Origin of the sequence: Lysinibacillus capsici, from assembly GCF_020217405.1 — a bacterium.
In the GTDB taxonomy this organism is placed as follows: domain Bacteria; phylum Bacillota; class Bacilli; order Bacillales_A; family Planococcaceae; genus Lysinibacillus; species Lysinibacillus capsici.
In genome coordinates, this window is record NZ_CP084108.1 from 3633307 (window position 1) to 3690977 (window position 57671).

Sequence of the window (57671 nt, forward strand, 5' to 3'; positions counted from 1 at the left end):
CAAAGCGAGCATTGTCAGCTGCAATTGTTAAGTCACAGACAACATGTAAAACGTGACCTCCACCAATTGCGTAGCCAGCTACCATTGCTACTACAGGTTTTGGAATTACACGGATTAAACGTTGTAAATCAAGAACGTTTAGACGTGGAATTTCATCTTCTCCTACGTAGCCACCGTGACCGCGAACTTTTTGGTCTCCACCTGAGCAGAAAGCATGTTCACCTTCACCAGTTAGAATAATAACACCGATATTTTTATCATCGCGTGCACGTGAGAATGCGTCAATCATTTCCATTACCGTTTTTGGGCGGAATGCATTACGCACTTCTGGACGGTTAATCGTAATTTTTGCGATACCGTTATAGAACTCATACTTAATGTCTTCATAAGTATGTAATGTTGTCCATTGACGTGTCATTGAATTGCCTCCTATATCATTAAATTCGTCTCGTTTCTAGCGAGGCGCTAACGTAATCGTATATTACGTTAAATACTCCTCTACTATTGTAGCAAACTCAGCGGGATTTTCCACATGAATTGCATGTCCAGCGTCATTTACTGTTAAATGCTTAACAGTATTTAATAGCGCTTTCATTTCTAGTGCAATTTTACAAAATTTTTCATCCAATGAACCAGTAATTAGCAGGACAGGTATTTCTAATTGCGTCAGTCTATCCCAATTTGAAGGTTGAACGCCTGTCCCGATACCTCTCAAGCTACCAGCGAGTCCCTCTTCCTTTTGTGAAAGTCGCTCTTCTCGAATGGTTTCTCTTACCCTTTTAGGTAGACGTTGCTGTGAAGCAAAAAGCGGGATGCTTTCCCATGCATTGACAAAGGACAGTAAACCATTTGTCATTATTTTTTGCGCCAGTTCTTCATCTCGCTTACAACGTTCATGTTGCTCTTCCATTGTTCGCAAGCCAGGAGAAGCACTTTCTAAAATGAGCTGATGTATACGAGCTGGATACGAAATGGCATAGGATAAAGCGATTCTTCCACCCATTGAATAGCCTAACAGCGTAAATTTCTCTAAATGAAGCTGGCAAAATAGTTCTTCTAAATCCTGTAATTGCTCCTCCATAGAAAAACGCTGTACGTGCTGTGGAATAGCTGTTTGACCATGTCCGATTAAATCAACGGCAATAACACGCACATGAGGTAGAGCTTGTGCTAGATTATGCCATGTTGCTGAGCTACCAGTAAATCCATGTAAGGCAACAACTGTGTATTCACCGTTTTCATTCCATATGTCGACATGGGTTTCAAGACCACGAATCATCCACTTTGTCATGCTTTTAACTCCGCATTAATTCGATTCCATAGACCTCGATGTGCATTCACATTCTCGGCTCTATCTGTAAATATTTCAACTAATCGTAAAGAATGGTTTTTACATGTTGAAAATTTCTCAGAAAGCTCAGAGATTGTTTCGACACGTACATAGTCCATATCATACATATGTGCAATGTCACGGAATTCAAGGGCTGTAGGTGTGCCAAATAAATCCTCATAGTGATCTTCAACAGTTGACTGTGGTAAATAAGAAAAAATACCACCGCCATCATTATTCATCACAATGATCGTTAAGTTACATTCCTGATATCTGGAAGCAATGAGTCCATTCACATCATGTAAAAAGGCTAAATCACCAATCAGTAAATAACTTTCTCGATTATTCCCCTGACTGAAACCGATTGCTGTTGATACGACACCATCAATCCCGTTCGTTCCTCGATTGGCAAAAACACGTAGATCTTTTGGTGTAGCCAATAAAAATGTATCAATATCTCGTACTGGCATACTACTGCTTACGAAAATATCACTACCGTCAGGAATCATTTTGAGTAAACGACTGACTATAGCCCCTTCATCTTTTTCTACCTCTGCGTATTGTTCAATAAACATAGAAGCAAGCTGATTTGCTTTTTGCCATTCGACTAAGTATGTTTCCTCGATAGCCGTTTCAGTGATAGCTAATTCTGTTAGCCACTGATCGACATTCGCATGAATAAAATGCGTAGATACACCTGTAGCATCTCTAAACATAGGGTCTTCATCGATAATCACATACGCATTTGGACGTGACTTTGTAATAAATTGCATTATAAACTTCGAAACTGGTTGTGCCCCTATTCGGATTACTGTATCTGGTTGCACCAGTGCTTTGAAGTCATCACTCTTCATAATGGCATCATAGGTTGTCACGATAAATGGTAAACAATCCTCTGGTACGGATGTACGCATATTCGATAAACTTTCAACAATGACAGGCCACTTCAGCTGACGTACAAATTCCCAAACTATGGATAATTCTGTACCAAGAGCTAACTCACCGATGATCATAAAACCTCTTTTAGTTGATTGTATAATAGAGGATAGTTCCTGTTGATCCACGCGTGTTGGGGTTAATTGTCCCATACTGCTGTGCTTAAACGTCACTGCTGGTAGCTCCTGCTGTAAATCAATTAATAGTGGTTCACGGAAAGGTACATTAATATGGACTGGTCCAAAAGGTGCGCTCGTGGCAATGGCTACCGCACGAGCAAGATGACGCTCAATAAAAGGCAATGTTGGTTCAGCACCATCTGCTAACGGAAAATCAACACTCCACTTTACATGTGAACCATATAAATTGGGTTGGTTGATAGCCTGTGGGGCGCCTACCTCACGTAATTCATGTGGGCGATCAGCTGTTATAATGATTAATGGTACACGTGCATAGCTTGCCTCCACAATCGCAGGAAAATAGTTAGCTGCTGCTGTACCAGATGTACATAAAAGAACCACAGGCTTAGTAGTTGCCTTAGCAAGCCCTAGCGCAAAGAATGCTGCTGAGCGCTCGTCTACCTGCCGATACATTTTTACTTGTTTAGTAGAAGCAACCGCATAAGCAAGCGGTGTTGAACGTGAGCCTGGACTAACGACAACATTCTCTACACCAGCTTGCACTAGCGATGCGACCATTTTATAAACATAATCTGTTAGTATTTTTCGTTCACTCATGTAATTGTCCCCCTAGCGCACGAAGCATTGGACGGAATTTTACTAATGTTTCTTCATATTCAGATTGCGGCTCTGAATCTGCGACGATTCCACCGCCTGCATATAAATAAGCTTTATCATTTAGTAAGGCTGCTGAACGTATGGCAACTGCAAACTCACCGTTACCCTCTGCATCTAGCCAGCCTATTGGCGCAGCATACAGTCCCCGATTCATCGGCTCATATTTACGGATGGCTGCCAATGCTTCTTTGCGTGGTACACCACCTAAAGCGGGTGTTGGATGTAATGATTTAGTCAATTGTAAGATTGTTGCATCCTGATTTAACTGACCTTCAACAGGCGTATACAGATGTTGAATATCTCGTATTTTTAACAAGCGTGGTCTATCTGGCACCGTCATGTCCACACAATTTTTACGGAATGTTTCCGCAATCATATCCACAACATACTGATGTTCTCCGCCATTTTTAGGGTCATTTAATAAACTTTGTCCAAAAGCCTCATCTTCCTCTGCAGTCTTACCTCGTTTAATTGAGCCAGCAACACAAGAAGAAAATGCTCGACCATCTTCTACCTTCACAAGTCGTTCAGGTGATGCTCCGAAAAATAATAAATGTCTATGCTCTAAACCAAATAAATAGCTTTCTGGTTGTTCATGAATAATTTGAGAAAGTACTTGTGGTGCGGATACATACTCTTTAAATTGCAAAGCAAGTGATCGTGCAATGACCACTTTATCTGCCTTTTTCTGTTTAATTAATGCTGTCACTTGATCGATTGAGGCTAAATAAGGCTCTTTATATGGTTCAAAATAACTTATGATTTCAGGTTTTGTATACGTTTTCACTTCTTTAACCTGAGCTGCATGGATTAAATGATCGCGCTCTTTTCTTAGCGCTTCGAACTGATCCTCAGCCTGTTGGTCTTGTGTCAAAAGGTGAATACTTACGTATGCTTTATCATCGCGTATCACCAGTTGAAACGTTGCTAATGCAAAATAAGCCTCTGGGAAATCCGTCCATTCCCCGTCTACATTATTTTGAGGATCAAATGTAAAACCGCCAAACAAAATTGGTTGTAACGCTTGTTGACCTTTTGGACAGTTTTTCGTTATGTTTTTCCATTCCGCTTCAACTGCATCAAAGCGGTTTTCTTTAGCGTTGTTTTGAATAGTATGAGCATGTCCTAGCCCAACTAATGTCATTGTTTTTTCTCTATTTTGCCAATAAAATCGTTCACCTTTATAACATTCCTCGCCAGCTGCATAAAACGCCAGTGCAGATAGGCGACTTACTTCCATTGTTTCCATATAAAAATGAAGGCTTTGGCCCAAAGAGTCCACTTCTACTTCTGTGGCTTGGTACCACTTCTGTTGCATGAAAATTACCTCCGTTGTTGCAATGTACATAATGAATGATGGTTAAATAACACATCATATTTTGGTTGGCAACACGTGATTCGTCCTGTTGCTAATCGTTCTTTTTTATTTTCAGTTCATAAATGCATGTTCTATTGTATCACTTTTTTTCATTAAACAGTATGTAATAAGCTGTGAACCTACCCATTTTCTCAATCTTCGTTTAAAATAAGAAGAGTCGACAACATTTGAAGGAGAGAAAGACCTTATGACCAAAGTCATTGAAGCTGATAGGGGTTTTAAAGTTTGGTGGCATTTAACACGTCCACATACTTTAACCGCTTCATTTGTTCCTGTATTCCTAGGAACAGCAATTGCCTTAGCAATTGAAAAAGAAACAATTGATTTTGGACTATTTTTTGCTATGCTCATTGCAAGTATGCTTATACAAGCAGCAACGAATATGTTCAATGAATATTATGATTACAAATTAGGATTAGATAACGAGCATTCCGTCGGGATTGGCGGAACGATTGTCCGTCATGGTGTACAGCCAAAAACAATTATGATGATTGCATTAAGCTTTTATGCTATTGCCATGCTTCTTGGCATTTACATATGTGCCTCAACATCTTGGTGGTTAGCTGTTGTCGGACTTGTTTGTATGCTTATTGGCTTTTTATATACAGGTGGACCATACCCAATCGCCTATTCGCCATTTGGTGAAATTGTTTCTGGCGCAGTAATGGGGATGGGCATTGTATTAATTGCCTTCTATATTCAAGCGCTTACAGTAACACTAGATGCTGTCTTGCTCTCTGTACCAAGCATGATTTTAGTCGGTGCCATTATGCTATCGAACAATATACGTGATATTGTTGGCGATACAGAAGGCGGACGAAAAACCTTAGCTATTTTGGTAGGACGTGATAATGCAATTTCCGTGTTATCAGGCTTTTTTATCGTCTCTTATTTATGGGTGATTGCTCTTGTAGCAGTTGATGGTATTACTTTTTGGGCATTAATCATCTTCCTAAGTATTCCAAAACCATTACGTGCCATTCAAATTTTCCGAGACAAAAAAGAAGCCAAAGAGGTAATGCCTGCAATGAAATATACAGCGCAAACAAATACATTCTTCGGCTTCCTATTAGGAATCGGTTTATTAATTCATTATTTCTTTTATTAAGATGCGGCAGCCTTAACGGGTTGCTGCTTTTTTTACATAGCGTCGAAAATTTTGGCTTGCAATACCATACACTTCTTCATCTGAAAAGCGTGTACGTAATGCCTCTAGTAAATTTTGCGCCTCTCCTGCATGGGCTAAGCCACTGACAGTCCTATCAATCCCATCAAAATCGGAGCCTAATCCAATATGCTCCACGCCTACCAGTTTAGCTAAATGCTCCACATGCCCCACTAAATGGTCTAGTGTTGCACCTTTGCCTATAAAGAGTGGGAAATAAACTACATGGATATGTCCTCCCGCCTCAACAAGTGCCTTTGCCTGGGCATCAGTTAAGTTACGCGGGTGATCACATAGTGCACGTGCATTACTATGGCTTGCAATAATATGCTTTGCAAGCGGCAAGACATCCCAAAAGCTTTGCTCATTTAGATGGGACACATCAATAATAATATCGCGTTCATTTAATAATTGTATAACTTCTTTACCAAATGGCTTTAAACCAAGAGTTGCATCCTGTTCAGCACCATGGGCCACAGCATTTTCTTCATTCCATGTTAAACCTACCAACTTCACCCCTGCATCCAGTACAGCTGTCAGTTTTGTTAAATCTTCGCCAATGGCACTACAGCCCTCTAAGCTTAAAATGGCTCCTATTTCGTGGGGAGCTAATTGATCTAACTGTGCCCAATCTGTAATATGCACCATGCCCTCTGTTTGTAATACGTGAGTATGGAATGCTTCGATTTGGCGCATGACCTCAAGAAATTGCAAATTTTGTGGGATTTTTGGGTCAATAAAGATAGCGAACACTTGAGCCTCTACTTGCCCTAATTGCAATCTTTTTTGATTAGCATGTATTCGCACATCCTCTGCAAAATTTGCCGTTTCAAGAGTAGTTAACTTTAAAAGCGCATCACAATGTAAATCAATAATCTTCATATCCTCACCTCTACAGTTATTATACTGCTTCTGCAAGGAAAAACTGACTAAATTTTATCCTGTGGTGTATCAGAAGAGCCGAATTCCTCCAGCTCGATAAAATCATCTGATTTTGGTGTTGAAGAAAGAACATCTTCTTCCACTGGTCGTAAATTGTCTTCTTTCTTTTCAGCATGCTCCACACATGTCAGAGCTTGCGGCATTGCCTTTAAGCGACCAATCGGAATTTCTTTACCACAGACTGCACATTTGCCATATGTACCGTCTGCCATTGCTTGAAGAGCTTCTTTTATTTCTTCAGCATTCTCACCACGATGCTCATCAATAGCCATTTCTGTAAGCTGATCCGTTAAATCACTTGCATTATCAGCTGGATGATTATCATAATTTGATAGTTCTGTCGCTTGTGGTCGCTCTGATTCTTCTATTCGTTGTTCTATTTCTTGTAATTCTTGCTCTAGTTGTCTTTTTAATTGTTGCATTACTTGTTGATCCACAATAATCTCCTCCTCATGCTTTCATTTTTTCCTATTTTACGATTTCTAAAACATGTCAGCATAAGGAAGACCGATTTACTTACTTGTATAAGCTATAATGGCGTCATGCAAAAATTGTGCTGCTCCTGTTTCACCACGCTCATCATAATAAGCTGTAAAACGTTCATCAGCAATATACATTTGTGCAAGCCCTGCATGTGCCTCTTTGGAATACTCTTTCCACGTAAAGTTGAGCCAGCGTTTATGCAACTCTGCAACTTCCATCGCAATGTCACTTGCAGCATCTCCAAGTTTCATTGCCTCTGCTAAGCGTTCAAACATTTGCTGTTCTAGCTGTTGCATCGCTTGATATTGTTGCTCGGTCATGTTCATAAGCTTAGCATTGGATGCATCCACTGTTTCATTCCCATATTTCTCACGGATTTCTTTGCCGTACTGCTTTTCGTTATCCTCCATTAACTTTTCTTTAAAGCCTTTAAATTTTTCTTCATTTGACATTGGTTGTTCCTCCTCAATGGATTGTATTGTTTTTTCTACTGTTTGTAAGATCGTTTCCAACTGTTCTTTGCGTTGAAGCAAAGCAGCTTTATGTGTTTTGAGCGCCTCAGCATGTTGAAAATTTGGTGTTTGAACAATAGCCTGAATTGTCGCTAATTTCATATCTAATGCACGATAAAATAAAATCTGCTGCAACATATCGACCTCCCATTGGCCATAAAATCGATAACCTGCCTCATTGGTTCTGGCTGGTTTTAGCAATCCAATTTCATCATAATAACGCAATGTTCTTGTACTAACGCCCGATAGTTGAGCAAGCTCCTGAATGGTATATTCCATATCATCACCTCCACTAATGCTACTGTAAGCTTTGACGCAACGTTAAGGTCAAGAGTAAAATGAAAAAATTTTAATCAAACTTAATCATACCTTCAAATCCTTTTACAAAAGTAAAAATAGCAAACTAGTAAATCACTAGTTTGCTATTGATTCGCATATTTCCCATGCCACACTATTTCTCGATAACTCTCTTTATCTGTATCACCCTCTGTATTAATAAACAGCACCCTTGCATGTTCATTTAGGTGCAAGGCATGTTTTAATTCCTTATATTGTTCATTAGTCATTAATTCATAAAAGCAACCAAATGGAGCCGCTCCTGATTCACCAGCTATAATGCGTGTGTCTGTAGCTAAAGGATTTCCTAGAATGCGCATACCTGTTGCTGCTATTTCTTCCTCACACGAGATACTTATTTTTATGAAGGCTTTTAAGATTTGCCAAGCCTGTGGATTAGGTTCACCACAAGCAAGACCTGCCATTATTGTTTGCATCTCCCCACCAACAGTGACAAATTGATCTGTATTTTTCTTAAGGCTTTCATAATAGCAATTAGCGACATGTGGTTCAACCAAGACAAATGTAATTTCCTGCTCATAGTATTGCTGTAAAAACGCTACTACTGCTCCTGCAAAGGACCCAACACCAGCTTGCAAAAATACATGTGTTGGGGCTTGCTGAATCTGTTCAACAATCTCCTGTACAAGGGTTGTATACCCCTGCATAATCCATAATGGAATTTCTTCATAGCCTTTCCACATTGTATCCTGAATCAAGACCCAGCCATTTTCTTGTGCAAGCTGTGAGGTATAACGAACAGTATCGTCATAATTCATTGTCGTAATTTCAGCAAAAGCCCCTTCACTTTTAATATGAAGTAACCGCTCAGCGGCGCTACCAGCTGGCATATATATTCTTGCTTGAAAACCTAGTTCTCTGGCCGCCCATGCCACACCACGACCATGATTACCATCTGTCGTTGAAATAAATGTTAGATTGCCTATTTGTCCTCTTACTTCTGGGGTTTTTAGCTGTTCAAATGATAGCTCCTCTATATTCCTTCCAAGCTTATTGGCAACATATTGCGCAATTGCATAAATACCGCCTAAAACTTTAAAGGCATTTAAACCAAATCGATAAGATTCATCTTTAACCATGACATTTTCTACACCCATATATGAAGATAGTGCCTCAAGATGATGGAGTGGTGTCTTCTCAAATTGCTCATATGTACGCTGAAATTGACCGACCTTCCTCACTTGATCTAGTGAAAAATATGGAAGTATTGCTGTTGCTTGTTTTATATGATCTTGCTCTAAATAATGCTGATTATAAACCCACCTTAATTTTTCCTTCATCGCCATCCCCCTCAATTTATGCTCACTATCTACATCATAGTCTATCTAACTTTAAAGTACCAGGAGAGTATATATTAGGAAATAAACAAAGATTTCTTTCCCTTGATCTAGCATAATATTCGCAGCTAAAATGCCTCCAGCCGTATTCCAAATGACATCATCCACCTTATGTGCATTGCCTTTTCGGACATCTGTTAAGTTTTTCCAAAGAGGGTCTTGTGTCCACTCTTGTTCAGTTGCTAGTGCTGAATCATCGCCTGTTGTAGAAAATAACATCCCCATCCATTTGAGAGATTGCTTCTTTCCCTACTTCAATCGCTAAGTTTCCTAGTTTTGCATTATCTTTAAATAAATCTGCTTGCGCTGCAACACGTTTAAATCCTAAAGCATCAAATATCACACCTGAGAATGAATCTGTGTAATAGATACGAGATTTATCGGCCATAAAGCGTACAAATGAAACTTCTTGGTTGATTTGTTCTCCAAGTTCTTCTTTCAGTGCTTGTAACTTATCTTCATAAAGCTTTTAGTACTTCTTCACCTTTTGTTTCTTGATTTACTGCTTTAACGTATAATTTAAAATTCTCTTTCCAGTCACCACGTAATGTATCAGAAAACACAGTTGGAGCAATTTTGCTAAGTTTCGCATAAATCTCTTTCTTGTCGTAATTTATTGCCAATAATTAAATTAAATCTACACTCCTACGCTCCATTGATCGATTATTAAAACCTAAAAAAGGCTCCGTTTTATTAGATGGTGAGGATATTTTTAAATTATCAACAAAACAAGTGGCTAAAAACCCCTCCATTCTTCCCCAATCGCCTGTTGCACCAGAAGGCTAAACTGTCCTACAACTTGTGAAACAAGGTCGCTATCCTTACCAAAGTTGGCGACAACCGTGGACTGAAAAGGATGAAGAAATCGTTTTAAATGCTTTAAAAGCTACAGGTACTGAGCATTTACAAGATAGACCAGTAGATGAGCTATCAGGAGGGCAACGTCAACGTGCTTGGATATGAGTCTTGCTCAAGAAACAGATATCATTCTTTTAGACGAGCCTACGCCATGCTTAGATTTAACTCATCAAATAGACGTTTTAGATTTACTGTACGAATTGAACCAACAGCAAAAGCGAACTATTATTATAGTACTACATGATATTAATCTTGCTTGTCGCTATGCCGATCATATTATTACAGTGAGTGATCGTGGTGTCTATCGTCAAGGGAAACCAGAAGAATTATGGCAACTGATTTAGTTAGTCATGTGTTTGACCTTGATTGCCAAATGACGACAGATCCAATCTTTGGTACACCTCTTTACATTCCATATGGAAAAGGACGAAAAATTTAATCGTTAATTTGAAAAAATAAGCCTACACAGAATGATCAATCTGTGTAGGCTTTCATTTAATATAGCTATGTTATTAATCTAAGTACCTAGTAAATTAAAAAGTGCAGTAGATGTAAATTTATCTACTGCACTTAGTATGACCCGTACGGGATTCGAACCCGTGTTACCGCCGTGAAAGGGCGGTGTCTTAACCACTTGACCAACGGGCCCATGGCGGAGAAGGAGGGATTTGAACCCTCGCGCCGGTTACCCGACCTACACCCTTAGCAGGGGCGCCTCTTCAGCCTCTTGAGTACTTCCCCAAAATAAAAATGGCTCCGAAGGCAGGACTCGAACCTGCGACAACCTGATTAACAGTCAGGTGCTACTACCAACTGAGCTACTTCGGAATAATGGTGGGCCTAAATGGACTCGAACCATCGACCTCACGCTTATCAGGCGTGCGCTCTAACCAGCTGAGCTATAGGCCCTTGGAGCGGGTGATGGGAATCGAACCCACGACATCAGCTTGGAAGGCTGAGGTTTTACCATTAAACTACACCCGCATAAATGGTGGGTCAGGACGGAATCGAACCGCCGACACTTAGAGCTTCAATCTAATGCTCTACCAACTGAGCTACTGACCCATTTCGTCCATGCTAAGCTTACTCACTCTTTTGCTTCTCATGACTTTTATTTTAAAAATGGCGGTCCCGACCGGGATCGAACCGGCGATCTCCTGCGTGACAGGCAGGCATGTTAACCGCTACACCACGGGACCTTTTGGTTGCGGGGGCTGGATTTGAACCAACGACCTTCGGGTTATGAGCCCGACGAGCTACCACTGCTCCACCCCGCGATAATTTTATGCTGTTTCGAGTTTTTAAAGCACCATTTATAAAAATTTAAAACTGGAGGAGGTAGAGGGATTCGAACCCCCGCGCGGTGTTACCCGCCTGTCGGTTTTCAAGACCGATCCCTTCAGCCAGACTTGGGTATACCTCCGTTACAATATATAAATGGTGGACCTTGCAGGACTCGAACCTGCGACCGGACGGTTATGAGCCGTCTGCTCTAACCAACTGAGCTAAAGGTCCTTTAAGATGGCGGCAGAGGGGATCGAACCCCCGACCTTACGGGTATGAACCGTACGCTCTAGCCAGCTGAGCTACGCCGCCAGGATCTTTATACTGGTTAATTTACTTATGGTGGAGCCTAGCGGGATCGAACCGCTGACCTCCTGCGTGCAAGGCAGGCGCTCTCCCAGCTGAGCTAAGGCCCCATAATTTTTTTGGAAATGGTCGGGAAGACAGGATTCGAACCTGCGACCCCTTGGTCCCAAACCAAGTGCTCTACCAAGCTGAGCTACTTCCCGTTGTTCTTTTGGCGCGCCCGACAGGAGTCGAACCCATAACCTTCTGATCCGTAGTCAGACGCTCTATCCAATTGAGCTACGGGCGCATTTAAAATGGTGCCGAGGACCGGAATCGAACCGGTACGGTAGTCACCTACCGCAGGATTTTAAGTCCTGTGCGTCTGCCAGTTCCGCCACCCCGGCACATTTGGAGCGGAAGACGAGGTTCGAACTCGCGACCCCCACCTTGGCAAGGTGGTGTTCTACCACTGAACTACTTCCGCATGTGCATAAGCTTTTTTTATCTGGCAATGAAAATAATGGTGCGGGTGAAGGGAGTCGAACCCCCACGCCTTGCGGCGCTAGATCCTAAGTCTAGTGCGTCTGCCAATTCCGCCACACCCGCTTATTATTATTTGAAAATGGTGAGCCATGAAGGACTCGAACCTTCGACCCTCTGATTAAAAGTCAGATGCTCTACCAACTGAGCTAATGGCTCGAAAAAATGGTGCCGGCTATAGGAATCGAACCCACGACCTACTGATTACAAGTCAGTTGCTCTACCTGCTGAGCTAAACCGGCATATGGTGGAGGATGACGGGCTCGAACCGCCGACCCTCTGCTTGTAAGGCAGATGCTCTCCCAGCTGAGCTAATCCTCCTGGGTATTATGCCTAGCGACGTCCTACTCTCACAGGGGGAAGCCCCCAACTACCATCGGCGCTAAAGAGCTTAACTTCCGTGTTCGGTATGGGAACGGGTGTGACCTCTTTGCCATCATCACTAGACTTTGTTATGTATCTTGTTTTGAAGTTGTTTACCTGTCCTTCAAGACAAGAATTATTGTATAACGTTTTCTAACATTGTGCAATACTTTTTTATAAAAAAAAAGAAATTATTACTTTTTAAAGATATTTTTGTTAAGTAAGAGAAAATATTGCCCTGCAAAATATTATAGCAATTGTTGGTTCAAAAGAAAACAATTATTTTATTTGCCGATATTATTAGCTTATAATCTATTTCAATACAAGTGAAGAATATATATAATCCTTCACTCGTCTTTTCATTAAATATTTGAAAGCTCTATTTTTAATTTTACAATATCCTCAAGTGTAGTAGAAGGACCAAAAGATATTCTAAAAAATTGGCGTGCCGCTTCCAAAGAGAACCCCATAGATAGAATAGCCTTTGTTCCCGATTCACTATGAATATCACATGCACTACCAGTAGAGATACAGATTCCCGCCTCATTTAACTTTAAAAGAACATATTGCCCCTCTACTTTCTCCATCATTACCCCACAAATATTAGGTAGTTGCTGTTTACATTCAACGAGTTGACATGTTTCAGGTAAATTATTTTCAAAATAATCTCTTAACGTTTCATAATGTTGCAACTCATATTGATAGTTTTCAATTGCCGCGGCAAAGGCCACGATTGCAGGAGTATCTAATGTCCCCCCTCTAAGACCCCTCTCATGTGTCACACCTGGTGTTAATGCAGGTACTCTGATTACAGGGTTCATATATATAGCACCACAGCCCTTTGGCCCACCTATTTTATGAGCCGAGATGGTAATAGCATCGGCCCCCTTTGGTATAGCTAGTTTACCAAATGATTGTACACAATCAACGTGACAGAAAATATTTGATTTGCTTGCCATCTTTACGATTTTCTCTACAGGCTGGATTGAACCAATTTCAGAATTGACATGTTGAATGGTAATCAAAGCAGTCTCTTCTCGGATTGCTTGTTGCAATTGTCCCAGATCAACACAACCATCCTTCTGCAAAGGTAATTTTGTTACAGTAAAGCCCTTTTTCTCAAGTGTATTCAAAGCTGCATGCACTGACGTATGCTCAGCTTGAGAAGAAATAATGTGTTTTCCTTTTTTTGAGGCTAGTGCTAACGATAAGATGGCTATGAGATTTCCCTCTGTTCCACTACCCGTAAAAATTACACCATCACTAGTTACACCTAGGGCTTGGGCTACAACCTCTCTTGATTGCTGGACAAAATAAAGAGCTTGTCCCCCTAAATCATGCAGACTCGCACTATTTCCATAATACCGTTGTGCCACCTCTACATATGCCTCAAGAGATTCCCTCATCATAGGTGATGTTGCAGCATAATCCATATAAATCATCGTCTTCTTCCTCTCTTGTTCATCAGGTCTTGTTTTCTTTTTTATTTTATGTAAAGATAAGTGTCAAGACAACTGTAAAGAAGGTATAACTATGGATGTAAAGACAGACGTCCTTATAATTGGTAGTGGAATTGCTGCACTTCAGGCTGCTTTAGTGCTTGAAAAACATTTTCAAATACAAATTGTTACAAAATCATCTTTATATATGAGTAGTTCTTACCGTGCACAAGGTGGGATTGCTGCTGTTACTAGTGAGGAAGATCATATTCGACACCATATTGCTGATACATTGAAAGCTGGCGAGTATCATCATGAGAAAAGGCATGTTAAAACTCTTATAAAAGATGGTACTGAGATTATGCAAAACTATCTAAAGGATGGCCTCCCTGTTGATCGGCAGGTCGATGGAAAACCTGCTCTAGGACTTGAAGGAGCACATAGTCATCATCGTATTCTACATGCAGGTGGTGATCGTACTGGTCAGATTTTCATAGATTATTTGCTTCATAAACTCTCACCCAAAACAAAGATCAATTGCTATGAAATGGCTTATGAGCTTTTACGGAATACAGATGGTGACTGTGTAGGAGTACTAACCAAAGGAGAAAAAGGTACAAAACGTTATTTGGCTCATCATGTTATTTTAGCGACAGGTGGCGCAGGTGCCCTTTATTCAAGTACATCTAATTTTCCAACTAATACAGGGGATGGGATCGCATTAGCATTTCGAGCAGGCGCTGCCATTAGTGATATGGAATTTATGCAATTTCACCCGAGTCTTCTTTGGTGTAAAAATGAAGTAAAGGGATTAGTTTCTGAAGCTGTCAGAGGGGCTGGCGGTATTTTTGTTAATGCACAGCATCAGCCCATTATGACAGGTTTACATGCTCAACTTGACCTAGCACCAAGACATATTACTGCACTTGCCCTGTTTACAAAACGTGCAGCTGGTGAAGAAACGTTTATTGATATCACTAACATTCACGACTTTGAAGAAAAATTTCCAACAATTGCTCAGCTATGCCATGTTCATCACGTTCATTTACAAGATGGCCTAATCCCCGTGGCTCCAGGAAGTCATTTCTTGATGGGTGGTGTTATTGCTGATGACAAAGGAAAAACTACTATACCAAACTTATATGCAGTCGGTGAGGTTGCCTGTACAGGTGTACATGGCGCGAATCGTTTAGCAAGTAACTCCCTATTGGAAGGTATTACATTTGGTCAAAAAATGGCGCAGTACATTATTCAAAAAGGGTGTCATCAAAAAAACTTTTTACTGGAAAAGCATCAATGTGCTGATAAAATGCCACCTTTATTTAGCAAACCCCAATTACAGCAACACATGATGCGGTTCCTAGGTATTGTTAGAAATATTGATGACTTGCAGCATTTTGCAAAGCAACTACCCTCTTTGCAATCACTTTCTCAAGTTAATTTAAAGGGTCTTGAACTAGCGGAGTTGGAATTATTTATGATGCATGTAGTCGCCACATTAATGGCACATGCAGCAATTACCCGAACGGAAACTAGAGGAGCTCATATTCGAACGGATAAGCCCGAAATGAAATCTCAATGGGCAAGCCGATGGATTATTTTTTCGCAAGGACAAATGAAAGTGAGGAACTCATTGTATGAATATCATCAAACTCGAGGAAATGCTCAAGCAATTTTTTAATGAGGATTTAGGAGATGGAGATTTATCGAGTGAATTTATCTTTTCACCCGAACAGCAGGGAGCTTTTTCTTTTTACGCGAAAGAAAGCGGAATTTTTTGCGGGGCTAACATTATTGAGCATGGCTTTCTCTTACTCGATCGATCAATCGAAGTCAACCTTCATAAAAAAGATGGAGAGATGGTTAAGTCAGGTGATGTACTCGCTGTGATTAAAGGTCCCTTACAAAAGTTATTAATCGGTGAGCGTGTCATTTTAAATCTTATTCAACGTATGTCTGCTATTGCAACGGCAGCCCATCTTGCCGTTCAAGAAACAGTAGGTACTCACGCAAAAATATGTGATACGCGTAAAACACTACCAGGACTGCGTATGTTAGATAAATATGCTGTTCGAATTGGTGGTGCTTTTAATCATCGTAATGGGCTGTATGACGCAATTATGCTAAAGGATAATCATATTGCCTTTGCTGGTAGCATTACAAAGGCAGTTCAGGCCGCTAGAGTAAAAGTCGGTCATACCGTAAAAATTGAAGTTGAAATTGAAACCAAAGAACAATTAGAAGAAGCTATCAACGCAGGAGCAGATATTATTATGTTTGATAACCGTAGCCCAGAAGAAATTCGTGCATGGCTTCCCATTGTTCCTCCCACTATTGCGACTGAAGCATCTGGGGGCATCACACTTGAAAATTTAAAGGCATATGCCCAATCGGGGATTCAATGGATTTCACTTGGCTCCTTAACACATTCAGTTAAAGCTTTTGATATTAGTGCACTCGTTCAAATGAAAGGAGATCATTCCCTTGTCCATCACTAGTTTATTACAACAGACGACATTACTCCCAGAGCATTATCGGGAACTATCTGTAAAGGAAATGGAATCTCGTATTTTATCAATAAAGAAAAAATTAGGTCCAAAATTATTTATTCCTGGCCACCATTATCAAAAAGATGAAGTCATTCAATTTGCAGACGCAACTGGGGATTCTTTACAGTTAGCTCAAATATCCGCAGCAAATAAGGAAGCTGAACACATCGTATTTTGCGGTGTACATTTTATGGCAGAGACTGCTGATATGCTGACAACGAAACAGCAACATGTCTATTTACCAGATATGCGCGCTGGTTGTTCAATGGCTGATATGGCAGATATTTATCAAACAGAACAAGCATGGCCCATTCTTCAAGAACTCTTTGGTAATACGATTATTCCTCTAACCTATGTTAATTCAACTGCGGCTATTAAAGCCTTTACTGGAAGACATGGTGGTGCTTGTGTCACTTCATCGAATGCAAAGGAACTTGTTCAATGGGCTTTTACCCAAAAACAGCGTATCTTCTTTTTACCTGACCAACATTTAGGAAGAAATACTGCCTATGATTTAGGTATACCTCTTGAAAATATGGCTGTTTGGAATCCACATAAGAACATGCTCGAAACAAAAGAGCCTCTTGAAAATATCCAGGTTATTCTTTGGAAGGGTCACTGCTCTGTGCACGAAGGTTTTACGGTTCAACATACAGAGGTTATTCGCAAAGAACACCCGGCTATGAGGATTATCGTTCACCCAGAGTGCAGCCGTGAAGTGGTAGCAGCGGCTGATGATGCAGGCTCCACAAAATACATTATTGATACAATCAATCGAGCTCCAAGCGGATCTGCATGGGCAATTGGAACAGAAATGAACCTTGTCAATCGCATTATTAAGCAGCATCCTGATAAACATATTGTCTCCTTAAATGAAAACTTTTGTCCTTGTTTAACAATGAATCGAATTGACCTTCCACATTTGTTATGGAGCTTAGAAAGTATTGAGCAAGGTCAACCTCATAACCGTATACAAGTAGATGAACATACTACCACTGAAGCACTTAGTTCACTTGATAGAATGCTAGCCAGAGGATAAATAGTTAAACTTTTTAAACAGAAAGGTTGAAGATATAACCTTTCTGTTTTTGTTGACAAACACCTGCTTTCAATAGTGCTAATGGCTTCCATTTTCGCCTGCTTGGCTAAAATTGACACGACTTTATGCTCCATGATACTGTCAATTTGGAGGTGATATTAAATGGCTTTTCAATCGAAAAATATCTTTATCAATTTACCAGTAAAAGATCTAAACAAATCTATCAGTTTTTTTAAGGAATTAGGTTTTGAGTTCAATCAACAATTCAGTGATGAAACAACAGCCTCAATGATTATTAGTGAAAATATCTTCGTATTAATAATGGTTGAAGAACGATTTAAAGGATTTAGTAAGAAAGAAGTTACGGATACTACTACTTCTGCAGAAGCAATCTTATGTCTTTCTGCTGAAAGCCGAGAACAAGTAGATCAATTAGTGAATAAGGCACTTGCCTCTGGTGGTAAACCATATAGTGAACCACAAGATCACGGATTTATGTATGGTTGGGGTTTTCAAGATGTAGATGGGCATATCTGGGAAGTGGTTTATATGGATGAAAATGCATTGAATCAACAGTAAATTTTGTATCTATGAATATCAAAAAACAGTAGATGCAAATGCATCTACTGTTTTTAGTATGACCCGTACGGGATTCGAACCCGTGTTACCGCCGTGAAAGGGCGGTGTCTTAACCACTTGACCAACGGGCCCATGGCGGAGAAGGAGGGATTTGAACCCTCGCGCCGGTTACCCGACCTACACCCTTAGCAGGGGCGCCTCTTCAGCCTCTTGAGTACTTCCCCAAAATAAAAATGGCTCCGAAGGCAGGACTCGAACCTGCGACAACCTGATTAACAGTCAGGTGCTACTACCAACTGAGCTACTTCGGAATAATGGTGGGCCTAAATGGACTCGAACCATCGACCTCACGCTTATCAGGCGTGCGCTCTAACCAGCTGAGCTATAGGCCCTTGGAGCGGGTGATGGGAATCGAACCCACGACATCAGCTTGGAAGGCTGAGGTTTTACCATTAAACTACACCCGCATAAATGGTGGGTCAGGACGGAATCGAACCGCCGACACTTAGAGCTTCAATCTAATGCTCTACCAACTGAGCTACTGACCCATTTCGTCCATGCTAAGCTTACTCACTCTTTTGCTTCTCATGACTTTTATTTTAAAAATGGCGGTCCCGACCGGGATCGAACCGGCGATCTCCTGCGTGACAGGCAGGCATGTTAACCGCTACACCACGGGACCTTTTGGTTGCGGGGGCTGGATTTGAACCAACGACCTTCGGGTTATGAGCCCGACGAGCTACCACTGCTCCACCCCGCGATAATTTTATGCTGTTTCGAGTTTTTAAAGCACCATTTATAAAAATTTAAAACTGGAGGAGGTAGAGGGATTCGAACCCCCGCGCGGTGTTACCCGCCTGTCGGTTTTCAAGACCGATCCCTTCAGCCAGACTTGGGTATACCTCCGTTACAATATATAAATGGTGGACCTTGCAGGACTCGAACCTGCGACCGGACGGTTATGAGCCGTCTGCTCTAACCAACTGAGCTAAAGGTCCTTTAAGATGGCGGCAGAGGGGATCGAACCCCCGACCTTACGGGTATGAACCGTACGCTCTAGCCAGCTGAGCTACGCCGCCAGGATCTTTATACTGGTTAATTTACTTATGGTGGAGCCTAGCGGGATCGAACCGCTGACCTCCTGCGTGCAAGGCAGGCGCTCTCCCAGCTGAGCTAAGGCCCCATAATTTTTTTGGAAATGGTCGGGAAGACAGGATTCGAACCTGCGACCCCTTGGTCCCAAACCAAGTGCTCTACCAAGCTGAGCTACTTCCCGTTGTTCTTTTGGCGCGCCCGACAGGAGTCGAACCCATAACCTTCTGATCCGTAGTCAGACGCTCTATCCAATTGAGCTACGGGCGCATTTAAAATGGTGCCGAGGACCGGAATCGAACCGGTACGGTAGTCACCTACCGCAGGATTTTAAGTCCTGTGCGTCTGCCAGTTCCGCCACCCCGGCACATTTGGAGCGGAAGACGAGGTTCGAACTCGCGACCCCCACCTTGGCAAGGTGGTGTTCTACCACTGAACTACTTCCGCATGTGCATAAGCTTTTTTTATCTGGCAATGAAAATAATGGTGCGGGTGAAGGGAGTCGAACCCCCACGCCTTGCGGCGCTAGATCCTAAGTCTAGTGCGTCTGCCAATTCCGCCACACCCGCTTATTATTATTTGAAAATGGTGAGCCATGAAGGACTCGAACCTTCGACCCTCTGATTAAAAGTCAGATGCTCTACCAACTGAGCTAATGGCTCGAAAAAATGGTGCCGGCTATAGGAATCGAACCCACGACCTACTGATTACAAGTCAGTTGCTCTACCTGCTGAGCTAAACCGGCATATGGTGGAGGATGACGGGCTCGAACCGCCGACCCTCTGCTTGTAAGGCAGATGCTCTCCCAGCTGAGCTAATCCTCCTGGGTATTATGCCTAGCGACGTCCTACTCTCACAGGGGGAAGCCCCCAACTACCATCGGCGCTAAAGAGCTTAACTTCCGTGTTCGGTATGGGAACGGGTGTGACCTCTTTGCCATCATCACTAGACTTTTATTCGACCTCCAATACACGGCGTATTACTGCGTCTTGAAGCTCTCTTTTTTTATTGAAAGATTTGTTCTTTCAAAACTGGATAAACGGCACATTGAATGTTTCAAACTTTTTTGGTTAAGTCCTCGATCGATTAGTATTCGTCAGCTCCATGTGTCACCACACTTCCACCTCGAACCTATCTACCTCATCGTCTTTGAGGGATCTTACTTACTTGCGTAATGGGAAATCTCATCTTGAGGGGGGCTTCATGCTTAGATGCTTTCAGCACTTATCCCGTCCACACATAGCTACCCAGCGATGCCTTTGGCAAGACAACTGGTACACCAGCGGTGTGTCCATCCCGGTCCTCTCGTACTAAGGACAGCTCCTCTCAAATTTCCTACGCCCACGACGGATAGGGACCGAACTGTCTCACGACGTTCTGAACCCAGCTCGCGTACCGCTTTAATGGGCGAACAGCCCAACCCTTGGGACCGACTACAGCCCCAGGATGCGATGAGCCGACATCGAGGTGCCAAACCTCCCCGTCGATGTGGACTCTTGGGGGAGATAAGCCTGTTATCCCCGGGGTAGCTTTTATCCGTTGAGCGATGGCCCTTCCATGCGGAACCACCGGATCACTAAGCCCGTCTTTCGACCCTGCTCGACTTGTAGGTCTCGCAGTCAAGCTCCCTTGTGCCTTTACACTCTACGAATGATTTCCAACCATTCTGAGGGAACCTTTGGGCGCCTCCGTTACCTTTTAGGAGGCGACCGCCCCAGTCAAACTGTCCGCCTGACACTGTCTCCTGCCCCGCTAAGGGGCATGGGTTAGAATTTCAATACAACCAGGGTAGTATCCCACCGACGCCTCCTTCGAAGCTGGCGCTCCGAGATCTCTGGCTCCTACCTATCCTGTACAAGTTGTACCAAAATTCAATATCAGGCTACAGTAAAGCTCCACGGGGTCTTTCCGTCCTGTCGCGGGTAACCTGCATCTTCACAGGTACTATAATTTCACCGAGTCTCTCGTTGAGACAGTGCCCAGATCGTTACGCCTTTCGTGCGGGTCGGAACTTACCCGACAAGGAATTTCGCTACCTTAGGACCGTTATAGTTACGGCCGCCGTTTACTGGGGCTTCAATTCGCAGCTTCGCTTGCGCTAACCACTCCTCTTAACCTTCCAGCACCGGGCAGGCGTCAGCCCCTATACGTCACCTTACGGTTTTGCAGAGACCTGTGTTTTTGCTAAACAGTCGCCTGGGCCTATTCACTGCGGCTCTCATGCGCTTGCACGCTCAAGAGCACCCCTTCTCCCGAAGTTACGGGGTCATTTTGCCGAGTTCCTTAACGAGAGTTCTCTCGCACACCTTAGGATTCTCTCCTCGACTACCTGTGTCGGTTTGCGGTACGGGCACCTCTCACCTCGATAGAGGCTTTTCTTGGCAGTGTGAAATCAGGAACTTCGTCCATACGGACTCGCCATCACAGCTCAACGTTACAGTGTGCGGATTTGCCTACACACACGCCTTACTGCTTGGACGCGCACAACCAACGGCGCGCTTACCCTATCCTACTGCGTCCCCCCATTTCTCAAACGGTGAGGAGGTGGTACAGGAATATCAACCTGTTGTCCATCGCCTACGCCTATCGGCCTCGGCTTAGGTCCCGACTAACCCTGAGCGGACGAGCCTTCCTCAGGAAACCTTAGTCATACGGTGGACGGGATTCTCACCCGTCTTTCGCTACTCATACCGGCATTCTCACTTCTAAGCGCTCCACCAGTCCTTCCGGTCTGACTTCAACGCACTTAGAACGCTCTCCTACCACTGACATCGTAGATGTCAATCCACAGCTTCGGTGAATCGTTTAGCCCCGATACATTTTCGGCGCAGCGTCACTCGACCAGTGAGCTATTACGCACTCTTTAAATGATGGCTGCTTCTAAGCCAACATCCTGGTTGTCTGTGCAACGCCACATCCTTTTCCACTTAACGATTACTTTGGGACCTTAGCTGGTGGTCTGGGCTGTTTCCCTTTTGACTACGGATCTTATCACTCGCAGTCTGACTCCCGTGTATAAATATCTGGCATTCGGAGTTTGTCTGAATTCGGTAAACCGGGATGGCCCCCTAGTCCAAACAGTGCTCTACCTCCAGTATTCTCATCACGAGGCTAGCCCTAAAGCTATTTCGGAGAGAACCAGCTATCTCCAAGTTCGATTGGAATTTCTCCGCTACCCACACCTCATCCCCGCACTTTTCAACGTGCGTGGGTTCGGGCCTCCAGTAAGTGTTACCTCACCTTCACCCTGGACATGGGTAGATCACCTGGTTTCGGGTCTACGACCACGTACTACTTCGCCCTATTCAGACTCGCTTTCGCTGCGGCTCCGCCTTCTAAAGCTTAACCTCGCACGTAATCGTAACTCGCCGGTTCATTCTACAAAAGGCACGCTATCACCCATTAACGGGCTCTAACTACTTGTAGGCACACGGTTTCAGGATCTCTTTCACTCCCCTTCCGGGGTGCTTTTCACCTTTCCCTCACGGTACTGGTTCACTATCGGTCACTAGGTAGTATTTAGCCTTGGGAGATGGTCCTCCCGGATTCCGACGGAATTTCACGTGTTCCGCCGTACTCAGGATCCACTCAGGAGAGAACGAACTTTCGACTACAGGGCTTTTACCTGCTCTGGCGGACCTTTCCAAGTCGCTTCATCTAACTCGCTCTTTTGTAACTCCGTATTGAGTGTCCTACAACCCCAAGAGGCAAGCCTCTTGGTTTGGGCTCTTCCCGTTTCGCTCGCCGCTACTCAGGGAATCGATTTTTCTTTCTCTTCCTCCAGGTACTTAGATGTTTCAGTTCCCTGGGTCTGCCTTCAAGACGCTATGTATTCACGTCAAGATACTACGCGATTAAACGTAGTGGGTTCCCCCATTCGGAAATCTCCGGATCAAAGCTCACTTACAGCTCCCCGAAGCATATCGGTGTTAGTGCCGTCCTTCTTCGGCTCCTAGTGCCAAGGCATTCGCCGTGCGCCCTTAATAACTTAACCAAGTTATTAAGCCTATAAAAAAACTTAAAAAATAAATGTGTTTGTTACAATTTCAATGTCGTTTTATCCAGTTTTCAAAGAACAAGTTTTGAAGTGTTTCATTCAGAAGAATGAACCTTCAAAACTGAACGCAAAACGTAATCTTACAAACCCAAGGTTTGTATTCCGAAAATATCCTTAGAAAGGAGGTGATCCAGCCGCACCTTCCGATACGGCTACCTTGTTACGACTTCACCCCAATCATCTATCCCACCTTCGGCGGCTGGCTCCAAAAGGTTACCTCACCGACTTCGGGTGTTACAAACTCTCGTGGTGTGACGGGCGGTGTGTACAAGGCCCGGGAACGTATTCACCGCGGCATGCTGATCCGCGATTACTAGCGATTCCGGCTTCATGTAGGCGAGTTGCAGCCTACAATCCGAACTGAGAACGACTTTATCGGATTAGCTCCCTCTCGCGAGTTGGCAACCGTTTGTATCGTCCATTGTAGCACGTGTGTAGCCCAGGTCATAAGGGGCATGATGATTTGACGTCATCCCCACCTTCCTCCGGTTTGTCACCGGCAGTCACCTTAGAGTGCCCAACTAAATGATGGCAACTAAGATCAAGGGTTGCGCTCGTTGCGGGACTTAACCCAACATCTCACGACACGAGCTGACGACAACCATGCACCACCTGTCACCGTTGCCCCCGAAGGGGAAACTATATCTCTACAGTGGTCAACGGGATGTCAAGACCTGGTAAGGTTCTTCGCGTTGCTTCGAATTAAACCACATGCTCCACCGCTTGTGCGGGCCCCCGTCAATTCCTTTGAGTTTCAGTCTTGCGACCGTACTCCCCAGGCGGAGTGCTTAATGCGTTAGCTGCAGCACTAAGGGGCGGAAACCCCCTAACACTTAGCACTCATCGTTTACGGCGTGGACTACCAGGGTATCTAATCCTGTTTGCTCCCCACGCTTTCGCGCCTCAGCGTCAGTTACAGACCAGAAAGTCGCCTTCGCCACTGGTGTTCCTCCAAATCTCTACGCATTTCACCGCTACACTTGGAATTCCACTTTCCTCTTCTGCACTCAAGTCCCCCAGTTTCCAATGACCCTCCACGGTTGAGCCGTGGGCTTTCACATCAGACTTAAAGGACCGCCTGCGCGCGCTTTACGCCCAATAATTCCGGACAACGCTTGCCACCTACGTATTACCGCGGCTGCTGGCACGTAGTTAGCCGTGGCTTTCTAATAAGGTACCGTCAAGGTACAGCCAGTTACTACTGTACTTGTTCTTCCCTTACAACAGAGTTTTACGATCCGAAAACCTTCTTCACTCACGCGGCGTTGCTCCATCAGGCTTTCGCCCATTGTGGAAGATTCCCTACTGCTGCCTCCCGTAGGAGTCTGGGCCGTGTCTCAGTCCCAGTGTGGCCGATCACCCTCTCAGGTCGGCTACGCATCGTCGCCTTGGTGAGCCGTTACCTCACCAACTAGCTAATGCGCCGCGGGCCCATCCTATAGCGACAGCGAGATGCCGTCTTTCAGTCTTTCACCATGAAGTAAAAGAGATTATTCGGTATTAGCCCCGGTTTCCCGGAGTTATCCCAAACTATAGGGTAGGTTGCCCACGTGTTACTCACCCGTCCGCCGCTAACGTCAAAGGAGCAAGCTCCTTTTCTGTTCGCTCGACTTGCATGTATTAGGCACGCCGCCAGCGTTCGTCCTGAGCCAGGATCAAACTCTCCATAAAAGAAATTTGATTAGCTCAAATTGTTTTGCTGGCATCATGTTTGATGTCCAAAATTGTGTTTCGTTCACTAGCAAAGCTAGCTACTTAAAACTTTATTGATTACGTTTTGCTTGTTCAGTTTTCAAGGTTCATTTTATTCAAGTCGTTTTCAGCGACTTTATTATCTTATCTCATTCTCAACTATAAGTCAACAACTTTTCAAAACTTTATTTTCAAGCGTTTCTTCTTGTTAAGGACAAGTAATAATATATAATATAGCATTTTAAAAATCAAGCATTTTTCATAAAAAAATTAAAAATCTTTTTAATATCTATTACAAACAATAGAATTCCTGCTAATACAATCAATCCACCGATGATTTGTGTCATGATTAAATACTCTTTAAATATCACCAAAGCTAAAAGAGCAGCTCCTACAGGCTCAAATAATATAGCAATTGAAACAATATTCGTACTAACGTATTTAATTGACCAATTAAACAAAGTATGACCAAGTAAATTTGGGATTAATGCTAATAAGATAAACCATAACCAATCCATCAAAGAATATGGACCAAATGATTCCCCTTTAACCATTACATATATAAATAAAGTGATGGTACTTACAACATATACAACCATTGTATAGGTCACAAGTGATAATCTCTTACGTACATCCTGTCCTAATAGAAAATAAGCTGTTGCAAGTGCACATGCAACGAGCGCCAGTACATCTCCATAAAAGGCTGTTCCACTTACTTTAAAATCGCCCCAACTAATTAAAACACTTCCTATTATTGCAATTGATCCTGCTACGATTGTTTTCATCGTAATTTTTTCTTTAAAGAAAAAGTAAGTGCCCACAAACGCAAACAAAGGTTGTAGCGTGACTAAAACTGTTGAACTTGCTACTGAAGTATAGTTGAGTGATTCAAACCATAATATAAAATGAAAAGCTAAAAAAATCCCAGCAACTGAAGAAAATAGCCAATCACGTCTTTTTAAAGTTGCTAACTCCTTTGTATATCCTCTTAAAAACCATGGTGCCATGATTAAAACGGAAAATAGCATGCGATAAAATGCTATAATCCCCGCTTCCGCCGATACTAATTTCACAAAAATTGCTGACATCGATACTGAAATTACACCAATCACAATCGGGATGTATGGATGAATTTTTGGATGCTCCAAAAAACCCCCACCTTCCTAAAAAAATACTTATATGTCCTTACTTCATGTTGTACAATACAAAAAAGTGATGCACATATAATAATGACAGTTCGCATATCTCTTAGCAATACGAAATATCAATGGAGGGTTGTGTATGGAAACATTATTCGAAAATATGATTACATATGAAGTTGGCATAAAATTAGTTATTGCAGCCACATTAAGTTTAGTAATCGGTATCGAAAGGGAATTAAAGAAAAAACCAGTTGGATTAAAAACAAGTTTAGTTATTGCTACTTTCAGCTGCTTATTAACGATTATCTCCATTGAAACAGCCTACTCAACCCCCGCTAGAGAAGATATTAATATTACGATGGACCCTCTTCGTTTAGCAGCACAAATTGTTAGTGGAATTGGCTTTCTTGGTGCAGGAGTCATTCTAAGACGCGGGAATGACAGCATTACGGGTTTAACAACCGCTGCTATGATCTGGGGAGCCGCTGGTATCGGTATTGCGGTTGGTGCAGGTTTTTACATGGATGCAACACTAGCTGTTGTGATCATTGTTTTTGGAATTGAAGTACTATCACCTTTTCTTATGAAAATCGGACCCAAGAGAATTCGTATGCGGGAAATTTTATTAAAAGTTCAAATTGATGATGACAACCATACCGAATCATTTCTATTATTTTTAAAGGACAACAACATTATCATTGAAAATATACGCATTAAAGATGTGCACTTAAAAAACGATAGTGTTTTACATGAGTTAGATTTACGCCTTTCCTTAATCGTCTCGGATAATTTGTTGTCATTTTATCGTTCATTACGAGCACTATCTTATATAGAAAAAATCGAAATGGAAATTTTAAACTAGTTGGAGGATTTTTTATGGCAGAACTATTAAAACTACTAAAAGACGGTAACAAACCCTCTCTAATGGCTGCATGTGTAAATGCCTTTTTAGGAATTATTAAAGGAATCGCCTTTTTCTTTACAGGTAACGTTGCGATGTTTGCAGAAATGATGCACTCTCTAGGCGATGCAGCAAACCAATTATTTGTGTATATAGGTTCAGCACTCTCTAAAAAGGCACCTACAAAACAATTTCCTGGTGGCTTCGGTCGTATTGTCAATTTAGTATGCCTTTTTGCCGTAATAATTGTAGCTATCCTTTCTTATGAAACAATAAAAGAAGGTTGGCATCATTTTATTCATCCCACAGGAGAGTCTAGCGGGATACTGATTGCCCTAGGAGTATTATTCATCGGGATTGTTTTAGAAGGGACGGTCCTAGCTAAAGCGGCTGCAGAAGTGTTACATGAAGCAGGTCAAGAAAAGGCAGGTATTGCAGCTATTCCTAAAGCTTTCTCATACTTGAATAGGGCAAAACCAGCAACAAAATTAGTTTTTATGGAGGATTTAGTTGCTACTGGGGGCAACTTCTTAGCCTTTGCTGCTATTTTAATTGCTTATTTTACAGGTTGGGGTCGAATAGAAGGACTAGTTTCGATGATAATTGGGGTCATGATGTTTTATGTAGTTGGTAAGGTATTCCTCGATAATGCACGTGGCGTCATTGGCGAGACGGATGAAGAGATGTTAAACCATATCGCTCACCTCGTAATGGATGATCCGAATATTAAAGATATTGTGCGTCTTGAAGTGATTAAAGAAGGAGAGTTTTTACATGTAGAATTAGTAGCTGAAGCTGATCCGCTTTTATCGTTAGCCTTTTTAGATGATGTTCGTGATCATTTAACAGAGGTAATCCTAAGCCAAAAAGGAGTATCTAAAGTAGCTATTTTATTCGACGAGGATGACGGGAAAGCTAGCTGGATACATGTTGGTGAGAAACCTAACAACTCCATTTAATACTTTATAAAAACAAATAGCCAATTGCCGTATTTCAGGCAGTTGGCTATTTGTTAGACTAATTTTAAATTAGGAATATCCTCATAACCTACATAAACATGGTTTGTAATCATAAAAGTAAGTAATTTATTACAAGCAATCATTTGTCTTTTACCATTATGTTGAATAACAATTTTCGAAAATTGTAAGGAGGCTTGACGATTAGCTAATGCATATTCTTCTGCATTGAGAATATTTCTGCCATCCACATGACAACCCAACACAAAATTTCCTGCAAAAGAATCCTTTAATACATTCGGATGCATGGATTGATAATGTACTTCAGCAATTGAATCTTCTAAATTCATGAATTGATGGGCTACCAAATAATGTTTTAAAGCACCTTTTAAATCAATTGCAATAGCTGTATCTGCTAAAATTGTTCGATAATAAACAGGAACAATCTCAGCACCCCCCAAATACGGCTTAACTTCTACAACAATTTCTCCAGAAGGACGAACAAATAATTGTACAATTGCTTTATTTACACCATCCGAAAAAATAACATTTGTTTGCCCAAAACGCACGCTTTTAAAAAATATACTTTGATCTACAATGTATCCAGTGATAATTTTATCATTTTCAATTTGCAATGATTTCGCTTCAATTCCTAATACTTCTACACAATTTTGCATTTTATAAACATGTTGCTGAAATGGAATTTCTATACAACTTAATGTAACAATACGGTCCTGTAGCAATTGTTTCAACATTTGATCCCTCTCCTCTTTGTTTAATATTGTAATTATTTTAGTAAAGGTGGCTGAACAACTTCTGAACATTGACACACGAATTGACTGATTACGACAAAAAACCATTCTTTTCTGTCTTTCAATAAATCACCTTATAGTAAAACAATCTATAATATAGGTTTAATGACTCAGTAAAAAACCATGACTTTACTCACTTAAAATAAAGAAAAATGTATTCAAATTCCCTTTATTATCTATCTATTTTATTATATTGCAGGACTAAAGAAACTTCTACGACAAAATTCTACATTTATCGTTAATTTTTCTTAACCTTGCAATAAAAAAAGTATGAGGCTATAAGCATAGTCTCATACTTAATGTATTAAAGAGAATTTTGTAAAATAGTTCTTACATCTTCCTCTTGCAATCGATTAAAGTTGCCAAAAGGGCCATTTTGCATAGCATGATCTACAATTTGCTGGAATTTCGAATCATCAATATCGTAATCTGCCAAACGACTAGGTGCCCCTAATGATGTCCAAAATGCAGATAAACGATCAATTCCCTCATAAGCAACCTCTTCTACTGTTTTGCCTGTTGCCTCGACTCCAAACACACGTGTTGCTATACCTGCAAAACGCTCAGGATTTACTGGTACATTTAAACGCATCCAATGCGGTTGAAGAATGGCTAAACCACCTGCATGTGGAATGTCGTAAACAGCAGATACGGCATGTTCAATATTATGAGATGCCCAGTCCCCTCGTGAACCAATTGATAGGAATCCATTTAAACCAATTGTCCCTGCTAATAGAATGGTTTCGCGTAACTTCGTATTTTCTAGGTCCTCTAATAATTTTGGAGCTGTCGTAATAACCGTTCGCAATACCCCTTCACACATTTCATCTGTGATAGGAGTATTCGTTGTATTGTGGAAATATTGCTCAAATACATGTGACATCATATCCACTATTCCATATACAGTGTGATTTTTAGGTACAGTCACTGTATATGCTGGATTTAGTATTGAAAATTTCGGGAAGGCTGCTGGACTACCCCAACTTAGTTTTTCTTCAGTAGCAGCATTCGTTATCACTGATCCAGCATTCATTTCTGAGCCTGTAGCAGCAAGTGTTAATACCGTTCCTAGTGGTATAGCTTGTTCTACAAACACTTTACGTTTCACGATATCCCAAGCATCGCCATCATACTTAGCGCCAGCAACAATTAATTTAGAACAATCGATTACTGAACCACCACCCACAGCAAGAACTAAGTCAATTCCTTCTGTTTTGCATATCTCAATACCTCGTCTAGCTGTTTCCACTCGCGGATTTGGCTCTACACCACCTAATTCAAATACGGTCTTATCCGCCTGTTGTAATTTCTCTATAACAGCATCGTATACACCATTTGATTTAATACTTCCGCCACCATATACAACTAATACCTTGTTTCCAAATTGCTCTAATTCTTTCGGTAATTTTTCAAGTGCATCCTCACCAAAATGTAGTTTCACTGGGTTAAAAAAAGTAAATGAATCCATCTAATTCGCCCCTTTCTAGTTGGATTTTCTCATAATTACGCTAGAGAAAGCAAAGATTAAACGCTGTCAACACTTTGCTATTTCGAAGGCGTTTTTTCAAGCTGTTTAGATTTTGTTCAGGCAATAGTTGTATAGTACTAGACATTACATAAAATAAAAGGAATTTTTGCACATGCTTATTATTGTAATTGTTGTTGTAATCATAATTTCGGGCTTTTTTCTGCTAAGATTTTTTAAAATCAAAAAAATAAGGAACGAAAAAAAGATGCTATTAGAACAGCGTCTAGACCACCTTCTTCAATCGAATAAAAACGAAAAAAACGAGTCATCCGATTAAGGAAATGACTCGTTTTTTCATTTTTTGCTTAAACCCAACCACGGAAGCGAGAAGCTTCTGCAGTACGGCGAACACCTACCATGTAAGCTGCTAAGCGCATGTTGATGTTACGTGTTGTTGCTGTTGTATATACATTATCAAATGCTTCGACCATTTTTTTGTATAGACGCTCTTCCACTTCTTCTTCTGTCCAATAATAACCTTGGTTATTTTGCACCCATTCAAAGTAAGAAACAGTAACCCCACCTGCAGAGGCTAATACGTCTGGTACAAGTAAAATGCCACGCTCTGTTAAGATTTTAGTTGCTTCAGCTGTTGTTGGACCATTTGCTGCTTCTACTACGATATTTGCTTTTACATTATGTGCATTGTCAGCAGTAATTTGGTTTTCAATAGCAGCTGGTACTAAAATATCACAATCAAGCTCTAATAATTCTTTGTTAGAAATTGTGTTTTCAAATAAAGTAGTTACTGTTCCGAAGCTATCGCGACGATCTAATAAATAGTCGATATCTAAACCTTCAGGATCATGAAGTGCACCATAAGCATCTGAAATACCGATTACTTTCGCACCTAAATCATGCATGAATTTCGCAAGGAAGCTTCCTGCGTTACCAAATCCTTGAATAACAACACGAGCACCTTTAATATCAATACCACGTTTTTTTGCTGCTTCTTCGATTACGATTGTAACACCTTGTGCAGTCGCACGGTCACGACCTTGAGAACCACCAAGTACTAGTGGCTTACCAGTGATGAAGCCTGGAGAGTTGAATTCATCCATGCGGCTATATTCATCCATCATCCATGCCATAATTTGTGCATTTGTAAATACGTCTGGCGCAGGAATATCTTTTGTAGGTCCTACGATTTGACTTACCGCACGAACATAGCCACGGCTTAAACGTTCGATTTCGCCCATTGACATTTGACGTGGGTCACAAATGACACCGCCTTTACCACCGCCGTATGGTAGATCGACAATACCACATTTCAATGTCATCCACATTGAAAGCGCTTTAACTTCCTCCTCAGACACTTGTGGGTGGAAACGAACCCCACCTTTAGTTGGTCCTACAGCATCATTATGTTGTGCACGGTAACCAGTAAATACTTTTGTTGTACCATCATCCATTTTCACTGGGATACGTACTTGTAGCATGCGAAGCGGTTCTTTTAGTAATTCATACATTGCTTCATCATAGCCAAGTTTATTTAGAGCATCTTGAATGACATCTTGTGTTGATGTGAAAAGATTTAAGTTTTCAGACATTATTAAATCGCCTCTTTGTTTTTTTTAATGATAGTTATCGGCATCATTGTAACATACTTCCGAATTAAAATGTGAACATTTTGTTAAAGTTTAAATACTTTTTCAATTTGTTCAATTGACCAATCTAAATCCTCTTGAGAAATAACAAGTGGTGGTGCAAAACGAATCACTGTATCATGTGTTTCTTTACATAATAGACCTAATTCTTTAAGTTTTTCACAGTATGGACGAGCTGCTTCTGTTAGCTCCATACCGATAAATAAACCGCGACCACGTACTTCCTTAATAACTGGGTTGTTAATTTCTTTTAATTTACCTTTGAAGTATTCACCAAGTTCGTGTGAACGCTCTGCTAATTTTTCATCTAATAATACTTTAATAGATGCAATTGAAACTGCACAAGCTAAAGGATTACCTCCAAAAGTTGAACCATGTGAACCTGGGTTGAATACACCTAAAATACTACGGTTTGCAGCCACACAAGAAATTGGGAACACGCCGCCACCTAGAGCTTTACCCAAGATATACATATCTGGCTCTACTTCTTCCCAATCACAAGCAAACATTTTACCTGTACGTGCTAAACCAGCTTGAATTTCGTCAGCAATGAATAGTACATTGTTTTCTCGGCAAAGTTCACGTGCTGCTTTTAAGAAGCCTTCTGTTGGAATTACGATACCCGCTTCACCTTGAATTGGCTCAATTAAAAATGCAGCAGTGTTTGGTGTAATAGCAGCTTTTAAAGCTTCAAGATTACCGTAATCTACCAATTTAACATTTGGTAGCATTGGACCGAAACCACGACGGTATTCTTCATCAGAAGATAAAGATACAGCTAACATTGTACGACCATGGAAGTTACCATTACATGCAATAACCTCAGCTTTACCCTCTTCTACGCCTTTTACATCATATGCCCAACGACGAGCTGCTTTAAACGCAGTTTCTACTGCTTCAGCACCAGTATTCATTGGTAATACCATTTCTTTATTTGTTAACTTTCCTACTAGCTCATACCATTCACCAAGGTTTTCGCTATAGAAAGCACGTGAAGTTAACGTTACTTTATCAGCTTGCTCTTTTAAAGCAGCGATAATTTTTGGGTGACGATGTCCTTGGTTTACTGCTGAATAAGCAGATAACATATCTAAATATTTGTTACCTTCTGGATCTTTAACCCAAGCACCCTCAGCCTCTGAAATAACGATTGGCAGTGGATGATAGTTTGCCGCACCAAAATTTTGTGTTTGTTCAATAACTTGTTGAGTTTTTGTCATATCCTATTCTCTCCTTACTAATCATTATAAAAGAAAGGGACTATGTATCACTATAAGTAGAATGATTAAGAATATAGCAACAATTCAAACGAGAAATTTGCTAACTTCTCCAAGATAAACTACATCATGAAAGTTTACGGTTTTAGCCAGGGTAGCGCTACCTGGAGAAGTGTCACAAATTTATTCAAAATGCCTCAATTTCTACTTACTTTGAACAGCCCTCTCGTCAGTGTGAAAATTAAAGCATTTCTGAAGTTGTTTTTGCTTGCATATGCAGTTGTAGGTAGTCTGGGCCACCTGCTTTTGAATCTGTACCTGACATGTTAAAGCCACCAAATGGTTGGTAACCAACGATTGCACCTGTACAGCCACGGTTGAAGTAAAGATTTCCTACATGGAATTCTTCACGCGCTTTTTCTAGGTTCATGCGGTTAGTTGTGATAACAGCGCCTGTTAAACCATATTCTGTATCGTTTGCAATTTCAATCGCATGGTCGAAATCTTTTGCTTTTGCGATCGCTACCACTGGTCCGAAGATTTCTTCTTTCATAATACGTGCAGAAGGATCTACGTCCGCGAACACAGTTGGTTGTACGAAGTAACCGACTGAATCGTCTGCTGTACCACCAGCTACTAAACGACCTTCGCCTTTACCGATTTCAATGTACTCAGTAATTTTGTTGAATGCTGCTTGGTCAATTACTGTTGCCATGAAGTTGCTGTAATCAGTTGGGTCACCCACTGTTAAAGCGTTTGTTAACTCTTCTACGCGATTTACCACTTGCTCATATACATCTTCTACGATGACAGCACGAGAACATGCTGAACATTTTTGACCTGAGAAACCAAATGCTGATTTCACGATCGACTGTGCAGCTAATTCTAAATCTGCTTCTTTATCGACTACGATTGTATCTTTACCGCCCATTTCAGCGATCACACGTTTAATCCAAATTTGGCCTTCATTTAACACAGATGCACGTTGGTTGATACGTAAGCCGACATCACGTGATCCTGTAAAGCTGATGAAGCGTGTTTTTGGATGATCAACTAAGTAGTCACCTACTTCAGCACCAGAACCTGGTACGAAGTTAACCGCACCTGCTGGAAGACCAGCTTCTTCTAATATTTCGATAAATTTATACGCTACAACTGGCGTTGTAGAAGCTGGTTTTAATAATACTGTGTTCCCTGTTACTAAAGCAGCTACTGTTGTACCAGCCATGATTGCAAATGGGAAGTTCCAAGGAGAAATGACAATACCGATTCCTAATGGGATGTAGTCATAACGATTGTATTCACCTGGACGGCTTTCGACTGGCTGACCGTTTTTAATGCGTAGCATTTGGCGACCATAGTATTCCATGAAATCGATTGCTTCTGCAGTATCTGCATCAGCCTCTGCCCATGGTTTCCCAGCTTCTTTTGTTAATAAAGCAGAGAATTCATGTTTACGACGACGGATAATCGCTGCCGCTTTGAAAAGAACGTCTGCACGAATGGCTGGATCAACTTTTTTCCACGTTTTGAATGTTTCATCTGCCGCTTGCATCGCTTTTTCAGCTAAATCTTTGCTTGCTTTCGAAACGCGACCAATGACTTCTGTTTTCTTTGCAGGATTGTACGAAACGATTTTGTCTTCTGTTGTAATGCGTTCGCCACCGATAATTAGTGGGTAGTCTTGACCTAAGTAACCTTCAACTTTATTTAAAGCCTCTACATAAGCATTGTAGTTTGCCTCTTGTGAAAAATCTGTGAATGGTTCGTGTTTGTATGGAATCATACTTAATCCTCCCTTGTGAGATGTGTTTGGGTATGCAAAAAACATTGACGCAAAATATCTTTGCGTATAAAATATTCTTACACTTATTATAATGCAAAATTTCGTTGCATATTTCAAGTAAAAAATTTTTGAGGTGCACATTTTTATGAAAAATTCTGAACCTTTACTACCTTTTTATGAGTTTATTGCAACAAATGTATCCGTTGGTATTCATGCAGTAGACCTATCTGGCAAAACGATTATTTACAATACGAAAATGAAAGAAATTGAAGGATTTCATTTTGATGAACTTGCGGATCGTTCCATTATTGAAATGTTTTCCTTCCGTCAACATGAAAGTACGTTAATGCGTGTTTTACAAACAGGAAAAAAAGAAATGAATGTTAAACAATCCTACTGGAATAAAAATGGTCATGAAATTACAACAATCAATGATACTTTTCCACTTTTTGTTGAAGGCAAACTGATTGGAGCAATCGAATTTGCACGTGATATTACTTCACTGGAAAAGCTTGTTTATCAGCCCCTTCGTCGGTACGATGAACCATTAACATTTGATATGATTAAAGCTGATTCTGAATCCATGAAGCAGGTTATCGACAACGCTAAAAAAGCAGCTGCTGTAAAATTACCAGTATTATTAATTGGTGAATCTGGCACAGGTAAAGATTTAGTAGCAGAGGGAATTCACCACGCAGCTTCACCTGATCCTGATGCCTTTGTGACACTCGTTAGTCGCCGCTCAGCTCAATCGGTGCTTGATAAATTACAGCAATTATTAGAAGAAGATAAAGATTACACCTTCTTCTTCGAACGTATAGACTTTTTAAGCTTAGACATTCAAGAGCAACTTTTAGATATACTACAGTCACTTCCACAGTCCAAATATATGCTAATTGGCAGTGTGGGCAGTGATCCCATTACATTGATTGCCGAAAAGAAGCTGTCAAAATCTCTATATTATTTCTTTGCAACAATGGCTATTACTATTCCCAATTTAACGGATCGAAAAGAAGACATTCTTCCATTTGTAGAAGATTATTTTAGTCGACATCGAGAACGATTTGCCTCACAAGTCACTGAACTTGCACCAGATGTACAGGAATTATTTTTACAATATGATTGGCCAGGAAATCTAAAAGAGCTTGAGCTACTATTGGATGAAATTGTTTCATTTATGACAACAGAATCCACTGTTACTTCAGATTTATTACCTTTACATTTCCGCTTCAAAGTACAGCAGCAAGATACAAATAATCGTGAACCAGAATTTTTTATGTTCCATCAAAATCACAATGTCATGCCACTCGATGCCTATTTGCGTGAAGCCGAATCATATTATGTGCAAAATGTCTTAAATTTATATGAGGGCAATATAACAAAGGCAGCGAATGCACTTGGTATGAGCAGACAAAACCTACAATATCGAATCCGCAAAATAAAAAAGCAATAGAAAAAACGAGGATCCTTTCATTCGAAAGCATCCTCGTTTCTTTATTGACCAGATTGTTCAATCCAGTCCTGCAATTTATCTTTTAAGGAATTAAAACCATTGGCATCCGATTCATCTACACGGTCCTGCAATGATTTACGTGGTGGTGCATCCTTTTTTCTTACTGTTGCTGGGCGATCCTGTAGCGCTCTCATCGATAAACTAATTTTTTCGGCCTCTTCATCGATTTCAAGAATCTTGACTTCAACTTCTTGCCCAACAGCTAAAAATTCACTAACGTCCTTCACAAAGCCGTATGTGATTTCCGAAATATGCACAAGGCCTTGCGTATTGTCATCTAGTGCAACAAATGCACCGTATGGTTGAATACCTGTAACTTTTCCGGTCAACACGTCTCCTAATTCATATTTTTTTACCATAACCTTTGCCCACTTTCTCTTGTTTGCTACGTATATATCGCTTAAATTATAACATACGTGTAAAAACGGGGCAAAAAATCTCCTTATTCGGCAATGGCTGTAATGATGTAACGTTTTTCACCTTTTCCTGTAGTCACTGTACCTAATTGGAAGGTTAAGCGCTGGCCAATCATTTGAATGGATTCTGGTTTAACACCTACTTTAATGGTTGTTTGGGATGTATCTGTTGCATATAGAACTGTAAAATGTTGCATACCATCAAATTGAACCAATTTATCCACATCTACAGCTTGAGACACTAACTGTTTTACTGTTTCTTTATCGCCTTTTCCTTGTGCATATAAGAATAGGCTCACAACATTCATTGGGTTTAATGAATCTAGGATGGTATCATCTTTACTTGATACATACGCGTTGTATAAACCTTCCGTTTGGATAATCCAACGGTTATCAATTTGTAAACCTGTTGAACCATCATATATTTCTATATAGACTTCATTACTCAAATATGAAAGCTCCATCCTAATATCCTGTCTTGTTAGTTTGTCTATGGTTTTGGATGTTCCTCCTCTCTTAAATTCTTCGAGGATGAATTGTGCGGTCAAACGCATCGATTCCCCATACTTCCCATTAGCCGTATCATTTAATAGCTCTATATGTTCTGGTGAGTATCTAGTTTTGTCATCACCTTTCAAAAGTACAAGCCACGTATTTTCAAACTCTTTGTTTAAATTTCGCAATTGGAAATCGAGGTATGAATTTGATAAATCGTTAACTAATGTTCTTTCGTATAATTTTAAAATACGAGCAGATTCTTCTGCAGAAAAACGTAAATCCTCACCATTGAATAAAGAGCCTGTAGCCAAATATTTAAAATAACCTAATATATCAGGATGAAGACGGTCAATGGATACTGGTGCATCCTTCATAAAAATCGGATTCGTTCTAAAACTATAGTTTTGCCCATCATAAGACAACTCGAAATATTGTTTTTTTGCCGTTGCAATTAATTGATTTAGTTCTTTAGGATATTCTTTCTTTTTTTGTGACAGTACTTTATTATATTGGGAAAGTTCCTTTGTATAATATTCCAAAACATCTTTCGTTGCGTAGTAATATTTGCTAAAGAAATATCTAGGTTCGATAAATGACATCGGTTTTTCATACGTTTCAATTTGCTCTATTAGTTCTCGAGGTGTTTGCAAACAGTCTAATATTTCTTGCTCTAATTGTGTTAAATATTTTGGATCATCAGCCATTCTATTTAAAACTATTTTTTTATTTTTAGCTTTATCATTGTATATATTATCAGCAGATACAACAAATGTTAGTTTCTTAAAATTTTCCTCAGGTATATTGAGCTCAAGGCGTGTTTTTTCACGTTTTTCAAGATACTTCTTTTGAAATCTAGAAAACCAATCTTCATAGTTGCTTTCTATTTTTTCTTCATCTGAATGAACGAGTGCTGAAGGATGGAACATATAAGACGAAATTAGAATACCTACCAAAAGCACACTGGCAATACTTGCGATCCATACAGCCGATTTTTGCCATCTAGCAGAAGACTTTCGAACCGTATTCATACTTTCTAGAGACTCCCTTACATTATCCTCAGCTTCAATTTGCTGAAGAACTCGTTGTGGGTCAAGCTTCGGTTCCATTCGTTCATAGGATTTTTTCAGTAGTGCCATACGTTGGTCAAATTGCTTATCATCCATTTTCAACACTCCCATCTTGCATTAATGCTGCCTTTAGCTTTTCCTTCGCTCGTAATAATCGCACTTTCACCGTCGATAACGAAATATTTAAGACCTCAGCGATTTCTTCGTATTTTAATTCGTGGAAATAATACAACACGAGAGGATAACGGTATTTTTCGTCAAGGACCTGAATAGCACGATGTAGATGCCTGTCCTCTTCAAACAAAAGAACATTCTCTTCAGCAGATGAATGAGTCTTTTGCTGTTGGGCTTGTAGCTTGTCCTCTTTAGCCTGCTGCCGTTGTTCCTTACGATAATAATCACGCGTAGCATTTAATGTGATTTTATAGAGCCACGTGGTAAATCGATCCTGTTTAAATTGGTGTAAAAAGCGATACAGTTTAACAAATACCTCCTGTGAAACATCAGCTAAATCATTTGTATGTACGCCACATTGAAAGGCAAACTTTTCAACGGTTTGCTGATGTATACGGATAAGCTCGATATAGGCATCTTTATCTCCTTGCTGAGCCCTTGCTATTAGTTCAACCTCCGTCATAGCTACCCCCCCTTTTAAAAATGAAACGAAGCATTCTACCTAATTGTTACATAATTTAAATGTCTTTCCTCATATGTCATCTCTCTATATTTTTACTCCGTCAAATGTCTTTCTAGCTATCATCAATTTTCTGATATTTGCTTGTGTTATGAGAATATTGAGGTAAAATAATACTTTAGTATAAGGAGGATTTATTTTCGTGTCATCGAGGGATCAATTTACAACAAAAATTGGGTTTATTTTAGCTGCCGCAGGAAGTGCTATAGGATTAGGAGCCATTTGGAAATTCCCCTATATGGCGGGTACGAATGGCGGTAGTGTCTTTATTTTATTATTTATTTTATGTACTTTCTTTATTGGCTTACCCGTACTCATTGCTGAGTTCATGATTGGTCGTCGTGGTCAAAAGGATGCCGTCACTTCCTTTAAGGAACAAGCGCCAGGGAAGCCATGGTATTTGATTGGCTGGGGCGGTATGGTAATCGCAGGTCTTATCTTATCATTCTACAGCGTTGTTGGTGGATGGATTTTAAGCTACTTGGGTCGTGCCTTTACATTTAAGCTAACGAATGCTGGCTCTGACTTCAACTACGCTGATTTATTTGGCGATATTATTTCAAGCCCCTTTGAAGCAGTACTTGTACAAGGACTATTTATGTTATTAACAGTAGTCATTGTGTCAGCAGGTATTAAGGGTGGAATTGAAAAAGCCAGCACATGGATGATGCCTCTCCTCTTTATTTTCTTTATTGTCCTAGTTATTCGCTCTCTAACTTTAGACGGGGCCATAGAAGGCGTTAAATTTATGTTTGTACCTGATTGGTCCTATTTGAATGCTGAAACATTTTTAATGGCCTTAGGACAAGCTTTCTTCTCATTAAGTGTAGGTATTGCGGTTATGATTACATATGCTTCCTATTTATCTAAAACAGAGAAGATTGGTAACTCTGCGATTAATGTAGCATCTATGAATATTATTATCTCTTTACTTGCAGGACTTGTTATTTTCCCAGCAGTGTTTGCGCTTGGTTATACGCCTGATCAAGGGCCAGGCTTAGTATTCATTATTTTGCCAGCTGTATTCGAGCAGTTACCTCTTGGTGGCTTATTCTTAACAATCTTCTTCATTCTATTGCTTTTTGCTACAGTCACTTCTTCCATTTCCATGTTAGAAATAGTCGTGGCAATCGCTATTGGTGATAAACCAGAAAAACGTAGAAAAATTGCTTGGATTGGTGGAATCGTTATTTTCATCTTTGGTATTCCAAGTGCCCTTTCATTTGGCATATTAGCAGATGTAAAAATAGTAGATCGCTCTATTTTTGACTTTGTTGATTTTATGACTAATAGCATCGGAATGCCGATTGGAGCTTTGTTGATTTCAATTTTTGCAGGTTATTACTATACAAGGGATATTTCACGTAAGGAATTAGCTGCGTCTAGCTTCATGTTTAATATTTGGTACATTTTAATTCGCTACGTCTCCCCACTCGCCATTTTTATTATTTTCATTCAGGGGATTTTGCCTTTATTTAAATAAGTATTAGCCTCAATGATGCATTAAAAAAGAGGTTGTCCATTGACAACCCCTTTTTTTATAAGGAATATGCAAAATATTTTAAATAATACATTTCGCTTCAAATTTAATGGCAATTAGTTTGTAAGAAATGGCTACACAATCTTCAAACGGTATCCATTGCTCAAACGAATGCTCATATGTTTCTTGAATAACTTTTGCAAGTGTTGATGGATCATCAATCCCTTGCAGTGCTGCAACTACATCTGCTGTTTCTGTATCATAATGGTCTGGACCTAAGTGGAATGGATCCCACTCCTCTAGCAGATGGACAGCTGCTTGATTCATTTTTATATTTTCCAAAATACTCACCTATTATCCTTTGATCATACTCGTATGATACCATAGTAAAAAAAAAAGAAAAGAGTGATTTGCTTGTCTATTTTTGATCAAACTATCAAACGTCGATGTACAAACTCTGTAAAATGGGACGCAATGGAAAAGGTTTATGGCCTAAACGATGCCTCAGATATCTTGCCAATGTGGGTAGCCGATATGGATTTTGCTGCTCCAACAGCCGTTTCAAAGGCTTTACAACAACATGCTGAACATACTATTTTTGGCTATAGTTATATGAGTGAAGAAGCAATTCAATCCATTGTAGACTGGCAAAATACTCGCCATAACTGGCACATTGAGAAAGAAGCCATCCTATTCTGTAATGGTGTGGTGGCTGCATTAGCTAACAGCGTTGTTGCCCTAACTAACCCTGGTGACAAAGTACTCATTTCACCTCCAGTTTATCCGCCATTCTTTAACATACCAAAAAGTAATGGTCGTGAAGTTGTGAGCTGTCCATTAACAGAAAAAGACGGGTTGTTTGTCTATGATTTTGAAGCCTTCGAGCAGGCTTTAGCTCAAGATGTGAAAGCTTACATACTATGTAACCCGCATAACCCTGGTGGCTATGTATGGGATGAAGCTACTTTAAAGGAAATTGTACGACTTTGTGCTAAATATGATGTCATCATTATCTCTGATGAAATCCATGCTGATTTAATGATCAATGGGGATAAACATATTCCTTTAGCTAAAGTTGCAGGTGATGAAATCAATCGCATTGTTACGTGTATGGCTCCTACAAAAACATTTAACTTAGCAGGAATTCAAGTTTCATATATGATCGTAACAGATAAGAAAAAACGCTTGAAGCTAGAGGCCATCAATATGGCAAGTGGTCAAGGCTCATTAAATACATTTGCCTCTGTTGCCCTTCATGCAGCATACACAGAAGGGGCTCCTTGGTTAGATGAATTACTCCCTTATATTTCTGCCAATATGGATTATGTGAAAGCTGAGTTAGAGCAGATTCCAGGTATTCGTGTTACGATTCCTCAATCCACTTATTTAATCTGGATTGATTACCGAGAGCTAGCGCTTGAAGAGAAGGAGATCATGAACCGCTTACTTGAAATTGGAAAGCTTGCTCTAGAACCAGGTACAAAATACGGAGAAGAAGGTCGTGGCTTCCTCCGTATGAATGTTGCTTGTTCATTTGGTACTGTGAAAGATGGAGTCGAGCGTTTTAAAAAGGTCTTTGCGCAATAAAATGGTTGAAAGGATATCTCTCCCTTAGAGATATCCTTTTCTATGTTTAAAATCAAAATTTTGTGGAAAAGGTTCTTATCAATCGGATTTATACAGAGGTGATTTTACATGGACATTGTCCCATTAACGATTAAACGTGCTTATATGACATTCCTATTTCCCTTCGCCTATTCCGAAAAAAATCGTCAAAAAATCAGTGATGTACTACTAAACGAGGGCTTTTCCTTTTTCACCTTAAAAAATACATCGCTTGAAGACGCTTTTTATGGTGATATGACGATTATACATGAGGAGCTTGCCCAATTTTTCTATCCTTTTTTGGAGGATAAGTTATTTCCAAACGAAATGAATAACCCTGACTTTATTCGTTTTTCGAAAGCTTTTTATACACAAGGCGCCTTACATCTTCAAGAAAGTCAAATCAATTATGATTACGAAGTGATGAGTATTGATGTGACATTATGTCCTTTTGGGAATGGGATTATAACAGTAAGAACAAATATTATAGATCAATCACATGATCTAAGTGATATATTAAATTTTATTCACTATTTTAGAGTATTAGAGGCTAAACTAAGAGAGGAGAAAGGTGCAAGTCATCATTTTTTATTTGGTCATTGTTCTTCTACGAGTGAATTATTATTTAAGTATTTTATACCTTATTTAAAACCCTTTCTATTACATCAACAAGACCATAGCTATGAAGGCTTACCTTTCTTTGAAGATGAGCGAATGTTTGCCTCAGCTTATTTAATTGCAGAGGAAGAAGCTAAAATTATACCCGAGCATTTATTTCGATTAGGGCAAGTAGACGGTAGGACTCCTGCTGGCAAACCTTTTATTTCTAGCACTAATCCTCCATATATCTCTAATTATGTACAAGAGCATGCCCATACACGTTGGGCTCCTAACAGTTATATTATCACCTCGTCACAAGCACAAATAACGATTACAAATAGGCCGTTTGCCAAATGTACACATAGTATTCAAGAATTTATGGGTACGCACTATTACAATTTGTTCATCCATTATTTTTATAAAATGATGCTTTTAAAGCTTTCCTATGAGTATAGTGAAATAAAGTGGGGCAAAGATAAACAGGTTGTCAATGAACTAATCGAGCTGATTACAAAATTTTCTGCACGCTATTATTTTGAAGAAGTCATCGTACGAACAGAAGGCAGAGAAATTGCTCAATTGTTACGAAAGTTCTTCCGTATAAATGAACATTATGTAGAAACGAAAGAAACATTGAATAGTTTGTATCGAACACAGGAAGATCAATCCGATAATCGAAGTAATAATTTACTATTTATTTTAACAGTCTTTACAGTAGTATCAGGCATTTATGGGATGAACTTAGTCATTGAAGGTTGGAAAGATAGCAGTGATTTCAATAGCATCGGTAGTTATACACTCTTTGAATGGGTAGCCTTTATTACTGCATTGAGTGGGATTGGCTTGTCACTTGTACTGGTTTGTTTCACTGCCGTCAAGGCCCTGCAAAATACTATCCGACGCTTTAAAAAAAATTGATACAATAAAAAAGAATCTGCTCGCCCTCTGTGGCAAGCGGATTCTTTTTCTTATATATTCTGTTGATTGTTTGTGTTTTTCTTTTCTGCTAAAATCCGTGCTTCAATTTCTTTTGATTTTAATTCTTGTTTCTTAGAAATTTTTCTGAAAAGCGTAAACACGATAATACATAAAATAAGCATAATTAAAAATTCAAATGCTGCTGGAATATAACCTGATTTATCTTCTGGGAAATATAAAAATTGATACATAAAGTTCTGCATGTTCTACACGTCCTTATACGTATTATTCAAAGACTGTAATTGACTCAATTTTCACATCTTCTAATGGCTTGTCACGGAAATCTTTTTCCACATCTGCAATTTTATCCACAATGTCCATACCTTCTACTACATGACCAAATACTGTGTGTTTATGGTCTAACCAAGGTGTACCACCATTTTGAGCATAAGCTTCGATAATCTCTTCAGGGAAACCCGCCCCCTGTAATTGACGAAGCATATCACTTGGAAGGTGCTTCATTTGTACAATAAAGAATTGAGAACCATTTGTGTTTGGACCTGCATTTGCCATTGAAAGCGCTCCACGTAGGTTAAACAATTGCTCTGAGAACTCATCTTCAAAGGAATTACCCCAAATTGATTCTCCGCCCATACCAGTACCAGTTGGGTCGCCACCTTGAATCATAAAGTCTTGAATAACACGGTGGAAAATAATGCCGTTATAGTAGCCTGATTTAGCATGACCTAAAAAATTCTCAACCGTTTTCGGTGCGTGCTCTGGGAATAATTTAATTTTGATAGCACCTAATGTTGTGTTCATTTCTACAAGCACTTCGCCTGCTTGTACGTCTGTTGTTAACTGTGGAAACATGGAAGTCTCTCCTTTAATGATAAATTTCAGTTTCAATGAAAAAGATGCGCTTGCACCTTTTCTGACCTCATTTTAGTCTAACATACTTCCTACTGGTTTTCTCCATCTAAGTATTGACGATTTTTGCACTTTTACTATTCATTTTTAAAACTATGTAAATAGGTCTGAGCGAGTATTTGGAATCAATCCAAAATATGTTATTCTGATGAAGGATTTATAGAAAGAGTGGAGGCACACATGAAAAAGGCTTTTGGTTTTTTTATTATAGTACTATCCCTTCCTGCTTTATGGTGGATTAGCACAAACATTAAAACAGAAATCAATATTGCACAAGCACATGAGGAACAAATGACTAATGCTATACATTTACCTGAGGTAGAGGCCCAGCTACCTGTTACCCTTATTGATCGAAATGGGCAAACATTTAGTGAGGAATATGTCGAATGGCGGCAGCCACTAATTTTACAGGAAATTCCACAAATTGCCCAGGAAATATTCATTACCAGTGAGGATGCTGATTTTTATACGCATATTGGCTTTGATTTAAGTGCGATTATTCGTGCAGTTGTAGCCAATTCAAATAGCAACACAACCTCTCAAGGTGGTAGTACAATCACACAGCAACTTGTTCGAATGCGTTATTTATCTGAAGAAAAAACATATGAACGAAAATTAACAGAGCTTTTTTATGCATATGAATTAGAAAAAGAATTTGATAAAGAAGCCATTTTAACGATGTACCTAAATGAGTCCTATTTCAGTAATCAAGTCTATGGCATTGGCGGAGCAGCCACCTATTATTTTCAAAAGCCACTCCAAGAATTATCCATAGCTGAAATAGCCTTCATTGCTGCTATCCCAAATAACCCTTCCCTTTATAATCCTTTAAAGAATTATGATCAAACTAAAGCAAGGCAAGAGCGTTTGTTAGATACCCTTGCAGCAAATGGGGCTATTACAGAGGAAGCGGCAAAAGACTATAAAGCTGATCCCATTACATTAAATGTGAAAGATAAAATTCAAAGTTATCCAATGTATAGCACTTATGTTCTTCAAGAGCTAAAATGGCTTATTGCAGCAAAAGAAGGTTATGCGGATCGACTAAGCTCTACAGATAATGAGGAAGAAAAGAAAAAAATTAAAGCACAATTAGACAATCGACTCAATACTTTATTACAGAATGGACTCATCATTCACACCGCACTTGATCCTACTAAACAGCAGCATGATGAGGAAAAAATGTCAGCTATTTTAGGTACTAGCCCATTGCAAGCAGCAGGTGCAGCCATTGAAAACCAATCAAGAGAAATAGTCAGTCTGTATGCAGGAAAAAACTATGAAAAATTTGATTTCCATCGTGCATTCCAAGGAACACGTCAGCCAGGCTCAGCTTTTAAGCCTCTGGCAGTCTATGCACCATTCTTCGAAACAACATCTCATACACCTGATTCGATTGTCAATGGAGGGCGTTATTGTGTGGGCTCGTTTTGTCCACAAAACTATGGGGGCTATACGTATGGTGATGTGTCAATTCGTACTGCTTTTCGACATAGCTATAATACATCAGCACTTCGTCTCTTTCAAACCGTTGGCGTCGAGACAGCCTTTCATTACCTTAATCGCTTTCACTTCCGCTCGATTGTAGAGAAAGATTATAATTATGCCGCATCATTAGGAGGGCTAACCTATGGTGTAACAGCATTAGAACTAGCAGATGCTTATACTAGTTTTATTGATGGCTCTTATGTACTTGCTCATAGTATTCGCAAAGTCACAGCAATAGATGGAACAGAGCTTTATAGTTGGGATTCACAGCGTGAACATATTTGGTCTCCTAAAACAGTAAAATACATGCGTGAACTCCTTGCGGATGTTGTAGCAAACGGCACGGGTCAAGGTGTCTATAGTAACAGCAGCTACGTTGGTGCAAAAACAGGGACAACGAATGACTATCGTGACTACTGGCTTGCTGGACTCAATAATGAATATACTGCTGCTGTATGGCTAGGGTATGATAAACCTCAATCGATGCAGCAATTAGAAGACTACAAAATTCATCATCAATTATTTAATGTGTTGCTTGAATAGTAAAACAAATAAAAGGTAGTAGTCACTGAGACTATTACCTTTTCATAGTGTTAAAAAACAAAACGATCAATAAAATTTTTAGGAAAGGTTATCCCCTCTCTAATCATACAGATAATGAGTAATTTTGTTTACTACAGCTAGTATGAAAATAAGGAAAAGACACTTTTACACATTGCTGATTGGGGTGGAGCCAGCGTCACTCCTAGGGGACTTAGCTGGCGAAATCACCCCCTCACCTTGCAAACTCGCTTTTTCTGCTATTAACATCACTATTTTAATAGTATGTATTAATTTGCAAATGGCAAACTTGCCAAAATGCCATTATATAACTTTAATACGACATAAACAATTAATGTTAAAAGAATCGTCCACATAAAAAGCTCAAAGATTAATAGTCCGATTGTGCCACCCATTGATATAAAATGGCTCATTTTATAAATCAGATAAATAAAGTAGGTAAATATCGTTATAACAAAAATACCTATTAAAACATAAATAAATTGGATGGCAAATGCAGAACACATAGCACCTACAAATAAAATAATATAGCCACCTCGAGCCTGACTAACTGTGGCTCCTTCGTTGTCCTTTGAAAAGAACAGCATTCCTACTTCATGAATAGTTTCGCCTACAAGTTTAAGAGCAGAAAATAACATAAAAAAAACAATGGCAAAGACGATAAGAAGAAATACACGTAATTCAAAATCTGATAAAAACTCTCGCATTCCTGAATACACACCGATGGCTTGAAAAATCTGCAAAGATTTACCAACAGCATACATCCCAAATGTCAAACTAAACAATAAAATTGTAATTAATGGTAGATAACCATAGATATATGGGTTCTTCATAAAAAATTTTTTTCCTCTATTTTTATTGATAACTTCCTATTTATAATATAACGAAAATTCTCCAATGACCGCAAGCTAAATCCCAATAGTACATATGCATTCCCAATTAAAGTACGTTATAATTGATTTACTTACCTGCATAAAGGAGGGTTTTTTTGTTACAAGTACTTTATATTTTTATTCCAATGCTTGTTGCAATATTAGTGCCATTATTATATAAACGCATGAATAATATTCACACAGGTTGGTTTGTTCTTGCTGTACCTGTTACGCTTGCTGTTATTTATGCAACGTATATTGCTCAAGTTGCTAAAGGTGAGGTATTTACTGCAGAGCTACCTTGGATTCCATCGCTTAATATTTCCATCATCTCATATTTAGATGGACTTAGCTTATTATTCTCATTACTCATTACTGGAATTGGCTCGTTAGTAGTGCTTTACTCCATTTTTTACTTAGATAAACATAAAGAAAAATTACATAACTTTTATGTTTACTTACTGTTATTTATGTCAGCCATGCTGGGAGTAGTACAATCAGATCATTTAATTACACTTTATTTCTTCTGGGAGCTAACATCCATATCATCATTTTTACTCATTGGCTATTGGTATAATCGGGATGCCTCACGCTTCGGTGCATTAAAGTCTATGATGATTACAGTTGGCGGCGGCTTAATGATGCTAGGAGGCTTCGTTCTTCTTTATTTAATGGGAGGAACCTATTCTATTCGAGAATTGATTGTCATGGCACCAAATTTAGTAGATCAGCCTTTATTTACTTGGTCACTTGTCCTATTACTCTTGGGAGCATTTACAAAATCCGCGCAATTCCCATTCTACATTTGGTTACCAGATGCCATGGAGGCGCCAACACCAGTAAGTGCATACCTTCACTCAGCTACAATGGTTAAAGCAGGTATCTATTTAGTTGCACGATTTACACCGATATTTGCAGCCTCTGAGCTTTGGGTCTGGCTTGTAACAGGTGTCGGTATCTTAACTTTATTCTGGGGCTCCTTCTTTGCAGTCAAGCAAACTGATTTAAAAGGTATTCTAGCATTCTCTACAGTCAGTCAGCTTGGACTTATTATGTCACTACTTGGGGCAAGTGCTGTTGCTTTTCATGCAAATGGCTCAGTCGATACCATTAAGTTTGCTGCATTTGCTGCCATTTTCCACCTTATTAATCATGCAACATTTAAAGGCAGTCTCTTCATGATTGCGGGTATTGTTGATCATGAAACAGGAACTCGAGATATTCGTAAACTCGGTGGTTTAATGAGTATTATGCCAATTAGTTTTACTGTGGCTGCAATAGGAAGTTTATCAATGGCTGGTCTTCCACCATTTAATGGCTTCTTAAGTAAAGAAATGTTTTTAACAGCCATGCTTGCACTTCAAAAGTTTGAATTTTTAGGCTTTGAAACATGGGGAGCACTTTTCCCTATTGTTGCGTGGATTGCTAGTATTTTTACATTTATCTATAGCTTCTATTTTGTTTTCCGAACATTTAATGGAAATTACAAACCGGAGCAGTTACCTCATAAACCACATGAGGCACCGATTGGTATGCTAATTTCTCCTATGCTTTTAGCGGCTTTAGTTGTGACAATCTTCTTTATTCCAAACTTTATAGGTAATACCTTTGTAAAACCAGCCGTTCAAGCGATACAGCCATTTTTGTATGATTCGCCTCAAGCTGTTGATATTCATGTATCTGCTTGGCATGGTAAGATCACTCCTGAGCTACTGATGACTATTGGAATTATAATAGTTGGCGTATTGTTATTTGTTGCCTTACCAAAATGGCAAGGGATGTATCAACGATTCCCACAAGCGTTAACATTAAACAATGCCTATGACAAAATCATGCAGGGATTAGATATTGGCTTAAATCGTTTATCTAGACGCTATATGACAGGTTCTATGCGTCACTATTTACTCTATATGTTTAGCGGAATAACTATTATTGTTATTGGCTCTCTATTTGTGAAAGATGCATTTAGTATTTCATTCCAAGGAGCCTCCCCAATTAATCTATATGAAATTATCTTGATCATTGTCTTATTAATTGGTACTGGCATCACCATTTTGGCAAAATCACGATTAACGGCCATTATTGGGCTTGGTACTGTTGGCTATACAGTAGCCTTATTCTTTGTCATTTTTAACGCACCTGATTTAGCGCTGACCCAGCTCGTTATAGAAACGATTTCAGTAGCACTATTTTTATTAGCATTTTACCACCTACCTAAGCTTGGTAAACGCGAGGAGCGAATGAGGTTCCAGTTAAATCGTGCCATTGTTTCCATTGCAGTTGGTGTGATGGTAACACTTGTTGCGTTATCAGCTCATTCCCAAAAACTAATTCCCTCTATTGCTAAGTACTACGAGGAAACCGTCTATTCATTAGCTGGTGGCGGAAACATTGTAAACGTAATTTTAGTAGACTATCGTGGTTTCGATACATTGTTTGAAATTACAGTACTCGGCATAGCTGGCATGGGCATCTTAGCTATGATTAAGTTACGTATGAATAGAAAGGAGAACACTCATGAAAACAAATGATATGATAATACAATTTACAGCTAAAATTGTATTTTTCATTATTTTCTTCTTCTCCATTCATATTTTTTTAGCTGGTCACTATACGCCTGGTGGAGGCTTTGTTGGTGGTCTGTTGACATCAAGTGCACTTGTTCTTTTAGTGTTAGCCTATGATATCAACACAGTCCGCCATATTCTACCGATTAATTACACATATTTAACAGCCATTGGCTTACTATTAGCCCTTGCTACTGCGGCATACCCAATGTTTGTGGGCAAACCGTTTTTCACACATTTCTTTGATTATTTCGATTTACCGCTTCTAGGCAAACAGTCATTACACACGGCTATGCTTTTTGATAGCGGTGTCTATTTGGTTGTTGTCGGCGTTACGATGACCATTATTCAAACGATTGGAGAGGATGAATAATGGAAATAATTATGGCCTTTGTGATTGGCTTTCTCTTTATGGCAGCGGTCTATTTAATCTTATCAAAAAGTTTATTGCGCATTATTATTGGAACAGGTCTGTTAAGTCATGGTGCTCATCTACTCATCTTAACAATGGGTGGTCTTGGTGGTGAAGCTCCTCCTGTCTTAAACGAAGGAGCCAAAACATTTGCTGATCCTTTACCCCAAGCACTTATTTTAACTGCGATTGTTATAAGCTTTGGGGTGACAGCATTCTTCCTTGTACTTGCCTACCGTTCCTATCAAGAGCTTAACACGGATGATATTAGCTTAATGAGAGGAAGTGATGAGGATGAATAACTTCCTACTATTACCCATTATCATCCCGTTTTTCTTCGGTATGATTTTAATGTTTGGACAAAAAAATCTAACTTATCAGCGATCATTTTCATTACTCGGGATTGGACTAGCCCTCCTCTCAGCCCTTTCACTGCTTTTAAAAGTGAAAGAAGATGGTATTCAAAAGGTCACATTTGGAAATTGGCCTGTTCCTTACGGTATTACAATGGTATCTGATATGATGTCTGCATTGCTCGTTACAACGACATTGCTTATTGCGCTATTTGTTGTTTGGTATGGCTTCGGTTCTATTACTAAGGAACGCGAACGCTTCTTTTATTACCCTGGTATTATGTTTATTTTAACTGGGGTCAATGGTGCCTTTACAACAGGCGATATTTTTAACTTATTTGTGTTCTTTGAAGTATTGTTAATGGCTTCCTATTTACTTATCGTTTTAGGTGGTGAGAAGGGGCAACTGAAAGGGTCTATTAAATATATTTTAATTAATGTTATTTCTTCGGCCTTATTTGTTATAACCGTTGCCTATTTATATTCTGTAGTAGGGACATTAAACATGGCTGATATTGCGGTAAAAATTGCTGAAATTAATCAACCAGGAATTATTACTGTTATTGCCGTACTATTTTTAATGGTATTTGGACTAAAAGCAGCTATTTTCCCATTATACTTTTGGCTTCCTACTTCGTATGCAGCAGCCCCGATCCCTGTCTTAACTCTATTTGGCGCTCTGCTCACAAAGGTTGGGGTATATGCCATTACACGTACCTATACACTATTTTTTGTACATGATTTATCCTATACACATGATTTACTAATGGCATTAGCTATTGCAACAATTGTGGCTGGTTGTATTGGAGCACTCGCTTATTTTGATGTAAAGCTCATTATTATCTATAACATTGTCATTGCAGTAGGTGTCATTTTATTTGGTGTCTCTCAAATGAATGAGGCTTCTTTAAAAGGAGCGATGTTTTATTTAATACACGATATGCTGATTAAGGCAGCACTCTTTATGTTAATCGGCATTATCATCTATATTACTGGTACATCTGACTTGCGTAAAATGGGTGGGCTTATGAAAAAATACCCTGCACTGGGTTGGTGTTATTTAATGGCAGCGTTTGGTTTAGCTGGAATTCCACCACTTAGCGGGTTTGTTGGAAAGCTGTTAATTGTTCAGGGAGGCTTTGAGGCTGGAAGTATGTGGAGCAGTATTTTCATTTTAGCATCTTCACTGCTTGTTTTACTATCCGTGATTCGTATTTTCCTTTATGCCTTTTGGGGTGAGGAAAAAGAAACACAAGGTACCGTCGACAAATCTACCTATAAAATGCTGTTTATGCCTACTGCCGTTTTAGTACTTATTACAGTCGCATATGGTGTGGGTTCTGAATGGATTACGCCATTTATGGATGATGCTGCAAAACTATTAAATGATCCATCTATCTATATAGATGCTGTGATGAAGGAGGATTAGCACTATGGCATTTCAAATGATTTTAAATTTTGTACTTGCCTTCGTCTGGATGTTCCTTTCCTCTAATTACACAGCAACTGGTTTTATCATAGGATTCATTATGGGAATAATTTTACTCTTTCTCATGCGGAGGTTTTTCAAGTCGCGTCTTTATGTCTATCGATTATGGGCCATTCTAAAATTAACTTTGTTGTTCTTAAAAGAGTTAATTTTAGCAAATGTTCAAGTATTGAAAGTAGTATTAAAGCCAAAGTTGGACATGCAACCTGCCTTTTTTGCTTATCCAACTGTTCTAACACAAGACTGGGAAATCACTTTATTATCAAGCCTTATTACTCTAACACCAGGAACAGTCGTAGTGCATGTATCAGACGATGCGAAAACATTGTATGTACATGCAATTGATATTAATGATGCAGATGAAGCCATTGCGTCCATTCGAGATTCATTTGAAAAAGCGATTTTGGAGGTGAGTAAATCATGACAACATTTATTATTGCTGTAATCGTAGTGATTTGCTTATCAATGATAGCGGTCATTTATCGAATGGTAAAAGGTCCTTCCGCATCCGATCGTGTTGTAGCTTTGGATTCACTTGGGGTTTCACTCATTTCCCTAATCGGACTATTTTCGATTTTAGTGGAAACAAGCTTCTTTCTTGAAATCATTTTATTGCTAGCAATTTTATCGTTTATCGGTACGATGGCTTTCTCTAAATTCATAGAGAAAGGAGATATCATCAAACGTGACAATTCTCGCTAATAGTTTAGTTATCTTTTTCATTACTGTTGGAGTACTCTTTATTGTCGTGACAGCTATCGGACTTGTCCGATTACCTGATTTATATACACGTGCCCATGCCGCTTCAAAAAGTGCAACACTTGGCGTCATGTGTGTATTGATTGGTGTATTCTTTCACTTTTGGCTGATTGAAGATCATTTCAACCCTCGTATTTTACTGGGGATACTCTTCCTCTTTATCACTGGTCCTGTTGGCGGACACATTATGACGCGTTCTTCCTATATTGCTGGTGTTAAGCCATGGAAAGGTACTGTACGTGATGAACTAGGTCCTGAAATTGACAGAATGAAAAAGGAACAAGGTGTAAAATAAATATAAAAATCTGCCCGATTACAAAATCGAGCAGATTTTTTTAGTTAAATATATCCCTTGGCAGTTAAAATATTTGTCAGTTGCTCCACACATTCTTCTATAGAATGCTGTTCTGTATCCAAAATAACTTCTGGGTTAATTGGTTCTTCATATGGAGCGCTAATCCCTGTAAAATTAGCAATTTCAGCATTCCTTGCTTTTTTATACAAACCTTTAGGATCTCTTTTTTCACATGTTTCTACTGAACACTTTACATAGACCTCTAAAAATTCACCATCCTCTACAAGTTCACGAACTACCTGACGATCTTCTCGATAAGGTGAAATAAAAGCTGTTAGTACAATTTGACCGCTCTCTATAAATAGCTTTGAGACTTCACCTATTCGACGAATATTTTCTTTGCGCCCTGCCTCATCGAATCCTAAGTCACTATTTAAGCCATGACGCACATTATCACCATCTAATACGAAGGCTTGATTGCTCCTTTCAAATAATCGACGGGCAAAAGCATTGGCCACTGATGATTTCCCTGAAGCAGATAACCCCGTAAACCATAAAATAAAGCTTTGATGTTTATTTTGTGAACGGCGTTCTTCTTTTGTAATGGAGGCTTCATGCCAAACAATGTTTGAACTCATTTCACTACCTCCTTACTCATGCCTTTAATTAAAATGTCTACGACTTCTTTACGACTGAATGTACTTGGTGGTACTTCTCCATTTCGTAGCATCTCACGTACCTTCGTTCCTGATAGGATGACATGGGCAGAGCTATCATGTGGACATGTCTTTGTCGTAGCCATGCCTTCACATTGCTGACAATAAAAGCTATGCTCAAATTTTAGTGGGACAATTCCTAATTCATCTTCAGTAAACTGTTCAAAAATCTTTTGTGCATCATATGTGCCATAATAATCACCAACGCCTGCATGATCACGACCAACAATAAAATGAGTACAGCCATAATTTTTTCTAACAAGTGCATGGAAAATAGCTTCCTTTGGTCCTGCATACCGCATAGCGGCTGGAAAAATACCTAATTGTACACGACTTTCAGGATAATAGTTTTTTAATAAAACCTCATAGCTCTCCATACGTATAGCAGCTGATACATCATCTGACTTTGTTTCACCAACAAGTGGGTTTAGAAATAACCCATCAATCGTTTCAAGTGCTGCCTTTTGAATATATTCATGCGCCCTATGGACTGGATTACGTGTTTGGAAGCCAACAATGGTTTTCCATCCTTTGTCAGCAAATAATTGTCGTGTTTCTATTGGGTCAAATGAATAAGCAGGGAACTTTTGTGTAAGACGTTTAATTAACGTAATTTTTCCTCCAACATAAATGGCAGGACGATCAAAAAGCTTTTGAACGCCCGGATGTGCTAAATCCTCTGTTCCATAGACAAGTAAAGCCTCTTTTCGTTTATTCGGCTCATAAATATCTGCTACTTCAATAACGCCATATACTTCATCACCATAAACCAGCTTTACCTCGTCACCAGGCTGTAAAATGGCTGCTTTCTCTTTTGTAACAGGTAGTGTAATCGGAATACTCCATACTACACCTGATGCTAAACGACTTTGTGCCACGACTGACTCATAATCTATTTGTGTTAAAAAACCTTCAATTGGGCTATACCCCCCTATAGCAATTAGCTCTAAATCACTCAACGAAATCGCATCCAACTCAATTTCCTTATGAATAGATGTGATTTCTTTTTCTGGATTAAATGCTTGCACAAGTAGCCCACCATGTGGTTGTAGACTCATTAAAATCTCCTCCTAATTCTAGTTAAATACTAAGTTTTATAGTCAAGAGCTAGTGAAGGCATGATTCAATTTAAATACCTTCCCCTGCATCATAGATAGACTGCTCTTCTTCACGCATCGTACGCATCAGACTAATAACCCCTAGCGTCCCAACAATAATGCTGCCATTTAAAATAATGGCATAAAGGTCTTTTTCTAAAAAAAACTGCACTAAAAAATAAGAAATGACTAATGAAAAGATGGGTGATACAACCCAAATACGTATAATTTTTTTCACAATATGCTTATGGAAGATTTGCTTTCCGTTTTTCGCCATCCCTACCCCAATGATGGATGAAGAAGTGACTTGTGTTAAGGGTACTGGAAGCCCAAAAATGGAGCTTACGCCAACAAGCAATGCACCTGTACTTGAAATGAGAATGCCCTCAGCCTTTTGAAAGCGCACTATTTTTTTACCGTTTGTTTCAAGCACTCGTTTACCAAGTAGCATAGCACCTATTGCGACAAATGCACCGCCAAGCACAATGCCTGTTGTCACATCCATCATTCCTGCTCCCACCAATGGTCCAACTGCATTGGCAACATTATTCATACCCGCTGAAAATGCTTCAAAAAATCCTGCTAATACGAGAAGAACAGTTAAAATTGGCCGATCTTTCAGCAGCCCTCTTTTTTGTAACTTATATAATAACTTTCCACATACAAGAGCAATGACAAAGGCAACAAGCGGTACAATCACCCAAAATGATATAATGACAAGCAGCGAATTGACGAATAAAACTTTATAGGCAATTCCTACACCCACGACAGCACCCACTGTTACTTCACTCGTTGATAAGGGAATGCCTAAAAGATTGGCGAAAAATAACGAGCTTGTCGCAGAAATCAAGATAATGATGACAACCTTTACCGTAATATATTCCTGGGGCATAATGCCTGAGCCTATCGTTTTGACTACCTCTCCTCCGCCTAATACAGCTCCACTGTATACGCCTATCGCGCATAAAAGCAATGCTTGCCACGCTTTTTTGATGGCACCTGCCCCATAAGCAACACCCATTGAGGCTGCTGCTCCGCTTGCCCCTATGTTCATCGCAAAAAATAAGCTAATAGCTATTGCAATATATTCAAGCATGGCAGAACTCCTTTATTCATGTAACCCGCACTCGGTTTTACCAGAACCTTGCCATCTACCTGAACGTAAATCCTCCATTGTAAATGCTGGTTTCGTACAATGCTCACAGCCGATGCTTGGATAGCCTTGATCGTGTAACGGATTATATGGCAAACTGTGCTTTGAAACATAGCGCCAGACATCCTTCCAAGTCCAATGAATCAATGGACAAACTTTAATCGATTTGAATTTATCGTCACGATTTAGAAAGTTTGTTTGTTGACGTGTTGGTGATTGCTCACGACGTAAGCCTGATATCCAAGCCTTTTTACCTGATAAGGCTTCGTGTAAAGGTTTTATCTTACGAATATCACAGCACTTATTTGGGTTGGACTTCCATAGCTCGTCACCATGTTGTATAGCTTGTTGCTCTAGTGTAAGGGCTGGCTTTTTCATGACAATGTTGAGTTGTGGATATTTTCCTTTGACTTTATTAATGGTTTCATATGTTTCTTTAAAGTGTACATCTGTATCCAAAAAAACAATCGTAGCGTTAGGCTTTACCTTTGAAATGAGATCAATTAAGACAATGCCCTCAATACCAAAGCTACATGCATAGACGATTTCATCTCCATATTCTTGATAGCTCCACTGTAAAACCTCTAGTGCAGCCTTATACAAATCATCAACCTGAAAATCAATGATCGGTTCTTGCCAATTTTCGTAAGTTAACATCGAATCCCCCTCATAGCAAAAAAGGCGTTCTAACAAAAGACATAGGAAAAACAGGTCTTTGTTAAAACGCCTCTAGTTTGACTAGCCAGCTCTATATTTAATGATTGTTCACTAGTAGTTGCTACCTCGTATCACAATCATTCTACTTATTACCAAATATATACTAAAGTACACCAAGCAGTCAACTAGGTTTTTTAAATATCTTTTCCTTACACCCATTTTTTTGTTCTTTGCAGAATATGATGAATGGTATCTAGGGACACTTCCATTAATTTTCAAAATAAATAATCTTTTTTATAATTCCTTGTTGACTAATAGGAAATATATGTTTAATGTATTACTAAAGCTTTGACCTAAATAAAAAAACGCTGATCAGAGGATCTGAAGGCCATCTACCCAATGTTGTCATGTCATTGTGGGTGATGGCTTTTTGCATTCTTAAAACAGAAAAGGGGCGGATTAACTATGAGAAAAAAGAGCTATGTTCTCCAATCATTAGCATTTTTAACTATTCTAACGCTTAATTTAACTGGCTGTGGAAGTGCTAACTCAGATGAAAAAGCAA

Annotated in this window: 46 protein-coding genes, 40 tRNA genes, 4 rRNA genes and 2 pseudogenes (2 of these 92 only partly in view); 21 read left to right on the plus strand and 71 right to left on the minus strand. The window is 39.7% G+C overall.

What is annotated here, in order from left to right:
• The 4 genes from menB to LCP48_RS17830 all read right to left on the minus strand — a co-directional run.
• Positions 1-418 carry the 5' portion of a 1,4-dihydroxy-2-naphthoyl-CoA synthase gene (menB, locus tag LCP48_RS17815; RefSeq protein ID WP_004225917.1) on the minus strand. Its footprint begins 401 nt before the window's first position, so the window shows 418 of its 819 coding nt (coding positions 1-418); the start codon lies at positions 416-418; its stop codon lies off the left edge, out of view.
• A gap of 63 nt (positions 419-481) precedes the next feature.
• Positions 482-1291 carry a 2-succinyl-6-hydroxy-2,4-cyclohexadiene-1-carboxylate synthase gene (menH, locus tag LCP48_RS17820; protein WP_216485355.1) on the minus strand — a complete coding sequence of 270 codons (810 nt, stop codon included), beginning with the start codon at positions 1289-1291 and terminating at the stop codon, positions 482-484.
• On the minus strand, positions 1288-3003 hold the full coding sequence (menD, locus tag LCP48_RS17825) for a 2-succinyl-5-enolpyruvyl-6-hydroxy-3-cyclohexene-1-carboxylic-acid synthase (protein ID WP_225340403.1): 1716 nt from the start codon (positions 3001-3003) through the stop codon (positions 1288-1290). Before menD ends, menH begins: the two co-directional genes overlap by 4 nt.
• A complete protein-coding gene (locus tag LCP48_RS17830) occupies positions 2996-4381 on the minus strand; it encodes an isochorismate synthase (RefSeq protein ID WP_216485354.1) in 1386 nt (461 codons plus the stop codon). The genes menD and LCP48_RS17830 overlap by 8 nt, the downstream gene beginning before the upstream one ends.
• 247 nt (positions 4382-4628) lie before the next feature.
• On the opposite strand from LCP48_RS17830, the gene LCP48_RS17835 reads away from it, so the two are divergent.
• Entirely contained in the window at positions 4629-5549 is a 921-nt protein-coding gene (locus tag LCP48_RS17835) for a 1,4-dihydroxy-2-naphthoate polyprenyltransferase (protein ID WP_016992515.1), read from the plus strand.
• Between the two features lie 12 nt (positions 5550-5561).
• Here LCP48_RS17835 and LCP48_RS17840 read toward each other — a convergent pair whose 3' ends face one another.
• The 5 genes and pseudogenes from LCP48_RS17840 to LCP48_RS23545 all read right to left on the minus strand — a co-directional run.
• A complete protein-coding gene (locus LCP48_RS17840; protein ID WP_066038114.1) occupies positions 5562-6488 on the minus strand; it encodes a dipeptidase in 927 nt (308 codons plus the stop codon).
• A 47-nt stretch (positions 6489-6535) separates the two neighbouring features.
• A complete protein-coding gene (locus LCP48_RS17845) occupies positions 6536-6985 on the minus strand; it encodes a TraR/DksA C4-type zinc finger protein (protein WP_004225907.1) in 450 nt (149 codons plus the stop codon).
• Between the two features lie 75 nt (positions 6986-7060).
• On the minus strand, positions 7061-7822 hold the full coding sequence (locus tag LCP48_RS17850) for a MerR family transcriptional regulator (RefSeq protein ID WP_004225905.1): 762 nt from the start codon (positions 7820-7822) through the stop codon (positions 7061-7063).
• A gap of 143 nt (positions 7823-7965) precedes the next feature.
• Positions 7966-9180 (minus strand): diaminopropionate ammonia-lyase, encoded by a 1215-nt coding sequence (locus tag LCP48_RS17855; protein WP_202341394.1) that lies wholly within the window; start codon positions 9178-9180, stop codon positions 7966-7968.
• 51 nt (positions 9181-9231) lie between these two features.
• Positions 9232-9870, minus strand: a pseudogene (locus LCP48_RS23545) (ABC transporter substrate-binding protein); the annotation flags it as partial.
• Here LCP48_RS23545 and LCP48_RS17870 point away from each other — a divergent pair.
• Positions 9871-10534, plus strand: a pseudogene (locus LCP48_RS17870) (ABC transporter ATP-binding protein); the annotation flags it as partial.
• 137 nt (positions 10535-10671) lie between these two features.
• Here LCP48_RS17870 and LCP48_RS17875 read toward each other — a convergent pair.
• The 22 genes from LCP48_RS17875 to LCP48_RS17980 all read right to left on the minus strand — a co-directional run bounded on the left by LCP48_RS17875 (position 10672) and on the right by LCP48_RS17980 (position 14003).
• Positions 10672-10743 (minus strand) — tRNA-Glu (locus LCP48_RS17875).
• Positions 10744-10745: 2 nt separating this feature from the next.
• Positions 10746-10836 (minus strand) — tRNA-Ser (locus tag LCP48_RS17880).
• 10 nt (positions 10837-10846) lie between these two features.
• A tRNA-Asn gene (locus LCP48_RS17885) sits at positions 10847-10923 on the minus strand.
• Between the two features lie 4 nt (positions 10924-10927).
• Positions 10928-11004, minus strand: a tRNA-Ile gene (locus LCP48_RS17890).
• Between the two features lies 1 nt (position 11005).
• Positions 11006-11079: transfer RNA gene (locus LCP48_RS17895), tRNA-Gly, on the minus strand.
• Between the two features lie 5 nt (positions 11080-11084).
• Positions 11085-11160 (minus strand) — tRNA-Phe (locus LCP48_RS17900).
• A gap of 58 nt (positions 11161-11218) precedes the next feature.
• Positions 11219-11294: transfer RNA gene (locus tag LCP48_RS17905), tRNA-Asp, on the minus strand.
• A 3-nt stretch (positions 11295-11297) separates the two neighbouring features.
• Positions 11298-11372: transfer RNA gene (locus LCP48_RS17910), tRNA-Met, on the minus strand.
• 53 nt (positions 11373-11425) lie between these two features.
• A tRNA-Ser gene (locus LCP48_RS17915) sits at positions 11426-11518 on the minus strand.
• A 15-nt stretch (positions 11519-11533) separates the two neighbouring features.
• Positions 11534-11610: transfer RNA gene (locus LCP48_RS17920), tRNA-Ile, on the minus strand.
• A gap of 7 nt (positions 11611-11617) precedes the next feature.
• Positions 11618-11691 (minus strand) — tRNA-Met (locus LCP48_RS17925).
• 28 nt (positions 11692-11719) lie between these two features.
• Positions 11720-11795: transfer RNA gene (locus tag LCP48_RS17930), tRNA-Ala, on the minus strand.
• 16 nt (positions 11796-11811) lie between these two features.
• Positions 11812-11888: transfer RNA gene (locus tag LCP48_RS17935), tRNA-Pro, on the minus strand.
• A gap of 9 nt (positions 11889-11897) precedes the next feature.
• A tRNA-Arg gene (locus LCP48_RS17940) sits at positions 11898-11974 on the minus strand.
• Between the two features lie 8 nt (positions 11975-11982).
• Positions 11983-12071, minus strand: a tRNA-Leu gene (locus tag LCP48_RS17945).
• A 5-nt stretch (positions 12072-12076) separates the two neighbouring features.
• A tRNA-Gly gene (locus LCP48_RS17950) sits at positions 12077-12151 on the minus strand.
• Between the two features lie 37 nt (positions 12152-12188).
• Positions 12189-12273, minus strand: a tRNA-Leu gene (locus LCP48_RS17955).
• Positions 12274-12290: 17 nt separating this feature from the next.
• Positions 12291-12366: transfer RNA gene (locus LCP48_RS17960), tRNA-Lys, on the minus strand.
• 7 nt (positions 12367-12373) lie between these two features.
• Positions 12374-12449: transfer RNA gene (locus LCP48_RS17965), tRNA-Thr, on the minus strand.
• Positions 12450-12452: 3 nt separating this feature from the next.
• A tRNA-Val gene (locus tag LCP48_RS17970) sits at positions 12453-12528 on the minus strand.
• A gap of 10 nt (positions 12529-12538) precedes the next feature.
• Positions 12539-12654 (minus strand): 5S ribosomal RNA (rrf, locus tag LCP48_RS17975).
• A gap of 278 nt (positions 12655-12932) precedes the next feature.
• Positions 12933-14003 carry a cysteine desulfurase family protein gene (locus LCP48_RS17980; protein WP_051145746.1) on the minus strand — a complete coding sequence of 357 codons (1071 nt, stop codon included), beginning with the start codon at positions 14001-14003 and terminating at the stop codon, positions 12933-12935.
• Positions 14004-14103: 100 nt separating this feature from the next.
• Between LCP48_RS17980 and nadB the strand changes: the two genes are divergently transcribed.
• The 4 genes from nadB to LCP48_RS18000 all read left to right on the plus strand — a co-directional run bounded on the left by nadB (position 14104) and on the right by LCP48_RS18000 (position 18176).
• On the plus strand, positions 14104-15690 hold the full coding sequence (gene nadB / locus LCP48_RS17985; protein WP_202342973.1) for an L-aspartate oxidase: 1587 nt from the start codon (positions 14104-14106) through the stop codon (positions 15688-15690).
• Positions 15647-16507, plus strand: a complete 861-nt coding sequence (gene nadC, locus LCP48_RS17990) for a carboxylating nicotinate-nucleotide diphosphorylase (protein WP_004227779.1) — start codon at positions 15647-15649, stop codon at positions 16505-16507. Before nadB ends, nadC begins: the two co-directional genes overlap by 44 nt.
• Entirely contained in the window at positions 16494-17597 is a 1104-nt protein-coding gene (nadA, locus tag LCP48_RS17995) for a quinolinate synthase NadA (RefSeq protein WP_004227777.1), read from the plus strand. The genes nadC and nadA overlap by 14 nt, the downstream gene beginning before the upstream one ends.
• A 162-nt stretch (positions 17598-17759) precedes the next feature.
• Positions 17760-18176, plus strand: a complete 417-nt coding sequence (locus LCP48_RS18000) for a VOC family protein (protein WP_004227774.1) — start codon at positions 17760-17762, stop codon at positions 18174-18176.
• Positions 18177-18235: 59 nt separating this feature from the next.
• On the opposite strand, the gene LCP48_RS18005 is transcribed toward LCP48_RS18000, so the two are convergent.
• The 24 genes from LCP48_RS18005 to LCP48_RS18120 all read right to left on the minus strand — a co-directional run bounded on the left by LCP48_RS18005 (position 18236) and on the right by LCP48_RS18120 (position 26165).
• A tRNA-Glu gene (locus LCP48_RS18005) sits at positions 18236-18307 on the minus strand.
• Between the two features lie 2 nt (positions 18308-18309).
• A tRNA-Ser gene (locus tag LCP48_RS18010) sits at positions 18310-18400 on the minus strand.
• Positions 18401-18410: 10 nt separating this feature from the next.
• A tRNA-Asn gene (locus LCP48_RS18015) sits at positions 18411-18487 on the minus strand.
• 4 nt (positions 18488-18491) lie between these two features.
• Positions 18492-18568 (minus strand) — tRNA-Ile (locus tag LCP48_RS18020).
• A 1-nt stretch (position 18569) separates the two neighbouring features.
• A tRNA-Gly gene (locus LCP48_RS18025) sits at positions 18570-18643 on the minus strand.
• Positions 18644-18648: 5 nt separating this feature from the next.
• A tRNA-Phe gene (locus LCP48_RS18030) sits at positions 18649-18724 on the minus strand.
• A gap of 58 nt (positions 18725-18782) precedes the next feature.
• Positions 18783-18858 (minus strand) — tRNA-Asp (locus tag LCP48_RS18035).
• Between the two features lie 3 nt (positions 18859-18861).
• Positions 18862-18936 (minus strand) — tRNA-Met (locus LCP48_RS18040).
• A gap of 53 nt (positions 18937-18989) precedes the next feature.
• Positions 18990-19082, minus strand: a tRNA-Ser gene (locus tag LCP48_RS18045).
• 15 nt (positions 19083-19097) lie between these two features.
• Positions 19098-19174 (minus strand) — tRNA-Ile (locus LCP48_RS18050).
• Positions 19175-19181: 7 nt separating this feature from the next.
• Positions 19182-19255, minus strand: a tRNA-Met gene (locus LCP48_RS18055).
• Positions 19256-19283: 28 nt separating this feature from the next.
• A tRNA-Ala gene (locus LCP48_RS18060) sits at positions 19284-19359 on the minus strand.
• Between the two features lie 16 nt (positions 19360-19375).
• A tRNA-Pro gene (locus LCP48_RS18065) sits at positions 19376-19452 on the minus strand.
• 9 nt (positions 19453-19461) lie between these two features.
• Positions 19462-19538: transfer RNA gene (locus LCP48_RS18070), tRNA-Arg, on the minus strand.
• Between the two features lie 8 nt (positions 19539-19546).
• Positions 19547-19635, minus strand: a tRNA-Leu gene (locus tag LCP48_RS18075).
• 5 nt (positions 19636-19640) lie between these two features.
• Positions 19641-19715, minus strand: a tRNA-Gly gene (locus LCP48_RS18080).
• Positions 19716-19752: 37 nt separating this feature from the next.
• Positions 19753-19837, minus strand: a tRNA-Leu gene (locus LCP48_RS18085).
• 17 nt (positions 19838-19854) lie between these two features.
• A tRNA-Lys gene (locus tag LCP48_RS18090) sits at positions 19855-19930 on the minus strand.
• Positions 19931-19937: 7 nt separating this feature from the next.
• Positions 19938-20013, minus strand: a tRNA-Thr gene (locus LCP48_RS18095).
• A 3-nt stretch (positions 20014-20016) separates the two neighbouring features.
• A tRNA-Val gene (locus LCP48_RS18100) sits at positions 20017-20092 on the minus strand.
• A 10-nt stretch (positions 20093-20102) separates the two neighbouring features.
• Positions 20103-20218 (minus strand): 5S ribosomal RNA (gene rrf / locus LCP48_RS18105).
• A gap of 116 nt (positions 20219-20334) precedes the next feature.
• Positions 20335-23262, minus strand: a 23S ribosomal RNA gene (locus LCP48_RS18110).
• A 181-nt stretch (positions 23263-23443) separates the two neighbouring features.
• Positions 23444-24996 (minus strand): 16S ribosomal RNA (locus tag LCP48_RS18115).
• Together the 16S, 23S and 5S rRNA genes with 20 tRNA genes alongside form the textbook arrangement of a ribosomal RNA operon.
• 269 nt (positions 24997-25265) lie before the next feature.
• Positions 25266-26165, minus strand: a complete 900-nt coding sequence (locus tag LCP48_RS18120; protein ID WP_004233793.1) for a DMT family transporter — start codon at positions 26163-26165, stop codon at positions 25266-25268.
• Between the two features lie 133 nt (positions 26166-26298).
• On the opposite strand from LCP48_RS18120, the gene LCP48_RS18125 reads away from it, so the two are divergent.
• Together LCP48_RS18125 and LCP48_RS18130 are read left to right on the plus strand one after the other, a co-directional pair.
• Positions 26299-27021, plus strand: coding sequence for an MgtC/SapB family protein (locus tag LCP48_RS18125; RefSeq protein ID WP_004233792.1), 723 nt, complete (start codon positions 26299-26301; stop codon positions 27019-27021).
• 14 nt (positions 27022-27035) lie between these two features.
• Positions 27036-28019 carry a cation diffusion facilitator family transporter gene (locus LCP48_RS18130; RefSeq protein ID WP_004233788.1) on the plus strand — a complete coding sequence of 328 codons (984 nt, stop codon included), beginning with the start codon at positions 27036-27038 and terminating at the stop codon, positions 28017-28019.
• Between the two features lie 53 nt (positions 28020-28072).
• Here LCP48_RS18130 and LCP48_RS18135 read toward each other — a convergent pair whose 3' ends face one another.
• The 5 genes from LCP48_RS18135 to pruA all read right to left on the minus strand — a co-directional run bounded on the left by LCP48_RS18135 (position 28073) and on the right by pruA (position 34966).
• Positions 28073-28771: a hypothetical protein gene (locus LCP48_RS18135; RefSeq protein WP_004233786.1), complete on the minus strand. Its 699-nt coding sequence runs from the start codon at positions 28769-28771 to the stop codon at positions 28073-28075.
• A gap of 361 nt (positions 28772-29132) precedes the next feature.
• Positions 29133-30296 (minus strand): iron-containing alcohol dehydrogenase, encoded by a 1164-nt coding sequence (locus tag LCP48_RS18140; RefSeq protein ID WP_004233784.1) that lies wholly within the window; start codon positions 30294-30296, stop codon positions 29133-29135.
• Between the two features lie 365 nt (positions 30297-30661).
• Positions 30662-31906 (minus strand): Glu/Leu/Phe/Val family dehydrogenase, encoded by a 1245-nt coding sequence (locus LCP48_RS18145; RefSeq protein ID WP_004233781.1) that lies wholly within the window; start codon positions 31904-31906, stop codon positions 30662-30664.
• Positions 31907-31989: 83 nt separating this feature from the next.
• A complete protein-coding gene (locus tag LCP48_RS18150) occupies positions 31990-33183 on the minus strand; it encodes an ornithine--oxo-acid transaminase (RefSeq protein WP_004233780.1) in 1194 nt (397 codons plus the stop codon).
• Positions 33184-33421: 238 nt separating this feature from the next.
• Positions 33422-34966, minus strand: coding sequence for an L-glutamate gamma-semialdehyde dehydrogenase (gene pruA / locus LCP48_RS18155; protein ID WP_225340404.1), 1545 nt, complete (start codon positions 34964-34966; stop codon positions 33422-33424).
• 145 nt (positions 34967-35111) lie between these two features.
• On the opposite strand from pruA, the gene LCP48_RS18160 reads away from it, so the two are divergent.
• Complete coding sequence (locus LCP48_RS18160) at positions 35112-36419, plus strand: sigma-54-dependent Fis family transcriptional regulator (RefSeq protein WP_004228412.1); 1308 nt, start codon at positions 35112-35114, stop codon at positions 36417-36419.
• Between the two features lie 41 nt (positions 36420-36460).
• Here LCP48_RS18160 and yugI read toward each other — a convergent pair whose 3' ends face one another.
• The 3 genes from yugI to LCP48_RS18175 form a co-directional block, all read right to left on the minus strand.
• Positions 36461-36838 carry a S1 domain-containing post-transcriptional regulator GSP13 gene (gene yugI / locus LCP48_RS18165; protein WP_004228409.1) on the minus strand — a complete coding sequence of 126 codons (378 nt, stop codon included), beginning with the start codon at positions 36836-36838 and terminating at the stop codon, positions 36461-36463.
• 83 nt (positions 36839-36921) lie between these two features.
• Positions 36922-38556 carry a hypothetical protein gene (locus tag LCP48_RS18170; protein WP_009371957.1) on the minus strand — a complete coding sequence of 545 codons (1635 nt, stop codon included), beginning with the start codon at positions 38554-38556 and terminating at the stop codon, positions 36922-36924.
• A complete protein-coding gene (locus LCP48_RS18175) occupies positions 38549-39097 on the minus strand; it encodes an RNA polymerase sigma factor (RefSeq protein ID WP_225340405.1) in 549 nt (182 codons plus the stop codon). The genes LCP48_RS18170 and LCP48_RS18175 overlap by 8 nt, the downstream gene beginning before the upstream one ends.
• A 199-nt stretch (positions 39098-39296) precedes the next feature.
• Between LCP48_RS18175 and LCP48_RS18180 the strand changes: the two genes are divergently transcribed.
• Positions 39297-40637 (plus strand): sodium-dependent transporter, encoded by a 1341-nt coding sequence (locus LCP48_RS18180; protein WP_009371958.1) that lies wholly within the window; start codon positions 39297-39299, stop codon positions 40635-40637.
• Positions 40638-40715: 78 nt separating this feature from the next.
• Here the strand turns inward: LCP48_RS18180 and LCP48_RS18185 are convergent, their stop codons facing one another.
• Positions 40716-40976 carry a DUF1871 family protein gene (locus tag LCP48_RS18185; protein ID WP_004228396.1) on the minus strand — a complete coding sequence of 87 codons (261 nt, stop codon included), beginning with the start codon at positions 40974-40976 and terminating at the stop codon, positions 40716-40718.
• A 72-nt stretch (positions 40977-41048) separates the two neighbouring features.
• On the opposite strand from LCP48_RS18185, the gene LCP48_RS18190 reads away from it, so the two are divergent.
• Both LCP48_RS18190 and LCP48_RS18195 read left to right on the plus strand, forming a co-directional pair.
• The gene (locus LCP48_RS18190; RefSeq protein ID WP_004228395.1) at positions 41049-42221 is read left to right on the plus strand and encodes a MalY/PatB family protein; all 1173 of its coding nucleotides are present in this window, start codon (positions 41049-41051) and stop codon (positions 42219-42221) included.
• A gap of 108 nt (positions 42222-42329) precedes the next feature.
• A complete protein-coding gene (locus LCP48_RS18195; RefSeq protein WP_004228392.1) occupies positions 42330-43757 on the plus strand; it encodes a magnesium transporter CorA family protein in 1428 nt (475 codons plus the stop codon).
• A 50-nt stretch (positions 43758-43807) separates the two neighbouring features.
• Here LCP48_RS18195 and LCP48_RS18200 read toward each other — a convergent pair whose 3' ends face one another.
• On the minus strand, positions 43808-44020 hold the full coding sequence (locus tag LCP48_RS18200; RefSeq protein ID WP_004228391.1) for a hypothetical protein: 213 nt from the start codon (positions 44018-44020) through the stop codon (positions 43808-43810).
• Positions 44021-44042: 22 nt separating this feature from the next.
• Positions 44043-44630 (minus strand): peptidylprolyl isomerase, encoded by a 588-nt coding sequence (locus LCP48_RS18205; protein ID WP_004228389.1) that lies wholly within the window; start codon positions 44628-44630, stop codon positions 44043-44045.
• A 237-nt stretch (positions 44631-44867) separates the two neighbouring features.
• Here LCP48_RS18205 and LCP48_RS18210 point away from each other — a divergent pair, with 237 nt between their 5' ends.
• Positions 44868-46718: a transglycosylase domain-containing protein gene (locus LCP48_RS18210; RefSeq protein WP_004228387.1), complete on the plus strand. Its 1851-nt coding sequence runs from the start codon at positions 44868-44870 to the stop codon at positions 46716-46718.
• Positions 46719-47005: 287 nt separating this feature from the next.
• On the opposite strand, the gene LCP48_RS18215 is transcribed toward LCP48_RS18210, so the two are convergent.
• Complete coding sequence (locus LCP48_RS18215; protein ID WP_004228386.1) at positions 47006-47569, minus strand: DUF5366 family protein; 564 nt, start codon at positions 47567-47569, stop codon at positions 47006-47008.
• A 155-nt stretch (positions 47570-47724) separates the two neighbouring features.
• Here LCP48_RS18215 and LCP48_RS18220 point away from each other — a divergent pair, with 155 nt between their 5' ends.
• The 7 genes from LCP48_RS18220 to mnhG are packed head-to-tail and all read left to right on the plus strand — an operon-like array spanning position 47725 to position 53483.
• Positions 47725-50139, plus strand: a complete 2415-nt coding sequence (locus tag LCP48_RS18220; protein ID WP_004228383.1) for a Na+/H+ antiporter subunit A — start codon at positions 47725-47727, stop codon at positions 50137-50139.
• Positions 50126-50548, plus strand: a complete 423-nt coding sequence (locus LCP48_RS18225) for a Na(+)/H(+) antiporter subunit B (protein WP_225340406.1) — start codon at positions 50126-50128, stop codon at positions 50546-50548. Before LCP48_RS18220 ends, LCP48_RS18225 begins: the two co-directional genes overlap by 14 nt.
• Positions 50548-50889, plus strand: a complete 342-nt coding sequence (locus tag LCP48_RS18230; RefSeq protein WP_004228379.1) for a Na(+)/H(+) antiporter subunit C — start codon at positions 50548-50550, stop codon at positions 50887-50889. The genes LCP48_RS18225 and LCP48_RS18230 overlap by 1 nt, the downstream gene beginning before the upstream one ends.
• Positions 50882-52369, plus strand: a complete 1488-nt coding sequence (locus LCP48_RS18235; RefSeq protein WP_301281716.1) for a Na+/H+ antiporter subunit D — start codon at positions 50882-50884, stop codon at positions 52367-52369. The genes LCP48_RS18230 and LCP48_RS18235 overlap by 8 nt, the downstream gene beginning before the upstream one ends.
• Positions 52370-52373: 4 nt before the next feature.
• Positions 52374-52853: a Na+/H+ antiporter subunit E gene (locus LCP48_RS18240; RefSeq protein ID WP_004228376.1), complete on the plus strand. Its 480-nt coding sequence runs from the start codon at positions 52374-52376 to the stop codon at positions 52851-52853.
• A complete protein-coding gene (locus LCP48_RS18245) occupies positions 52850-53131 on the plus strand; it encodes a Na(+)/H(+) antiporter subunit F1 (protein ID WP_004228375.1) in 282 nt (93 codons plus the stop codon). Before LCP48_RS18240 ends, LCP48_RS18245 begins: the two co-directional genes overlap by 4 nt.
• A complete protein-coding gene (gene mnhG, locus LCP48_RS18250) occupies positions 53115-53483 on the plus strand; it encodes a monovalent cation/H(+) antiporter subunit G (RefSeq protein ID WP_004228373.1) in 369 nt (122 codons plus the stop codon). Before LCP48_RS18245 ends, mnhG begins: the two co-directional genes overlap by 17 nt.
• A gap of 44 nt (positions 53484-53527) precedes the next feature.
• Here the strand turns inward: mnhG and cysC are convergent, their stop codons facing one another.
• The 4 genes from cysC to LCP48_RS18270 all read right to left on the minus strand — a co-directional run bounded on the left by cysC (position 53528) and on the right by LCP48_RS18270 (position 57106).
• Positions 53528-54121 (minus strand): adenylyl-sulfate kinase, encoded by a 594-nt coding sequence (cysC, locus tag LCP48_RS18255; RefSeq protein ID WP_225340407.1) that lies wholly within the window; start codon positions 54119-54121, stop codon positions 53528-53530.
• Positions 54118-55257, minus strand: a complete 1140-nt coding sequence (gene sat / locus LCP48_RS18260) for a sulfate adenylyltransferase (protein ID WP_225340408.1) — start codon at positions 55255-55257, stop codon at positions 54118-54120. The genes cysC and sat overlap by 4 nt, the downstream gene beginning before the upstream one ends.
• A gap of 70 nt (positions 55258-55327) precedes the next feature.
• The gene (locus LCP48_RS18265) at positions 55328-56392 is read right to left on the minus strand and encodes a sulfate permease (protein ID WP_225340409.1); all 1065 of its coding nucleotides are present in this window, start codon (positions 56390-56392) and stop codon (positions 55328-55330) included.
• Between the two features lie 12 nt (positions 56393-56404).
• Complete coding sequence (locus LCP48_RS18270) at positions 56405-57106, minus strand: phosphoadenylyl-sulfate reductase (protein WP_225340410.1); 702 nt, start codon at positions 57104-57106, stop codon at positions 56405-56407.
• Between the two features lie 465 nt (positions 57107-57571).
• Between LCP48_RS18270 and LCP48_RS18275 the strand changes: the two genes are divergently transcribed.
• Positions 57572-57671: the 5' end (the start) of a sulfate ABC transporter substrate-binding protein gene (locus LCP48_RS18275; protein ID WP_202342502.1), read on the plus strand. 953 nt of this gene lie beyond the right edge of the window; 100 of the gene's 1053 nt are visible here — the first part of the coding sequence; its start codon is at positions 57572-57574; its stop codon lies off the right edge, out of view.

What these genes read in the sequence shown, in the direction of transcription:
- pruA (WP_225340404.1), bottom strand. Translation starts at nt 34,966, where the DNA reads ATGATTCCATACAAACACGAACCATTCACAGATTTTTCACAAGAGGCA.
- LCP48_RS17850 (WP_004225905.1), bottom strand. Translation starts at nt 7,822, where the DNA reads ATGGAATATACCATTCAGGAGCTTGCTCAACTATCGGGCGTTAGTACA.
- LCP48_RS18130 (WP_004233788.1), top strand. Translation starts at nt 27,036, where the DNA reads ATGGCAGAACTATTAAAACTACTAAAAGACGGTAACAAACCCTCTCTA.
- LCP48_RS18145 (WP_004233781.1), bottom strand. Translation starts at nt 31,906, where the DNA reads ATGTCTGAAAACTTAAATCTTTTCACATCAACACAAGATGTCATTCAA.
- LCP48_RS18170 (WP_009371957.1), bottom strand. Translation starts at nt 38,556, where the DNA reads ATGGATGATAAGCAATTTGACCAACGTATGGCACTACTGAAAAAATCC.
- LCP48_RS18235 (WP_301281716.1), top strand. Translation starts at nt 50,882, where the DNA reads ATGAATAACTTCCTACTATTACCCATTATCATCCCGTTTTTCTTCGGT.
- LCP48_RS18230 (WP_004228379.1), top strand. Translation starts at nt 50,548, where the DNA reads ATGGAAATAATTATGGCCTTTGTGATTGGCTTTCTCTTTATGGCAGCG.
- LCP48_RS18175 (WP_225340405.1), bottom strand. Translation starts at nt 39,097, where the DNA reads ATGACGGAGGTTGAACTAATAGCAAGGGCTCAGCAAGGAGATAAAGAT.
- LCP48_RS17840 (WP_066038114.1), bottom strand. Translation starts at nt 6,488, where the DNA reads ATGAAGATTATTGATTTACATTGTGATGCGCTTTTAAAGTTAACTACT.
- LCP48_RS18125 (WP_004233792.1), top strand. Translation starts at nt 26,299, where the DNA reads ATGGAAACATTATTCGAAAATATGATTACATATGAAGTTGGCATAAAA.
- LCP48_RS18210 (WP_004228387.1), top strand. Translation starts at nt 44,868, where the DNA reads ATGAAAAAGGCTTTTGGTTTTTTTATTATAGTACTATCCCTTCCTGCT.
- LCP48_RS17830 (WP_216485354.1), bottom strand. Translation starts at nt 4,381, where the DNA reads ATGCAACAGAAGTGGTACCAAGCCACAGAAGTAGAAGTGGACTCTTTG.
- menD (WP_225340403.1), bottom strand. Translation starts at nt 3,003, where the DNA reads ATGAGTGAACGAAAAATACTAACAGATTATGTTTATAAAATGGTCGCA.
- LCP48_RS18265 (WP_225340409.1), bottom strand. Translation starts at nt 56,392, where the DNA reads ATGCTTGAATATATTGCAATAGCTATTAGCTTATTTTTTGCGATGAAC.
- LCP48_RS18135 (WP_004233786.1), bottom strand. Translation starts at nt 28,771, where the DNA reads ATGTTGAAACAATTGCTACAGGACCGTATTGTTACATTAAGTTGTATA.
- LCP48_RS18225 (WP_225340406.1), top strand. Translation starts at nt 50,126, where the DNA reads ATGAAAACAAATGATATGATAATACAATTTACAGCTAAAATTGTATTT.
- LCP48_RS18240 (WP_004228376.1), top strand. Translation starts at nt 52,374, where the DNA reads ATGGCATTTCAAATGATTTTAAATTTTGTACTTGCCTTCGTCTGGATG.
- LCP48_RS17835 (WP_016992515.1), top strand. Translation starts at nt 4,629, where the DNA reads ATGACCAAAGTCATTGAAGCTGATAGGGGTTTTAAAGTTTGGTGGCAT.
- menH (WP_216485355.1), bottom strand. Translation starts at nt 1,291, where the DNA reads ATGACAAAGTGGATGATTCGTGGTCTTGAAACCCATGTCGACATATGG.
- LCP48_RS18245 (WP_004228375.1), top strand. Translation starts at nt 52,850, where the DNA reads ATGACAACATTTATTATTGCTGTAATCGTAGTGATTTGCTTATCAATG.
- LCP48_RS18215 (WP_004228386.1), bottom strand. Translation starts at nt 47,569, where the DNA reads ATGAAGAACCCATATATCTATGGTTATCTACCATTAATTACAATTTTA.
- nadB (WP_202342973.1), top strand. Translation starts at nt 14,104, where the DNA reads ATGGATGTAAAGACAGACGTCCTTATAATTGGTAGTGGAATTGCTGCA.
- LCP48_RS18200 (WP_004228391.1), bottom strand. Translation starts at nt 44,020, where the DNA reads ATGCAGAACTTTATGTATCAATTTTTATATTTCCCAGAAGATAAATCA.
- LCP48_RS18000 (WP_004227774.1), top strand. Translation starts at nt 17,760, where the DNA reads ATGGCTTTTCAATCGAAAAATATCTTTATCAATTTACCAGTAAAAGAT.
- LCP48_RS18160 (WP_004228412.1), top strand. Translation starts at nt 35,112, where the DNA reads ATGAAAAATTCTGAACCTTTACTACCTTTTTATGAGTTTATTGCAACA.
- yugI (WP_004228409.1), bottom strand. Translation starts at nt 36,838, where the DNA reads ATGGTAAAAAAATATGAATTAGGAGACGTGTTGACCGGAAAAGTTACA.
- cysC (WP_225340407.1), bottom strand. Translation starts at nt 54,121, where the DNA reads ATGAGTTCAAACATTGTTTGGCATGAAGCCTCCATTACAAAAGAAGAA.
- LCP48_RS18270 (WP_225340410.1), bottom strand. Translation starts at nt 57,106, where the DNA reads ATGTTAACTTACGAAAATTGGCAAGAACCGATCATTGATTTTCAGGTT.
- LCP48_RS18195 (WP_004228392.1), top strand. Translation starts at nt 42,330, where the DNA reads ATGGACATTGTCCCATTAACGATTAAACGTGCTTATATGACATTCCTA.
- LCP48_RS18150 (WP_004233780.1), bottom strand. Translation starts at nt 33,183, where the DNA reads ATGACAAAAACTCAACAAGTTATTGAACAAACACAAAATTTTGGTGCG.
- LCP48_RS17980 (WP_051145746.1), bottom strand. Translation starts at nt 14,003, where the DNA reads ATGGATTATGCTGCAACATCACCTATGATGAGGGAATCTCTTGAGGCA.
- sat (WP_225340408.1), bottom strand. Translation starts at nt 55,257, where the DNA reads ATGAGTCTACAACCACATGGTGGGCTACTTGTGCAAGCATTTAATCCA.
- LCP48_RS18205 (WP_004228389.1), bottom strand. Translation starts at nt 44,630, where the DNA reads ATGTTTCCACAGTTAACAACAGACGTACAAGCAGGCGAAGTGCTTGTA.
- LCP48_RS18140 (WP_004233784.1), bottom strand. Translation starts at nt 30,296, where the DNA reads ATGGATTCATTTACTTTTTTTAACCCAGTGAAACTACATTTTGGTGAG.
- LCP48_RS17855 (WP_202341394.1), bottom strand. Translation starts at nt 9,180, where the DNA reads ATGAAGGAAAAATTAAGGTGGGTTTATAATCAGCATTATTTAGAGCAA.
- nadC (WP_004227779.1), top strand. Translation starts at nt 15,647, where the DNA reads ATGAATATCATCAAACTCGAGGAAATGCTCAAGCAATTTTTTAATGAG.